The organism is Bradyrhizobium cytisi (assembly GCF_008123515.1).
GTDB lineage: Bacteria > Pseudomonadota > Alphaproteobacteria > Rhizobiales > Xanthobacteraceae > Bradyrhizobium > Bradyrhizobium cytisi.
On sequence record NZ_VSSR01000031.1, the window covers coordinates 1 to 41418 of the forward strand.

Consider the following 41418-nt stretch of genomic DNA (forward strand, 5'->3'; position numbering starts at 1 on the left):
ACTTTAGATTCACGTGACTAGCTCACGAGATGCCAATCGGCTGCTGCATTGATCGTTCCGATTTGAGTCTTGGCCTCGACCTGTGTGCCGTTCATATCCCGGACCGACAACTCATGAGTGGCATCGTTCTCGAACAGAAGATCGGTCTTGCCATCGCCTTTGTAGTCACCCTTGCCGGCAAAATGGAAGCCGGGGTCCATGACGCCGATCTGCGGGTTGGCCGTGACTTGGGTGCCTTTCATCCCCCAGACCGCCATGCCAATTGTGGTTGGGTTGAGAAACGGCAGGTCGGTCTTGCCATCGCGGTGATATTGCGCCGATGTCGTGATGCTGAACGCACCAGTCGTGAGGTCCGCAGTGCGCGTACCAAGCGTTGCTTACGCAATGTGCCAATCGTTAGGGATCAAGTTCGCATTGGCGACTTGATGCGCGGCGCCAATCTGCCCATTATCCCAGATCGACACCGCCCCATTGTCGTTGCGCCAGAGGATGTCACTGTGACCATTGCCGTCGAAGTCGCCGGTGCCGGCGATATGCCAGCTATTTGGGACGACGCCCGCCGCAGCCATGATATGGGCCTTGCTGATGTCGCCGTTATCCCAGATCGACACTGCGCCATTGTCGTTGCGCCAGAGGATGTCGCTCTGGCCATTGCCGTCAAAGTCCCCGGTGCCGGCGATATGCCAGCTATTGGGGACGACGCCCGCCGCGGCCACGATATGGGCCTTACTGATGTCACCGTTATCCCAGATCGACACTGCGCCATTGTCGTTGCGCCAGAGGATGTCGCTCTTTCCATTGCCGTCGACGTCGCCCGTGCCGGCGAAATGCCAGCTATTGGGGACGACGCCTGCTGCGGCCACGATATGGGCCTTGCTGATGTCGCCTTTGTCCCAGATCGACACTGCGCCATTGTCGTTTCGCCAGAGGATGTCGCTCTGGCCATTGCCGTCAAAGTCGCCGGTGCCGGCGATATGCCAGCTATCGGGGACGACGCCCGCCCCGGCCACGATATGGGCCTTGCTGATGTCGCCGTTGTCCCAGATCGACACTGCGCCGTTGTCGTTGCGCCAGAGAACGTCGCTCCGGCCATTGCCGTCGAAATCGCCGGTCCCGGCGAAATGCCAGCTATCGGGCACGACGCCCGCTTGGGCAATGATATGAGCCTGGTTCATGTCGCCATTGTCCCATATCGACACTGCGCCATTGTCGTTGCGCCAGAGAATATCGCTATGGCCATCGCCGCTGAAATCGAAATTGGCGGTCAGGTCGAGGGTGGTCACTGCAAGTGCGTTCGACGCGTTGCTGGTGTTCCCCGCGGCGTCAGTTGCTTTTGCAATGATGCTATGGGCCCCCTCCGCCAACGTCGATGTCGCAATGCTGAACACGCCAGTCGTCAAGTCCGCAGTGCCTGTGCCGAGCACCGTCGTGCCGTTCGTGTCGTAAAGCGTCACCGTGCTACCAGCCTCAGCCGTTCCGTCGATCAACACTTGGGTGAAGCCCGTGATATCGTCGCCTTTGATGCCGCTGTCCGTCGTCGCGTCGAGGGACAGGCCGGTCGGCGGGACCGGCGCCGTGGTGTCCTCCGTCACGGCAAGGACAGCAGATGCCGCGCCGGTATTCCCCGCCGCATCGGCCGCTTTCGCGGTGATATTGTGCGTCCCCTCGGCTAGCGCCGCTGTCGTAATGCTGAACGCACCAGTCGTCAGGTCCGCAGTGCCTGTACCGAGCACCGTGGTGCCGTTGGTGTCGTAAAGCGTCACCATGCTGCCGTGCTCGGCCATGCCGTCTATCTTGACCTGCGCGACGTTGGTGATGCGATCGCCGAGCGTACCGCTGTCCGTCGTCGCGTCGAGGGATAGGCCGGTCGGCGCGACCGGCGCCGTGGTGTCCTCCGTCACCGCGAAGACGGCGGACGCAGTGCTCGTATTCCCCCACGCATCGGTCGCCTTCGCGTTGATATTGTGCGTCCCATCAGCCAGCGCCGATGTCGTGATACTGAACGCACCAGTCGTCAGGTCCGCGGTGCCCGTGCCAAGGACTGTGGTGCCGTTGCTATCATACAGCGTCACCGCGCTGCCGCGCTCGGCCGTGCCGTCGATCTTGACATGCGCAAAGTTGGTAGTGCGATCGCCGATCGTACCGCTGTCGGTCGTCGCGTCGAGCGACAGGCCGGTCGGCCGGACCGGCGCCGTCGTATCCGGATGGACGCTGACCTGAGCTACTGCCGTTTGCCACCATCCGTTGGCGACATATTCACCCGATATCCAGAACCCGTTCGGGTTGTTCGGATCGGCTATTGCAGTCGAATAGGTGCCCCAGCGCTGGTCGTTCAGAGCGCCGGAATCGAAAAACGTACTGCTCGCCTGGTAAAGCGTCGGCGCGGTGAAGTCGGAAGCGCCGGCGCCGAGCACCGTATAATAGTCGGAAGGGTACATGTTCGGCCCGGAGGCCGAAAAATTGATGAGCACGTCGCCGTTCTGGTCGACCGCAATCGAAGGGGTGAACACGGCCACACCCGTGCCGATTGAGGCGCCGGAAATGACGTTCCCCATGACATATTGCGGATTCGTGGGATCGGTGACATCGAGCTTGAACCACTCGATTTGCGCGAGCCCCCCCGCGCTCGGCATGGCTTCGCTCACGCCATAGACGTAGTTGTGTCCTCCCGAGGAAGTGAAGGCAAGGCCTTGGATGCGCCCGTCGCCAATGCCGAGCGTCTTGGTCGTGCCCAACTGCGCGGCGGTATTGTTGCTTCCGCCCACATCGGCGTCACCGAGGTAGAGCGTTTGGGTCCCGCTGAAGCCATGCGTCGGATCGTAGGTTTGATATGTGAGCGCGGTTTGCCTCGCGGTCGAATAGGCGCCCAAATAGTAGGTCACCCCGTTGTCGCCGGCGATATTGCGCATGATGCCGCCGGCCCCTGATACGATAGTGCTGGCGTCAGGCGTGATCGCGTGGTTTCCAGCGGCTATTACGCTGCTTTCGTTGACGACGAATTCGCCGTTGTTGTAGCCGCCTCCTGCGTCGATAAATTCGGGCGCGGAGATGTAGATCTTGCCGTTGCTGACCGACAGATGGGGCATGTCCGATTGGGTCGTGGCGCCGTTGGACGTGTCGATCGAAGCCAAATACCAGCCGTCGTTCGGATTGCTATCTATCGACACGGCGATATCGATATTGGTGGCGAAGTTCCCGGTTCCCGGTTGAAAATTATCCGCGATGACCACGTAGTGGCCGGTCGAACTGTCATAGGTGGCACGCGCGTCGAGAAGGTTGTTGTCGAGCGTGGCGCCAAGCGGCGAGAACAAGCTGTGCAATGACCCGTTGGATACGATTGGATGGCCGCTCAGGTCGGTTATCTCGTAGTGAGTGGTCTCCGCGGTGAAAATGTAATTCGGCCCTACCGCCAACGCATTTTGGGGCGGAGTGTTGGTCAGGTCGGACAATCCGGAAAATGACAGGGTGACCGAGGTGGACGACGTCGGTGGCGTCGACGAATAGAAGTTGAGCGCCGGTACGCCGGCGCTGGCGCCGATCGCCGCAGCACCGTAAAGGCTTTCGATCGTGGCAAGCAGGGAATAGGGGTCAGCCGGCGAGTCGTTGACGGCCCCTGCCGGGACGCCTCCGCCGACGACGATCGCTGCAACGTGATTGGGGTAGGTCACCGCTGGATTGGTGTTGTTTTCGTCGAAGGTGACGATCAGCAGCGAATTGTTGGCCTGCGCCCAGGCAGCGTAGGCGGAGAGATTGGTCTGGATCCAGGCATCGCCCGCCGGAATCCCGCCGCCATTGTCGCTCGTCGGCGTCATGTTGTGGGTGTCGTCGGGCGAAACAAAGGAGACGGTCGGAAGGTTGGCGAAGCCGGCCGCGGTCTGAGGAAAAGTGCTGAAATCGTGACCGTCATTGGCCGAATTGGCGAAGTGGATCCAAGGTTGGCGTTCGGGGACCGCCGTGTTTTCGGCGTAACCGCCGAATGTGTAACCGCTGGCGGCGAGCGTGCTCGCCAGCGTCGGTACGCTGGCCGGAAGCTGGGGAAAGCTGCCATTGGTGTTGATGCCCTGCGTCGAGCCAGAAAACAGGGCAATGTAATTGGGCTGGCTCGGATGGGTCACACCGTAGTCGTTGGTGAGCAGCATTCCCTGAGCGACCAGCGAGTTCAGGTAAGGCGCTTGGGGATTACCTATGATGTCGGAGTAGTTCTCGTTTTCCAGGGAAAGGACGACAATGTGGCTCGGAGTCGTGGTCATGGTCGTCAGCCCTCCATTGCGGTTCGATGCGCGCAGCCTTTTTCATCAAGGTGCGCTGCTCTTTGCGTTCGCCTCTGCGGCGGCCCCAGAAGGCGGACGGGACAGACGAAGCGTGGGAGATCGCGGTGCCTGTTGGTCGAGAGAGCAGGTTCCAAGACGACCGCTGCTACAGTCTCGGAACGCGGGCTACTTGGCGTCCGCATGAATTCCCCTCCGGAGTGCGGCAATAGAGATTTAGGCGCGCCGCTGCCGCGGTCCGCTCGGCCTCTTCAGAACAGCTGATGACAGAAAGCCCCGACTCGCTGAATCCGAGACGCGACGAACTGCGATTTGTCTCGATACTCGCTGAGTTCACCTATCGAGCCAACGGCTCGGAGGGGGTACCTCATTCAATCACATGAGGGCGCGACGTGTTGAGAACCCAGTAGCCATTTCGGTCATCAGCGCTCACCAAAGGTCTGCTTGCGACCGACGACGAAGCTTGGAGCTGCAACAAAGAAAGCGATCCAGCTCACCATTCGTGCAGGAGCATTTCTTGATCCTGCGCGCAATCGAACGCGGAGGGCTCGAGGAAAGGACGGCGTAAGCGCCAAGTGTTAACGATCCACCCGATCGAGCGCCCTAGAAAGATGCTGAGAGACAATACCAGCAGGCCATCGGCGCAATCTGTTGCCGAAAATAATATCCGGCACCCTCCCAGCGGCGTATGCCGACCACCTCACCGCAACGGACGACCGGCTGCGACCCTGACCCCGGAGATTATCATTTGGAACGCGCTAGTTCCGATGTGACCAGTGCCGCCCATTGTCGCAAGCCGTAGCTTGGACCGTAGCTCAATAAGAGACTTGCGGCGCGTACCCCCGATTCAGCGCAAGGGGGAATTAAAGAAGACCATTTCGGGTACTGAGCTGAAGTTTAGCGAAGTTCGCCTGCAAGATCGGGCTTGAGGGCATGGTCTCAAAATTCCGCGACAGCGTCTAGAACCAGGTGAACCTGTTGCTCTTCCAAAGATCGCTGGCTTCGTCATGGCTCAACCAAGTCGAGCACTTGTTCGCGCCCCTTACCGATAAGAAGATCAGGCGCGGCGTCTATCGCAGCGTCGCGGCCTTCAGGGCTGACATCACATCGTTCATCGACCTACACAACGCCGATGCCAAACCGTTCCGATGGACCAAGTCCGCCGATGACATCCTTGCTTCCATCGAGCGCTTCTGCCGATATAATGCCCCAGCAGAACACGACGCGATGTTGCGAACTTCCGGTTCAGGACGCTAGTGCGACATCATCACCCAGCACGGTGGCTGGCCGATGACGGTCTTGGTCACGCCGCCCCAAACGACCTCGTTCAGGCGCGAATGGTGGTAGGCGCCCATGACGATGGCGTCGACGGCGTGGGACTGCGCCCAGCTCCCCAGCACCTTGCCGATCGAGCTGCCACTGCCCTTCACGGTTTCGAAGGACGCATAGATCCCGTGTTCCCTGAGATGATGGACGAGGCTGGTCCCGGATTGCGTGATCGCTTCGTCCTTGTCGTCCGCCACCGTGATCACCCGCACCACAGCGGCGGCTTGCAGGATTGGCAATGCGTCGCCGACCGCACGCGCGGCGCGGGCCGAAGAGTCCCAGGCAATCACGACGCTCTCGAATTCCGGTCGCAGCGCCTCCACATGCTGCTCCGGACAAAGCAGCAGCGGTCGGCCGGATTGGAACAGGAAGGTCTCAACGATGTTTTCGGTTCGGCTGTCGTGCGGCTTCACTGGAATCAGGGTGAGGTCACTGAAGCGCGCATGTTCAGCCAGAGTCGATGCGATCTGGTCCGCCGGGACCCTCCCCGATCGGCTTTGGGCCCGAATGCCGGCACGCGAGGCCGCATTGGTGAATGCATTCAGGAGCTGCTGCATGTCGCCCACCTCGCGCACAACGCTGAGTTCGGCGGATTCCGGGTCATCAGGAAACACCACTTTCGGCCGAACAAAACCATCGTCCTCGAGCGCGAGCCCGGTCACCCTGGCACCGAGATCGGCCGCAACGGCTATGCACTTCTCGATCGCGGCCAACGTGGGGGCACGCGGCTCGCCAAAGAGCGGCAGAAACACGTCCTTGATAGGCATGGGATTCTCCTTGCCGGCCAAAATGGGCCGCCTTTGGTCCGGGCGCTTGATCCTCCTCAAGCCGGGAAAGCTCCGCATCGCCAACCGACGACAGGCCTTGACGGAAGTCAAGGACTGGTCGCCGTCCCGACTTAAGCGTTACCCTGGTTTGCGGCCGGACCGCTCGGCGCCCTCATCTGCAATAAGCCGGCAGGGATGACAGACAATACTGCGACCCAGGAACGGATCTTCGCGACACTGACTGCACGTCCCGGCGTGAAGCGGATCGACACGCACGCGGCTTCAGTTTTCCTTGACGGGACGTGCGCGCTGAAGATCAAGCGGGCGGTCAAATATCCGTTTCTCGATTATTCGACACTCGAGAAACGCAAGGCAGCCTGTGAGGAGGAGGTCAGGATCAACCGGCCGCATGCGCCGCAGATCTATCATCGCGTCGTGGCCATTACAGAAGAGCCGGACGGATCAGTGAAGGTCGACGGCCGCGGCCGCCCGATCGAATATGCCGTCGACATGTCACGTTTCGACGAGAGCCGGACGCTGGATCATCTGGCGAAGGCCGGACAGTTCGATGCGGACTTTGCGTCGGCCGTCGCCGACGCGATCACAGCTTCGCATGCTGCGGCGACGCGCGCTGACGGCAAGGCCTGGACGTCCTCCATCCCCGCCCTGATCGACGGCAACAGCAATGGCCTGCGGAGCGGCAATCATTTCCCGGCCGCGGGGATAGAGCAGCTTGCACAAGTCTCGCACGTGGCATTCACGCGCGCCCGTCCCTTGCTTGAAGAACGCGGCCGCCAGGGTTTTGTGCGCCGCTGCCACGGCGATCTGCATCTTGCGAATATCGTGCTGATCGGGCAGCAGCCCGTGCTGTTCGACGCCATCGAGTTCGACGCGCAGATGGCGACTGTCGACGTGCTCTACGACCTCGCCTTCACCCTGATGGATCTGCTGCGCCACAATCAGCCGCTGGCAGCCAACACCGTTCTGAACCGGTATCTTGCCGCGACGCCGCTGGAAAACCTCGACGCCCTCGGCGCACTGCCGCTATTCATGTCGGTTCGCGCCGCGATCCGGGCCCAGGTGGCGCTGGCGCGGCTGAAGTCTCCGCATTCCGACGATGCCGGCATTCTCGACGAGGCGCGCCGCAATTTCGACCTTGCCCGGGCGCTGATCCAGCCTCCCGCGCCCCGTCTGATCGCGGTGGGTGGACTATCCGGCACCGGCAAGACAGTTTTAGCACGCGCGCTCGCGCCGACCGTCGCTCCGCAGCCGGGCGCCGTCGTGCTGCGCAGCGACGTCATTCGCAAGCAGATGTTTGGTGTCGCCGACACGGAGCGGCTGCCGCCATCCGCATACACGCCCGAGCTCGCAGCGCGGGTCTACGCGACGTTGGCCGAGCATGCCCGGCGTGTGCTGACCCAAAGCCATTCCGCGATCGTCGATGGCGTGTTTGCCCGCGATGTCGAGCGAGACGCCTTCGCCACACTGGCTCGGGATTGTAACGTGCCTCTCACCGGCCTCTTCCTCGTCGCGGATCTGGCGACCCGGCAGGCCCGCATCGGCGGTCGCCGCGGCGACGCATCCGATGCGACGCAAGAGGTTGCGGCGTTGCAAGAGCACTATAATATCGGCCACATCGGTTGGGCGACCATCGATGCATCCGGGACACCAGCGCAGACGCTCCAGAGCTGCCGGGACGCAATCGCTAAGGGCAGATAGGGCAATCTGATTGGCGCGGGCTAGGATGGCGCGACCCACCACGAACTCGACGGCGACCGCCCGCGCCAGGCCGGCCGCGAGCCGGAATACGCTGCCCGGTCGCCTCAGCCCCGGCATGGCCTGCGACACCGCCTTTCGGATCATCGCCCGCCGTCATCTCGCCGCTGTCCTCGCCCAGCATGACGGGACCTGTCGTGGCGATCCGGAGGCGCTGCATCAGATCCGAATCGCACTGACCCATCTGCGAACTGCCATTCGCTTCTTTTCGCCCATGGTCGACGATGCGCTGCGCCCCAAAGTCTGGGCCGAGTTGAAATGGCTGAACAGCCAACTCGGCATGGTGCGGGACCTCGACGTCGCCATTGAACGCGTCGTCGCCGAGACCGGCGACGAGCTCGCGGTGATCGCCGAGCTCCAGCACTGGGACGAGAAGCGGGCCGAAAGCCATCGCCTCTTGGCCCGCGCGCTGCAGTCGGCGCGATATCGTCGTCTGGTCGAACAGACATCGAGCTGGATCGAGAGCGGCCCCTGGTCGACCAGGCGCAGCAAGGAGGCCATCAGGCTGCGCCGCTGCCCGCTCGCCGACCACGCGACGGAGCAACTGACCGAATGGGAGAAGACGCTGCTCAAGAAGGCCAGGAAGCTGCGCAAGCTCGACGTCGGGAAACGGCACAAGCTGCGGATTCTCAACAAGCGACTGACCTATTCGATCGAGTCGCTGCAGGACTTGTTTGCCGACGACTCGCTGACGAAGCAGAAGTCGATCCTCAAGCAATTGCGCAGGGCGCAAAAGTCGCTTGGACAGTTAAATGATGATGCGCGCGGTCAAACGCTGGCCGCGTCGTTGAACGAGGCCGTTCCCGAGGCCGGCATTCGCTTTCTCGATCGCAAGCGAGAAAAGAAGCTGTTGCGAACGGCTTCGACGGCCTATCGCAAGCTCGACAAGGCCAAACCATTCCGCTCCTCCGACCTGACGCCGAATTCGGAGCCGAAGGACTAACTCTACGCTGGGTCGACACCATGTCCGACGTCTATCTGAACTCACCCGAGGACGACGATCTCACCAAAGCGAGCTGAGCGTAGTTCAGCGTGGAATGACGGCGGTGGCTTCGATCTCGACGCGCGCCGCCTTCTCGACAAGGCGCACGACCTGGACAAGCGCCATCGCGGGATAGTGCGCACCGAAGACGGTACGGTAGATCTTGCCGAGCTCCTTCAGGTTCGTCAGGTATTCGTCCATATCGACGACGTACCAGGTCAGGCGCACGAGGTGCTCGGGCCGCGCGCCGGCTTCGGCAAGGATCTCCGCAATGTTGCTCAGGGTCTGGCGCACCTGCGCGACAAAGCCGTCCGCGAGACGCTCCTCGGCGTCCCAGCCGATCACGCCTCCGGTGACGACGATACGCCCTTCGGCAGCCATGCCGTTGGCATAGCCCTTCGGCATCAGCCAGCCGGACGGCTGGAGCACCTGTGCCCCAGGGCTGGTGTCGTCCTCGGCGGCACCTGGCAGCACCGCGAGTTGTGGGCCTTTCGGCGTCATCACGGACAAATCTTGATCCTCATCTCATTCTGCCGCGACGCCCGAAGACGTCGCCGCCGCCTGCGCCAATTGCCGCAAAGCAAAGCGCTTCAATTTCCCGGTCTCGGTCTTCGGCAGTTGGGTCACGAACTCAATTGCGCGCGGATATTTGTACGGCGCGATCTCGCGTTTGACGTGCTCCTGCAACTCGGCTGCGAGCTTTGCATCCGGCGTCACGCCGGCTGCGACAATGACATAGGCCTTTACAATCATCCCGCGCGCCTCGTCCGGCGCACCAACGACGCCACACTCGGCAACCGACGGATGCGTGAGCAGCGCTGCTTCCACATCCGTGCCTGCGATATTGTACCCGGATGACACGATCATGTCGTCCGAGCGCGACTGGTACCAGAAGTAGCCGTCGCTATCCATCAGATAGGTGTCGCCGGTGATGTTCCAGCCGTTCTGGACGTATTTCCGCTGCCGCTCGTCGGCGAGATAACGGCAGCCGGTCGGTCCTCGCACCGCGAGCTTCCCCATCACGCCCGGTGGCACGTCGTTGCCGTCATCATCGACGATCTTCGCCTCATAGCCGGGCACGGGCTTGCCGGTCGCGCCGGGACGAATTTCGTCCTCGGTCGCGCTGATGAAGATGTGCAGCAGCTCAGTCGAGCCAATCCCGTCCATCAGCTTGATGCCGGTGGCCTTCAGCCAGGCATCGAATGTCGGCTTGGGCAGCGTCTCGCCCGCGGAGACGCATTTTCGCAGAGAGGAAATGTCACGGCCCGGAAGCTTGCCGATCATGGCGCGATACGCGGTCGGCGCCGTAAAGCAGACGGTGGTCTTGTACTGCTCGACAGCTGAGAGGATATCATCAGGAGTTGTCTTCTCCAGCACGACGAAGGAAGCGCCGATGTGCATGGGAAACAGCACGCCGCCGAAGCCAAAAGTGAAGGCAAGCGGTGCCGAGCCGACGAAACGGTCTTTCTGCTCGGCCCGCAAAATGTTGCGCGCGTAGCCGTCACACACCGCCAGCATGTCCCGATGGAAATGCATGGTGCCCTTGGGATCGCCGGTCGTTCCAGACGTGAAGGCGATCAGGCAGATGTCGTCAGAGGCGGTGTCGACCGCCCCAAACTCCGGACTCGCATCCGCAATCAGCGCCTCGAGCGAGTCGGCCGCGCCATTGCCCCAATAGACCACGTGCTTGAGACACGGCGTAGCCAGCTTCGCCTTCTCCATCTCATCGGAGAGTTTTCCGTCGCAGAGCGCGAGCGTGATCTCCGCCTTCTGGATCGGATAGGACAGCTCTTTGGCGCGCAGCAACGGCATCGTCGCCACGCAAATGCCGCCGGCCTTGATCACCGCGAGATAGGTCGCAACCATCATTGGGCTGTTGGCGGAACGCAACAGCACGCGCCCACCGGTGACAAGACCAAGCTTGCCGACCAGCACGTTGGCGATGCGGTTCACCAGCGCCTGCAGTTCGCGATAAGTGTAGCTGACAGCGGGACTGATGACGCAAGGTGCGTCACCGTGCCCCTGCTCGACCCAGCGATCGAGGAAATAGCTGACGCAATTCAATCGTGACGGATAGCGCAGCTCCGGCCGCGTGAAGATGAACTCCGGCCAGAGCTCAGGCGGCGGCAGATGCTGCCGCGCGAATGTGTCGACATGGGCCGTCGCGGCGTTGCCGTTATGCGAGCCCGAGACTTGAACCTTGGCGGCGTTCGCCATCGCACGCTCCTTTGCGCATGGAAAGCACCCGGCAGCACTAATTCGGGAAACATTTTAGGCTTAAAACAATTTGGCGCAATAGTGGATTTTGGGCATCCCCTGCATTTTCGTGCGGCAAGATGGGATTAGCGGGCGCGTCGCCCCTGCTTAGGGCCGGCGAGCCGCGGCCGATTTCTGCGCCGACGCCTTGGTTTTGGCCAGCAACCGCATCAGCTCGCGCACATCCTTCGGCGTCAAATCGCCAAAGAGATCGGCGATCCACGTTTCGTGTTCCGCAGCCATCCTGCGAAACTCGGCTCGGCCGAGTTTCGTGAGACGGATCACCTGGACGCGGCGGTCGGTCTCCGAGGTGCGGCGGTCGAGATGACCGGATTCCACCAGGCGCTCGACGAGGCCCGTGACGTTGCCGTTGGACACCATCATGCGCTTGGAGACGTCCGACAGCGTCATGCCGTCGGGCGCCTTGTCGAGCTGCGCCATCAGATCAAACCGCGGCAGCGTGACGTCGAAGCGCTGCCGCAGCCGGCCGCGAACTTCTCCCTCGATCAAGGTCGTGCAGGTGAGCAGGCGCAACCACAGCCGAAGCTCTTCGGCATGGTCCTCCGGCGTTTCGACGGCCTTGGTCTCGGAATCGAGCATCTCGATGCAATCACTCACGGCTGGCATTGGCGCCGGCACGGATTCCCAACGTTTTGAGCTTCAAATAAATCGATGCCGACCGCAAGCCCAAAGCTGCAACAATCGACCGCACGCCAATTTCTTTAGGCTTCAAATAATTGGCGCGCCGCTTGCATGCACCGTTGCCCACACGATGGTGGCGCCTTGAGCTTGGCTTGCCGCGAGCGCCGTCATCGGCATAAGCTTGGATCGGTGTACGCGGCTTGCTGTGCAGGCCCGATCGACACAGGGGACGGATCATGAAGACGCAACTGACCTTGGCCGCAACTGCCTTGCTGCTCGGCACCGCGATGAGTCCTGCCTTGGCCCAGGAGAAGATCAAGCTGGGTGTGATTGTAACCCTGTCGGGGCCCGCCGCCGCACTGGGCCAGCAGGTCCGCGATGGCTTTGCCCTCGCGGTGAAGGATCTCGCCGGCAAGATGGGTGGCCGCGATGTCGAGGTCGTCGTGGTTGACGACGAGTTGAAGCCCGACGCGGCGGTGACGAAGGTCAAGGGGCTGCTCGAACGCGACAAGGTCGACTTTGTAGTCGGGCCGATCTTCTCCAACATCCTCCAGGCGATCCACCGGCCGGTCACGGAATCGAAGACCTTCCTGATCAGCCCCAATGCCGGCCCGTCGACATTTGCCGGCAAGGACTGCAACCCGTTCTTCTATGTGACGTCGTACCAGAACGATCAGGTCCACGAGATCCTCGGCAAGGTGGCGCAGGATCGCGGCTACAAGCGGATGTATCTCATAGTGCCGAACTATCAGGCCGGCAAGGACTCGGTCGCCGGCTTCAAGCTCGACTACAAGGGCGAGATCGTCGAGGAATCCTACATGCCGCTCAACACGCTGGATTTCCAGCCGGAGCTTTCCAAGATTTCGGCGCAGAAGCCCGATGCGGTATTCACGTTCATGCCGGGCGGTCTCGGCGTCAACCTCGTCAAGCAATACAAGCAGGCCGGCCTCGCCGACAGCATTCCGGTGCTCTCGGCCTTTACGGTCGATGAATCGACCCTGCCGGCACAGCAGGATGCGGCCGTCGGGATGTTCGGCGGCGCGAACTGGGCACCCAATCTCGATAATCCCCAGAACAAGAAGTTCGTTGCCGCCTATGAGGCCGCCTATAACGGCGTGCCCGGCACCTACGCCTTCCAGGCCTATGACGCCGCAATGCTGATTGACAGTGCCGTCAAGAGTGTGAAAGGCGACCTCTCCAACAAGGACGCCGTTGCGGCAGCCCTGAAGAAGGCGGACTTCACGTCGTTGCGTGGGTCGTTCAAGTTCAACACCAACGGCTATCCGATCCAGGATTTTTATCTGACCAAGGTCGCCAAGCGTCCGGACGGCAAATTCCAGACCGAGATCGTCCAGAAGGTTTTCGAGAACTACGGCGACCGCTATGCCAAGGACTGCAAGGCGAACTAAGGCGGCGCGGCGCGTTAAGGGAGGACTGCAATGAAGAGCGAAATCACCGGCATCACGCGGGCCAACGAGGGAATCCAGGGCATTTCCTGGAACATCCTTGGCCAGACCTATGTGCCGAAGAGCAACACCGAGAACAGCTTCTCCTGGCACGCCACGCTACCGCCGGGCACGTTCGTGCCGCCGCACATTCATCCGGATCAGGACGAATATCTCTACATGCTGGAGGGCAAGCTCGACTTCATGCTCGGCAATTCGGAAGCGCAGGCAACCCCCGGCGATCTGATCCGGCTCGGCATGGGCGTGCCGCACGGCATCTTCAACAAGTCGGACCAGACCGCAAAAGTGCTGTTCTGGGTCTCGCCGACCAAAAAGCTATTCGACCTGTTCTGGGGCCTTCACAACATGAAGGAACAGAAGCCGGAGGATGTTGTGGCGATGGCCGCCGAGTTCAACATCCACTTCCTGCCGCCGCCTCCCGGCGCGGGCTAGCGGCATGACCCCGGAAAAGTGCGCAGCGGTTTTCCGAAAGGGTCGTGCTCAATCAAAATTGGAGGCCGATGATCATTCATCGGCCTTCAGCTCGCATCAAGCGCGCACCGCCGCGAGTCCCGGCACCGCGGCGAAGCCGGCCTTGGTGGCGTAGCCGCGCACGATCGCCTCGCGCTGGGAATAGCTCAGCACATTGTCGACGTTGTCGAAACCGTCGGGCGCGAGCTGCTCGACGGCGTCGATGACGCCCTCGGGGCCGCCGCGGCGGTTGGAGCGGACGATGTCCGCCGTCATCGGCAAGCGCTTCTTCTCATATTCCATCAGCGCTTGACGCGGATGCTCGGCGCGCACGAGCGCGTCCGCAAGACAACGCGCATCGAGGATCGCTTGCGAAGCGCCATTGGAGCCAACCGGATACATCGGATGTGCGGCATCGCCGAGCAGGGTCACACGCCCGGACGACCAATAGGGCAACGGATCGCGATCACAGGTGGGATATTCGTAAAACTCCGGCGTCGCCGAAATCAGGCTCTTCACGTCGATATAGGGCACCGAGAAGCGCGCGACATGCGGCATCAGCTCCTCGCGCCGGCCCGGGCGTGACCAGTCTTCCTTCCGCGGCGGCGGCGCGTTGCCCTCGCCTACTTTCACCAGCACCGCCCAATTGGTGAGACGGCTGGCCGGGCTCGATCCCTCCGCGATCGGATAGATCACCACCTTGGCGTTGAGGCCACCGGCGACGATCATCGACTTGCCGGTGAGGAACAGCGGCCAGTCGCGCGCGCCGCGCCACAGCATCAGGCCATTCCAGCAAGGCGGCCCCTCGTTCGGGAACAGCGTGTCGCGGACACGCGAATGGATGCCATCGGCGCCAATCAGAATATCGCCGCGCGCGGTATGGACATGCGAACCAGTCCGATCGAAGAAGTAGGCGGTGACGCCGCCCTCGTCCTGCGTGAAGGCGCCGAGCCGGCAGCCGGTGTGGATTGCCTCCGCTCCGAGCCGCTCCTCGACGGCGCGATGGATGACGCCCTGGAGACGGCCGCGATGGATCGAGAATTGCGGCACGTCGTGCCCGGCGTCCACGCCGCGGGCTTCGCGCCAGACCTCCTGGCCATGGCGGTTGAGGTAGTAGAGCTGGTCGGTGCGGATCGCGACGTCGTCGAGCTTCTGCAGCAGGCCAAGACTGGCAAGCTCACGCATGGCGTGCGGCAGCGTGTTGATACCGACGCCGAGCTCGCGGATCGTATCGGACTGCTCGAAAATCTCGCAGCCGATACCGCGGGCCCGAAACATCAACGCCGTAATGAGACCACCGATACCGCCGCCGACGACAATCGCCTTCATCGCCCTTAACTCCACTCAATACACAGGCAACGGGTTAACGTCGCACGGGCGGTCACTCCGCCGCAAGCGGCTTTGTCGCCTCCGCCTTGAGCTCAGCCCGGGTCTTGGGCTTAGCCTTAATTCTCAGCTCCTCGAGATCCTGCCGGTCGCGCACGCTGTTGCGGAAAATCTGATCTTTTCCGGGCTGATATTGCGGCGGGCAGAACGCATCATTCGCCCCGTACCAGGCCGCCGCCTTCATGGTGAAGAATGGGTCGACCAGATGCGGCCGCCCGAGCGCGACGAGGTCGGCCCGGCCGGCGGCCAAAATGGTGTTGGCCTGGTCCGCGGTCGTGATGTTGCCGACGCACATGGTCGCCACACGCGCCTCATTGCGGACCTGGTCAGAGAACGGCGTCTGGAACATGCGGCCATAGACTGGCTGCGCATCGCGAACCGTCTGGCCCGCCGAGACGTCGACGAGATCGACACCGGCACCGGCGAACGCACGCGCAATGGCCACCGCATCATCGCCGGTGATGCCGCCATCCGCCCAATCGGTCGCGGAAATGCGCACCGACATCGGCTTGTGCTTCGGCCACACAGCCCGCAGGGCCTCAAATATCTCAAGCGGGAAGCGCAGCCGGTTTTCGAGCGAACCGCCATATTGGTCGGCGCGCGTGTTCGTCAGCGGCGAGATGAAGCTCGCGAGCAGATAGCCGTGGGCGCAGTGCAATTCCAGCATATCGAAGCCACAGCGCTCGCCGCGCTCGGCCGCCGCGACAAACGAATCTCTCACCGCGTTCATGCCGGCGCGGTCAAGCTCGCGCGGCACCTGGCTGTCGGGAAAGTAAGGCAGCGGCGATGCCGAAACCACGTCCCAGCCGCCTTCGTCCAGCGGGCGGTCCATGCCGTCCCACATAAGTCTGGTCGCCCCCTTGCGGCCGGCGTGTCCGAGTTGCAGGCAGATTTTTGCAGCCGAGTTGCCATGGACGAAATCCACGATGTGCCGCCACGCCGTCTCCTGCTCGTCATTCCACAATCCGGCGCAGCCGGGTGTGATCCGCGCGTCGCGGCTGACGCAGGTCATCTCGGTGAAGATCAGGCCGGCGCCACCGATTGCGCGCGAGCCGTAGTGCACGAGGTGGAAATCACCGGGGACGCCCTCCTTCGCCGAATACATGCACATCGGCGACATCACGGCACGATTGGCGATCTCCATCTCGCGCAAGCGGAACGGCTGGAACAGCGGCACCATCGGCTTGTCGGTGCTGACGTCGAAGCCTTTGCTGCGCACCTGCCTGGCGAATGACTTCTCGACTTCGGCGACGAAATCGGGCGCCCGGAGCTTCAGATTGTCATAGGTGATCGCCTTCGAGCGCGTCATTACGCCGAAAGCGAACTGCACGGGATCGAAATCCCAGAAGCGGTCGACATGTTCGAACCAGACCAGCGAGACGTCGGCTGCGTGCTGGGTCTTCTCGACCTCTTCGCGGCGGCCGTGCTCATAGACATCCAGTGCAGCTTTGATGTCGGGTGCCTTTGCCATGGCGTCAGCCAGAGCAATCGCATCTTCCATCGCGAGCTTGGTGCCAGATCCGATCGAGAAATGCGCGGTCGCCTTGGCGTCGCCGAGCAGCACCATGTTGTCCTTGACCCAACGCTTGCTGCGGATCATCGGGAAATTACGCCACATCGAGCGGTTGGTGAGCAGCTTGTGCCCATCGAGGAACCAGCCGAAGATGTCGGCCATCCGTGCAGCGGACTGGGTCTCATTCAGCCCTGCCAGGCCAGCACGCTCGAACGTCTCCGGATCGGTCTCGAAAATCCAGGTCGAGTAACCGGCTTCATATTGGTAGGCGTGGGCGATGAAAGGTCCCCACTCCGTCTCCTGAAAGATGAAGGTGAAGGCATCGAGCGGCCTGGTCGAGCCCATCCAGGCAAACTTGTTAGTGCGGAGGTCGACTTCCGGCTCGAAGTGATCGACGTGCTTCTCCCGGAAACGGCTGTTGATCCCGTCTGCAAACAAAACAAGATCGGCATCGGCGAAGCGCGACTCGTCATCGATATCCACTTCGAAATGGAGGCTGACACCGAGCTCGCGCGCACGCTCCTGCAGGATCAGCAACAATTTTTGCCGCGAGCAGCCGCAAAAGCCGTTACCTCCGACCCGATGCACCGTGCCGCGAAAATGCACGGCGATATCGTCCCAATAGGCGAACTCCTGGGTGATGCGGCGGTAGCTCGGAAGATCGTGCTTTTCGAAATTGTCGAGCGTGGCATCCGAGAACACCACGCCGAAGCCGAACGTGTCGTCGGCGCGGTTGCGCTCATACACGGCGATATCGGCGCTTGGCCGCTGCTTCTTGAGCAGGATTGCAGCGTAAAGACCCGCAGGTCCGCCACCGATGATCGCGACTTTCATGGGAGCCTCGCCAAGTCACCCGGCCATGAAAACTATTTTAAGCCTAAAATAATTTCTGGCAAGTCCCATTCCAGGAAAAGGCCGCTCAGTCGCCCCTGAACACCGGCTTGACCTTGTTGGCGAAGGCCTCGAAAGCGCGCTTGAAATCGGCCGTCGTCATGCACAGGGCTTGGGCGACGGCCTCCGCTTCGATCGCTTCCTCCACCGACATCGCCCATTCCATGGCCAGCATCCGCTTGGTCATGGTGTTGCCGAAGGTCGGCCCTTCCGCGACCTGCTTTGCCAGCAACTGCGCCTGGGCCAGCACCTGGTCCGGCGTAACGATGCGGCTGAAGAAGCCCCAGCGCTCGCCCTCCTCCGCGGTCATGAACCGGCCGGTGTACAGAAGCTCGGAGGCGCGGGACTGGCCGATGATCCGCGGCAGGATCGCGCAGGCGCCCATGTCGCAGCCGCCAAGACCCACCTTGTTGAACAGGAATGCGACCTTGGCCCCACTCGCGGCGAGCCGCATGTCGGACGCCATGGCGATGATCGCGCCGGCACCGGCGCAGATGCCCTCGACCGCGGCCACGATCGGCTGCGGGCAGGCCCGCATCGCCTTGACGAGATCGCCGGTCATCCGCGTGAACGCCGTCAGCCCCTTGGTGTCCATCTTCACCAGCGGGCCGATGATCTCGAACACGTCGCCGCCGGATGAGAAATTGCCGCCGGCACCGGTGACGACGATCGACTTGACCGCGTCGTCGAACGCGCATGCACGGAAGAAGTCGGTCAGCTCGCGGTAGCTCTCGAACGTCAGCGGATTCTTTCGTTCCGGACGGTTGAGCGTCACGGTGGCAACGCCGTCGACCGCGGCCAGCAGGAAATGTTGCGGCGAATAGTCTGCGAGCGGCACGGTGACGGGATTGGCTGGTCTACTCATGCGATCTCCTTAGTTTCCTTGTTCCGCGCCGCGGCCACGCACGCTAGATTTCGCCACCGGCGACCGCAATCGCCTGCCCGGTGATCGCACCAGCGTTCTCACTGCACAACCACAGCACGGCATTGGCCACTTCCTGAGGCGTGATCAGACGTCCCTGCGGATTGTGCTTCGCGAGTTCGGCAATTGCCTGCTCGCGGGTCCGCCCGGTCTTTTTCATGATGTTGTCGATGCTGCCGGCGACCAGATCGGTGTCGGTGAAGCCGGGGCAGACCGCATTCACGGTCACGTTGCTACCGGCCATCTCCAGCGCAAGAGAACGCACGAGACCGACCACGGCGTGCTTCGCCGCCGTGTACGCGCTCACGTAAGCGTAGCCCTTGAGCCCGGCCGTCGATGCAATCGCGACGATGCGCCCGTAGGGGCGGTCCTTCATCCCCGGCAACACTGAGCTGACAGCATGGACAACGCCCATGAAATTGATCTCCATCATGCGCGAAAAAAGGGCGCTGTCCGATTTCGCAAACGGCGCGGATTCGGCGCTGCCGGCGTTGGCGATCAGGATATCGATCGGCTTTCGCGCATGCGCTGCGGCGATCGCTGCCCTTAGTGCAGCTTCGTCCGAGACGTCGGCAACGGCTGCATAATGCGCGGCGCCTGCGCTCACCGCCTCTTCGAGAGTAGCCGCGTTCCGCCCGAGCACCGTCACGGTGGCACCAGCGCCGACAAGGGACGCAGCGATCGCGCGGCCGATGCCGCGACCACCACCGGTCACCAGCGCGTGCGGCGAATGCGGCAATGCGGACATGCGCGGGCTCCCTCAAGGTCTGCTGTCGTTCCTCCGATATATTTTAACCTTCAAAGTTTTGCAACGAAAGCGCGGATCGAGGCCGCAAACGCCCGCGCGCGAGAGAGCGGCCTGAAAATTGCTTTAAGTATAAAATTATCTCTTCCCATCCCCCACAGGCCTGTTAGCATCACCGGGCAAAGCAAAAGGATGTCGCGTGTCGCAGCCTGCGCCAATGATAACAAGGGACGGACGCTTCGCCTATGAAGCTGCGGGCGATCCGGGTGCGATACCCCTGATTTTCCTGCATGGCATTGGCGGCGCGGCGCGGGCCTGGGGGCAGCAGCTTGCCACATTCAGCAATCGTTTCCACGCGATCGCGTGGGACATGCCGGGCTATGGCGGATCAGTGCCACTCGCCAGCGTCAGCATCGCTGCCCTGGCCGATGCACTCCAGCAATTCATCGAGCAGATCGGGGCGGCAAGCCCCATTCTGGTCGGGCATTCGATCGGCGGCATGATCGTCCAGAAATGGCTGGTGCAATCGCCGAAACGGGCGCGTGCGGTCGTCCTCGCGCAAACCAGTCCGGCCTTTGGCAAGTCTGACGGCGACTGGCAAAAATCGTTCATCGCGGCACGCCTGGGTCCGCTCGATCGCGGCGAGACCATGAAATCGCTGGCACCGTCCCTCGTGAAGGAGCTCGTCGGCGACGATCCTGATCCCAAGGGCATGGAGCTTGCGCGCGAATGCATGGGGAGTGTGCCCGAAGCGAGCTATCGCGCAATGATGCTGGCGTTGATCGGGTTCGACCAACGCAGCACGCTCAAGGACATTTTCGTGCCGACGCTGCTGCTGTCTGGTTCCAAAGACAACAACGCGCCTGCGCCGATGATGGCGAGAACGGCATCCTATATTCCCGCGGCCGAATATGTCGAACTCCCCGGCGTCGGCCATCTCGCAAACCTCGAGCGGCCTGGTGCCTTCGACAAGGCTCTCGGCAGCTTCGTCGATTCCGTCGCTGCAAAACACGGATGACTGCGCCATGACCATGCAAGTCAGCAAGACCATTGGCACGAGCGACAAGGTCGCGTTGGACGCGCCAATCTTCGATCCCGTCGCGTTCCGCTTGAGCGACGAACAAGCCGGGATCGTCGCGCGGGCGCGCGAGATCGGCCAAAGCGTGTTCGCGGGTCGTGCCGCCACCTACGATCGCGAGGCGGTCTTCCCGACCGAGAATTATCGCGACCTGCACCGCGTCGGCTTGCTCGGCATCGCCGTGCCGAAGAAGCACGGCGGGCTGGGAGCGAACTACCAGACCTACGCCCTGGCAGCGGCGGAGATCGGCCGCTATTGCGGCGCGACCGCGCTGACCTGGAACATGCATGTCTGTTCGACGCTGTGGTCGGGGCCTTTGGCTGATGATCTCGACATGGATGCGGAGACCCGCGCGGAACACGAAAAGCGCCGGGCCGTCCACTACAAGCGCATCGTCGAGGACGGTGCGATCTATTCGCAACCTTTTTCCGAGGGTGGCGCGGCGGCCGCGGGTGGCGTTGCCTTCGGCACGCAAGCAAAGCCTGTCGAAGGCGGCTGGATCGTCAACGGCAAGAAGATCTTTGCATCGCTGTCCGGCCACGCCGACTATTACGGCGTGCTCTGCACGGAGATCGAGGAAGGCGAAAAGGCCTCGCGCCGCAATACGCTTTACCTCGCGATCCCAGCGAAATCGCAAGGCGTTTCCGTCGTCGGCGACTGGGATCCGCTCGGTATGCGCGGCACAGTCTCGCGAACGCTGCTGTTCAAGGACGTCTTCGTGCCGGAAGATTCTGCGCTAATGCCGCGCGGCGTCTACTTTCAGGCGGCGATGCGCTGGCCGCATATGTTCCTGACGCTGTCGCCCACCTATATGGGGCTCGCGCAAGCCTCTTACGATTTCACGGTGCGCTATTTGCGCGGCGAGGTGCCGGGCATGCCTCCGGTCAAGCGCCGGATGTACCCGACCAAGCAGATCGCGGTCGCGCAGATGCAAATCAAGCTGGAGCAGATCAAGGCGATCTGGTTCCAGGCCGTTACCGACGCGCGCGCTAATCCGAGCAAGGAGCAGGTGCTGCGGGCCTACGCCGCGCAATATTCGGTGATGGAAGGCGCCAATGAGCTCGCCACGCTCGCGATCCGCACCTGCGGGGGACAGGCGATGCTCCGCTCGCTGCCGCTGGAGCGCATCTATCGCGACAGCCGCTGCGGCTCGCTGATGCTGCCCTGGACGGCCGAGCTCTGCCTCGACCGAATCGGTCGCGAGGCGCTGTACGAGGCAAGCGAAACGGACGACTGACGGTGGACCTCTGCAGTCTGATTGATCGCAACGCGGCGTTTTCGCCAGACAAGACCGCCATCGCCTTTGAAGGGGAGCGGCTGAGCTACGCGACGCTCGCCGAGCGCATCGAACGGATCGCAACAGGCTTGAAGCAGGAGTTCGGTGTCGGCCGTGGCGACCGCGTCGCGATCCTGAGCCTGAATCGGCCCGACTATCTGGTCCTGCTCTATGCATGTGCGCGGCTCGGCGCGATGCTGGTGCCGCTGAACTGGCGGTTGGCTGTCGCCGAGCAGATCTTCATCCTCACCGACGCCAGCGTCAAGGTGCTGGTGCTCGAGCACGCATTTGAGGGAGTCCTTCCCGAACTCGCGCCGGGGACCACTGTCGTCGGCCTCGATTTTACGCCGCCGCACGGCATGACTTTCGAAAGCCTGCTGGCGCGTAAAGGAAGCAGCGGACGCAATCCGCACACCGACCTCTCCTGCCCGCTGCTCATCGTCTACACGTCAGGAACAACCGGGCGGCCGAAAGGTGCTGTGCTGCGCCAGGAGGCGGTGTTCTGGAACGGCGTCATGAGCCAGCACATGCACAATATAACGTCGGACGATCACGTGCTGACGGTGTTGCCGTTCTTCCATGTCGGCGGACTCAACATCCAGACGACTGCGGCGCTCCAGCTTGGCGCGACCGTCTCAGTCCACGCTCGCTTTACCCCGGATACGGCGCTTGCGGCCATCGAGCGGGATCGGCCGACCCTGACGGTCATGGTGCCGGCGATCATCCAGGCCGTCAGCGAGCACCCCGCCTGGGCCACGACTGATCTCTCATCGCTGAAGGCCGTCGCGACCGGCTCGACCATCGTGCCGCCGCATCTGATCGATCGCTTCGTCGCTCGCGGCGTGCCAGTGCTCCAGGTTTATGGCTCGACGGAAACCTGCCCCATCGCAGTCTATACTCGCCTCGGCGGCGACCTGTCGCGCACGGGATCAACCGGGCTTGCCGGCCTGTGCTGCGAAGCAAAAGTGATCGATCAGGCCGGCAACGAGGTCCCGGCGGGCACGCCAGGCGAGATCGCGGTCCGTGGCCCCAACGTCTTCTTCGAATATTGGGCCAATGCGGACGCCACGCGCGATGCGCTGCACGACGGCTGGTATCGTACCGGCGATATCGGCCTGTGCGACGCGGACGGCTACTTCTGGGTCCGCGACCGCAAGAAGAACATGATCATATCCGGCGGCGAGAACGTCTATCCGGCCGAGGTCGAACGGGTGCTGCTCGAACATCCAGACGTGAGCGAATGCGCCGTGATCGGCCGGCCGGACCCCCGCTGGGACGAGGTACCTATCGCCTACGTGATTCCGCGATCCGGCTGCCGTCTCGAAGCAGACGAGCTAAGAGCACACGTTCAGGCGCAGCTCGCCCGCTACAAGGTTCCACGCGACATTATCTTCGTCGCTGACATGCCGCGCACCGCGCTTGGCAAGGTTCAGCATTTCCTGCTGAAGCAGCTTGATGCGCAATCGCGCGCGCAAGGAGAAGCATCTTGAAAATTGCGGTTCTAGGTGGGGGAAACGGCTCTTTCGCGGCCGCGGGCGATTTCGCGCTATCAGCGCATGAGGTCCGGCTGTGGCGCCGTGACACAGAACAGGTCGAAGCACATCGTGCCGCCGGCTCCCGCATCCTCGTCAAGGACCATAATGGCCAGCACGACGTGAAGCTGGCGCTGGTGACCACCAACATCGCCGAAGCCATCAGCGATGCCGAGCTGATCCTGTGCCCTGCTCCCGCCTTCGCTCAGCAGGATATCGCGCGGCTCCTCGCCCCGCATCTGCGGGATGGCCAGGTCGTGTTTCTGCCGCCCGCGACATTCGGCTCGATGATCTTCGCGCAGGCTGCGCGAGATGCAGGCAATCGCGCCAAGGCAAGCTTCGCTGAGACCGGCACGCTGCCATGGCTCACGCGCAAGCATGGGTCATTCGAGGTCGCAATCACCATCCGCGCCAAGCGGCTGCCGGTCGGCGTGTTCCCGCTTGACCTGGCACCACATGCGCTCGAGGTGATTGGACGGGCTTTCCCCGATGCGATCGAGCCGTGCGGCGACGCGCTATCCGGCGCGCTGATGAACGCGGGCTGCATCATTCATCCGCCGCTGATCGTGATGAACGCAGGCCCAATCGAACATTTCGAGCGGTGGGATATCCATAAGGAGGGAACGCAAGCCGCAATCCGGCGGGTGACCGACGCGCTCGACGCCGAGCGGATCGCCGTGCGCGAGGCGCTTGGATATGGCGCACCGCATTTTCCACTCGCGCACCATTACGCCAAGGACGGCGAGATCTGGATGTATGGCCGCGGCTCGCATGATCGCCTGACGGATTCCGGCGACTGGCGCGAGCGGATCGTGCTGACCGAACACCGCTACATGCGCGAGGATCTGCGGCTTGGGTTGTCGTTGCTGGTGTCCGTCGCCGCGTTGGCGGGCGTGGCCACACCGCTCGCCAAGGCTTTGCTGGCCGTCGGCGGCGCAATCTGCGGCGAGGATTTTGCGCAAGGCGGCCGGACGTTGGAGACGCTGGGGCTTGGCAAGCTTCACAAGGCCGAATTGCAGATGCTGCTTCGTGAGGGATTCTGACCGATGACCCGTCGCGCCAACATTGCCTGTCTCGGGGCCGGACGCATGGGCCGCGGTATCGCCGTCGCGTTCGCCTATGCGGGGCACACGGTCACGATGATCGACGTCAAGGTCCGTTCAGCGGACGATTTCACCAGGCTGGAGGCGGACGCGCTTGGCGAGGTCAGGAAGACCTTTGCCAGCCTCTCGAAGCTGGGGTTGCTGGCCGAGACCGACGTTGATCCGCTGATCGCGCGGGTTTCGGTGGTGCCGGCCAGCCAAAGCGGCGCCGCGTTGTCCGAAGCCGGAATGGTGTTCGAGGGCGTTCCCGAGGTCGTCGAGCTCAAGCGCGAGGTGCTAGGGACGGCTTCAAAACAGGTCGGCCCCGACACCATCATTGCATCGACCACTTCGACCATCCTCGTTGACGATCTCTCGGTCGCGATCGTCAATCCCCGCCGCTTCCTCAACGTGCACTGGCTTAACCCGGCCTATCTAATCCCACTGGTAGAGATTTCGCCCGGCAAAGCCACCGGTTCCGGCATCATCGACCAGGTCAATGCGCTGCTCGAAGGCATCGGCAAGGTCCCTGTGGTCTGCGCGGCGACGCCAGGCTTCATCGTTCCGCGCATTCAGGCGCTCGCGATGAATGAGGCCGCGCGAATGGTCGAGGAAGGCGTCGCCAGCGCGGAGGAGATCGACAAGGCGATCCGCTACGGCTTTGGCTTTCGCTATGCGGTGCTTGGATTGCTCGAATTCATCGACTGGGGCGGCGGGGATATTCTGTACTACGCCAGCCGGTATCTGGAGGGCGCACTCCGCAGCGACCGCTACCGCGCGCCGGACGTCATTTCACGCAACATGAACGAAGGCCGGATCGGCCTGCGCACGGGAGCCGGCTTCCTCGATTATTCAGGCATGGACGTTGACGCCTATCGCGCAAAGCGCCTCCAGGCCATGGTCGACCTGCTCCGGCACTTCGACCTCGCCCGCCCGCCGGTGCTCGACCGCAGCTAGCCAAAAACGTCCTGGAGCACGCCTTCCCGCACCACCGCAACACCATCGAGCTCGATGGTCGTTCCCATCATCGGCAGGTCGAAATGGCCTGCGGTATAACGGCCGGCAAATTCATTGGCACCGGTCGAGAACAGAAAATTGCCGGAGACGGCGCGGATCTCAGTGCCGTTGGTGTCGCGCTGATCATACATTGACAGTGCCTCGTAGCGCGCACCCGGGTTCATGCCGAAACCAACATGCGAGACAGCATAAGCCTCCCGATCGCCCCAGGCGGCGAGATAGGCGCGCATCATTGCGGCATCGGTGCCCTCGCCTTCCAGCTCGACCACGTAATCGTCCTTCAACGTCATCTTCACCGGCGACGTCAGGTAGCGCTTGAAGGTGAGATTGATGTCGCCCGGGGCCATCACCAGCGTGCCATTGATCGTCCCGCTCTTGGGAAAGCTGACGACGATGCCGCCCGGCCAATGCGCCAGCGTGCCGGGCTTGTCGGTCCAGCCCCACACGCCGACCGTGGACGCTCCGACCATGTCGACGTCAAGCGCCGTACCGGCCTTCGAGGTGACCCGCATCCGCTTCGTCCCACGCAGCATCTTTGCCGCCGCGCGAACGCGCTTCTCCAGTGCCGGATCCGGCACCATCCGCTCCAGCGCCTCGGGATGCTCGTTTGAGATCACCAGGATCCGCGCGCCGGCCTTCAGGATCTCGGGCGTCTCGACCGCATGCATCAGGCCTTCGATGGTGCAATCCACCACGAATCCAGCCTGCTGAAGCGCAGTGATGACCGGCCCAAGCTTTTGGATTGCCTCACTGGCCCCGGTTGAGCGAACCGGAACGATATTCCGATTGCGTGGCGTCGGCATGACGACGTGAAAAGGCTTCGCCCCCATGCGCAACAGCGCAAGCTCTGCCAGATGTACATTCAGCGCGCGCGACTGCGTCTCCGACAGGATCGCCGCGGTATCGCCGGCCTTGACCGCGCAACGCTCAAAGATCTCGCAAAACGCGTCGATCCATTTTGCCTCGATGCGGTCTGCCAGCATGGTTTGCTCCCGATCTTCTGGTTTCTTGTTCGTCAGGTCACGCCTCGGGGAAACCCCGTAGGAGGTACGATCGCACGGCGCCCAAAAGGCCGTTGAGGATCAACCCTAGCAGCGAGATCGCGATCAGCGGCACGAACATGTCGACAGCCTGGAAGGTTCGGGCCGCGGTCACGAGCACGTGTCCCAAGCCGTCCGTCGACGTGATCATCTCTGCCAGAAACACCACGATGCAGCAAATGACAAGACCGATCCGGCACCCGGTCAGGATCGACGGCATTGCCGCCGGCAAGACGACCTTGAACAGGATTTCATAGCGCCGCGTTCCCGCTGCCATGGCCGACCAGATCAGCTTTTGCTCCACCGTCGAAGCACCGTAATAGGTCGACAGGAGAATAGGGAAGAGCGCGTCCGCCGCCACCAGCGTGATCTTCGACCCATGTCCAAAGCCGAGCAGCAACAACAGGGCCGGATAGAGCGCAACCTTCGGCAGCGGCGCCAGCACCCGTACGATCGGCCGAACTATGGCGTTGATCGCCGGACTGGCAGCGGCCGCGATGCCGATACTGACGCCGAGGACGACCGCAATCGCGAAGCCGGCAAAGAGCCGGATCAGGGTCGCCGCGATCTCCTGTTGAAACGTCCATGTCACGAGTTGCTTGAGCAGCCGGCCGAAGACGACGCCCGGCGGCGGCAGCAAAACCACGGGCGCGAAGCCGAACGACACCAGGCCCTGCCATAGCGCGATCACCAGTACGATTGGCGCGAGCCCAAAGATGACGTTTGCTGAAAGAGAACGCGGCATCATGAGAAGCTCAACGGCATGTCAAACTGAGGCTCGGACCAGCGTACCAGTCTCGCACGGACGCGCTCGAAGACCGCATCGAGACAGATGCCCATCGCGCCGACGATGATGATCATCGCGTACACCGTATCGTATTGGCCCATATCGAGCGCGTTGAACAGGATATTCCCCGCTCCCGATTGCCGCGCGATCATCTCGCTGGTGATCATCGTGATCAGCGCCAGCACCAGGCCGGTGCGGCACCCGGTCAGGATCTCCGGGAGCGCAGCAGGCAACACAATGCGGACCAAGCGCTGCAAGGGCGAAAGTCCCATCGCCGCGCCTGACCACAGCATCTTCTCCTCGACGGCCTTGGCGCCTTCAAAGCTGTGATAGATCACCGGAAGGCTGACACCGAGAAAGATCACCAGCGTCTTGGTGATGTCGCCCACGCCGAGCCACAGCATGATGATCGGCATCAGAGCCGCCTTCGGTACCGGATAGATCACCATCAGCAGCGGATTGAAGAAGGCCGCGACTGCCCGGCTACGGCCCATCAACAGGCCCAGCGGAATCGAAACCAGCACCGCTATGCCGAACCCGATCGCCATGCGGCGGAGCGAGGCCAGGATGTTGATCAGAGATTCCTTGTCGCCGAGGATATCCGGGATCGCGCGGATCGCTTCGATAGCCGTTGGAAAGCTGTCGTTCTTCAGCGCAAGCGACGCGACCTGCCATACCGCAAGCAACCCGATGCAGGCGAACATCGGGGCAGCACGTCTGGCCAAGGCCGACGGTGAGGTCATGACACTGATCCTGTCTCGTCGACCTCGTCAAACATACGCTCGATGTCGACGACGTATTTCTGGTACCGCGGATCGAGCAACAGCTCGTTGCGGCGCCGCGGCCGCGGCAGATCGATATCGATGACCTCCCGGATGCGGCCGGGAGATTTCGACATCATCACGACCTTGTCCGAAAGGAAGACGGCTTCGTCGACCGAGTGGGTGACGAACAGCACCGTCTTGCGGTCACGCTCCCAGATGTTCAGAAGATCGTTCTGCAAGCGCGTCCGGGTATGCGCGTCGAGCGCACCGAATGGCTCGTCCATCAACAGGACTTCGGGATGGTAGGCGAGCGTCCGGGCCAGCGCGACGCGCTGCTTCATGCCACCCGACAACTCTTTCGGGTAGAAGCTCTCGTAGCCCTTGAGGCCGACCATTTCGATCAGAGCACGGCTCTGTGCTTCCGCCTCTGCTACTCGCACACCCTGCTGGCGCGGGCCATACATCACGTTGCCCAGCACGGTCTTCCACGGGAACAGCGCGAACTCCTGGAACACCGGCCCGCGATCCGGACCCGGTCCCGTGATCGCCTGTCCTTTCATCTTTGCAGCGCCGCTGGTCGGATTGACGAAGCCACCGACAATGTAAAGCAACGTCGACTTGCCACAGCCGGACGGACCGAGGATCGAGACGAATGCCCCCTCTTCGATCGTTAGCGAGATGTTAGACAGCGCAAGATGATCCTTGCGCGCCGAGGTCTGGAAAACCTGCGAGACGCGGTCGATCTCGATGATCGCAGAAGCCGGCTTTTGTGACGTCACCGGTCTCACCCATTCGCTCGATCTCGAAGGCACCACCTTCATCCCGTCTCTCGCTTCACTCATGCGCGAACGTCACGCAACCGACCTGCTGAATGTCCTCCATCAGCGGAACGAGCTTAGCAAGAAACTTGCCAGACGGATCACTATTTCGCACGTGCGCGATTTTTCAGTCGAACCACGGCCACTCCGCCGGTCCCTCATGAGTGACCGCTCCACCCGGTGCCTGGCCGACCAGACGCGCATATTTCGCCAACGCTCCGGCGCGATGACGCGGCGGGCGTTGCTTCCAATCGCGTCGGCGTGCAGCGAGTTCCTGCTCGTCGACCAGCAAGTCCATGCGGCGGCCGGCGGCATCAATCCGGATCTTGTCGCCATCGCGGACAAGCGCCAGCGGGCCTCCGACGAACGCTTCGGGCGATACATAGCCGATGCACATGCCGCGCGTGGCACCCGAGAACCGGCCATCCGTGATCAGGGCCACCTTCTCACCCATGCCCTGGCCGTAGATCAGCGCGGTGACGCCGAGCATCTCGCGCATGCCAGGACCACCGACCGGCCCTTCATTGCGGATCACCAAAACCTCGCCAGCCTTGTAGCTGCGGTCACGAACGGCCGCGACGCAGGCCTCTTCATCCTCGAAGACGCGCGCCACGCCCTCGAAGAACTGGCTCTTCAAGCCCGCGACCTTGATGACGGCGCCATCGGGACAGAGATTGCCCTTCAGAACGGCTACGCCGCCATCAGGCATGATCGGCGCGCGGGCCGCGTAAACCACCTCGCCATCGGGCGCGTTGGCCGCGCCGTACTCTTCCGCGAGCGTACGGCCCGTGATGGTCAGGCAGCTGCCATCGACATGCCCGCTCTCGATCAACTCGTGGATCACGACGGCCGCACCGCCGATGTCGTAAACATCCTTTGCCGTGTACTTGCCGCCCGGCCGCAGGTTTCCGATCAGCGGCGTCCTGGCAAAGACCTCGCCGACATCATCGATCGTGAACGCAATGCCGGCCTCGTTCGCAATCGCCGGCAGATGCAGTGCGGCGTTGGTTGACCCGCCCGTGGCGGCAACAATCGCAGCTCCATTTTCCAGGGACTTCAGCGTCACGACGTCACGCGGAAGCGGCCCGCCTCGTTCGAGCATCTCCATGATCAATCGCCCTGCGCGGCGCGATATCTGCGCGCGCTCGGCATAGACGCCGGGCACCATTGACACATTGGGAATGGTCAGGCCCATCGCCTCCGATACCATCCCCATGGTGTTCGCAGTGAACTGACCGGCGCAGGCGCCAATGGTCGGCAGGCAGGCGCGCTCGATCCGCTCGAGCGCCGCGGCGTCGATCTCACCGGTCATGAAGCTGCCGACGGCCTCGTAGGAGTCGAGGACGGTCAGCGTGCGTCCATCCACGCGGCCCGGCAGCGAGCTACCGCCATAGATGAAGATGGAAGGCACGTTGCAACGAACCATGCCCATCATCACGCCCGGAAGCGTCTTGTCGCATCCGCCGTATCCGATCAACGCGTCATATGCGAGGCCGTGGACGACGGCCTCGATGGAGTCGGCGATCAGCTCACGCGAGAACAGAGAGAACTTCATTCCCTCGTGATTCATGCTGATGCCATCGGACACCGAGATGGTTGAGAATTCGCGCGGCGTGCCGCCGGCCTCCTCTACCCCTGTCTTGGCCGCAGCCACCTGAAAGTCGTGGGTCATATTGCAGGGCGTCTGCTCGCCCTTCATGCTGACGATGCCCACCATCGGCTTGGCAATGGCCGCGTCATCCAGTCCCATGGCACGCATGAAGGCACGGTGCGGCGCCCGGTCGAGGCCGTCAGTCGTTATCCGTGATCGCAACTTCTTCATGCCTGCATTATCTTCATGCAATGTCCCGCACACGACGGGACATTGCGACCTCATTGGTCCAGCGAACAGCCCGATCGCCTATTGCAGCGGCGCGACGATCGTCGGATGCTTGAACTGCGCGACATCCAGTTTCGGCAGCATTCCGGTTTCCGCATAGATGTCGAGCATCTTCTGGATCGCCGGGAAATTCGGCGCTGCACCGGGATCGCGCCCGAAATCGTTGTCCTTGAGCAGATAAGTCTCGAGCACCGGGATGGGCGCTTTCAAGACTTCGTTGACCACCTTCAAGGTCTCTTCGCGGTTCGCCAGCGCCTTCTTCATTCCCGACGTAATATCGCGGACGTAGGTTTTCACCAATTCCGGGTTCTTGTCGACGAAATCGGCACGGCAGGCTTCCAGGATGTGCACGATGTTCGGCATGGCCTGCGACAGCGAGAACAGTTTTCTTGTGCCGCCCTTGGCCTCAGCTCGCGCCGCAAACGGCTGGTTCATGTTGACCGCATCGACCCGGCCCTGACGCAGGGCATCCTCGGAGACGGCAAAACCAACCTCAACCAGCTTGATGTCCTTGGCCGGATCGACGCCGTTCTCCTTCAGCAGCAGGTTGAACGGGCCTTGCGTGCCGCCGCCGATCACGGAAATGCCGACTGTCTTGCCCTTGAGATCTGCAATGGTCTTGATCGGCGAGTCATCCATGACCGCCCAGTAGACCGAGAAGCCACCAGGCTTCTCGAAGACGTGCTGCGCCACGATGTAGGCCTTGAGATTGCCGCCGACCACGCCGTTTGCAAGCGAGAGTGGCGCCTGCGTCGCGCAATCCAGTGCGCCGGCCGCCAAGGCCTGCGTCATCGGCGCGGTGCCCTGAAACTGAGTCCATTCGATGTTGTAGCTCTTGCCGATATCGGGAAATTCGGCCGGCCTGCGCATCATCCAGTATTTGGATTCCTCGGCCGGGATGGTCCAGCCCACGCGGATCGTCTGCTGCGCCCGTGAGGGGCTTGCGCCCGCGATCATGGCCGCCACGGCCCCTATTGCCAGCATCCACGTCGAAACAGCCCGCATCGTGCCCACTCCGTTGCTCCGGGCGCCGACCGGCGCCACCCAACCCAACCGGCCCGAATGTTTCATGGTTCAAACAATCAGGCAAGCCATGCAAGCCGGCCGGTTTCGCCGCGGGATGCGTTATGTATGGTGCGCAGCGGTCGCGCGGCGTTGCGCCGCTACAGATGGAGGCAACCTATGGCTGATGCGAGTATGACAAACCCGCAAGGCGTCGAGAAGCTCGGCTATCTCGGCCTGGGACTGATGGGGACACCGATGACCCGGCGCTTGCTCAAGGCCGGCTATCACGTCAGCGCCTGGAACCGTTCGGAAGGCAAGGTCGCACCGCTCGTCGACGCCGGCGTCAAGCGCGCGGACACGCCTCGCGACCTGCTGGCGAACTCCGACATCATCTTCATGTGCGTGACGGATGCCGCTGCCGTCGAAGAGGTGATCTTCGGGCCGGAAGGTCTTGCAGTGGCTCCCGGCGCAGGCAAGCTCGTGGTCGATTTTTCATCGATCCATCCCGACGCCGCACGCGAGCTTGCAGCGCAATTGAAGTCTGCGAACGGTGCAAGCTGGATCGATGCACCGGTGTCCGGCGGCACCAAGGGCGCTGAAGAGGGCACGCTTGCCATCATGGCCGGCGGAGAGGCCTCCGACATCGAGCGGGCCCGGCCCTATGTGCTGGCCATGGCGCGCAGGTTCACCCACATGGGTCCGATCGGCGCTGGCCAGACCACAAAGCTTTGCAACCAAGTGATCGTCGGATGCGCAATGGCCGTGCTCGCAGAGGCAACGCGCCTTGCCTCGAATGCCGGAATTGACGCAAGCCGATTGCCTGAAGCGCTCGCCGGCGGCTTTGCGGATTCGATCCCGCTTCAGCTCTTCGTGCCGCGCATGGTCCAGGGCATTCATTCGCCGCCGCTCGGCCACATCGCGACGATGCTGAAGGACCTCGACACTGTGGCCGATGTCGCCCAGGCAACGTCAACGCCGGTGCCCATGGCAACGCTCGCGGGACAGATCTTCAGGCTGGCCAAGGCTGCACGCGGCGCAGACGCGGACGCCCTGGAAATCTACACGCTCTCGGCTCCGGACCGTTGAACCGACGAGCGTCCCTGGATCGCCCTACGGCGATTTCTTACGCTCGTCGTCAGGCAGGAACCGGCCATACGTCCCCCGCGCAAACAGCAGCGCCTCTTTTGCATTGTAGGCATAGGCCTCGACCGCACCGAGAAAGATCACGTGATCGCCGCCGTAATAGCGATTGACTGACCGGCACTGAAAATTGGCAACGCTCTCGGCAAGAACCGGCGCGTTACCGAGGCCTGGCATCCAATCCACGCCGGCGAACTTGTCCTCGGACGGCTTTGCGAATTTATTTGCAAGCGCCTGCTGTGAGGTTCCTAACACGTGGACGGTGAAATGGCTGGCGTTCTGAAACACGCTCAGGCTCGAGGAATAAACTCCGAGGCTCCAGAGCACCAGGGGAGGATTCAAGGAGACCGACGCAAACGAGTTGCAGGTGATGCCATACGGCGCTCCATCAGCGGCCGTGGCTGTGATGATCGTTACGCCTGTTCCGTAGGTGCCGAGCGCGCTGCGGAAATCACGCGGATCAATCTGCGACTTGTCGCTCGCGAACTCGTTGGCCGGATCAGGAACGGCCGGCTGCTTTGGCAGATCATTCATCAGCCGGCCTCACAAGGTGAGATTCTCGGACGGCAGGCCGAGCGCCACACGTCCATAATTGGTTCCGGCCGCATCGAAATTGAACGCGAGGTGCGAGTTGATCGCGTGCGCATCGCGGAACTGCCGCTGCAATACGCCCGTCGTGAACAGGCCGCGCGCGCCGCTCGCCGCGAACAGCATCGAGACGGCATCCGTGCACAAATTGACCGAGAACGCCCCGTCGCGCCGATACCTGGTCTTGATCGCCGTGTCGGGTGTGTGCTTGCTTCGTGCGTGCTCCATCGCCTCGATACAGGCCGAGCGCATGATGAGGCGTGCAGCATCGATCTTCGCGGAAGCCTCCGCGATCTTGATTTGTGTGCTTTGGAAGTCGCTCAGCTTGGCACGGTTGTATGTCGATATGCGGTGACGCGCGACTTCCGTGTAGTCGTCCAGGCAGGCCTGAGCATTCCCGAGCGCGACGCCGGAGAGAACATAAGGAAATAGCGAGAACACCGGCAGCGCATAGAGCGGATTGGGGTTCACCTTGCTTCCGGGCGGTGCGCCTCCTGCCAGATCACCGACAGCGACCGTCATATGCTCGCGCACAAAGGCGTCGCTGACTTCGACATCCGACGACCCGGTGCCGCGCAATCCGGCGACGTTCCAGGTGTCGAGGATCTTGTAGTCGGCCTTGGGCAACAGGAAGATGCGGTATTCGATACCGTCAGCCTCGTCGTCCGACGAAACGACGCTTGCGAGCATGTTCCACGCGCAGGAGCCGACACCCGACGAGAACGGCCAGCTTCCGTGCAACCGGTACCCGCCCTCAACCTTCCTGGCGCGGCCGGCGGGGAAGATGAAGGATGACGCGATCAGCACGTCCGGGTCCCGGCCCCAAACCAGATCCTGCGCGCGCTGCTCGAACATGGCGAGCATCCAGTGGTGGCTCGCCAGATTGGCAAAATTCCACGCCACCGATGCATCGGCCTGTCCGAGCAACTCGGCGCAATCGATAAGGGCGACGTAATCGAACTCGGCGCCGCCAACGCGCTTCGGCTGAAGCATCCGGAACAGACCAGCATCGTGCAGGTCTTGCTCGGTTTCGGGTGGCAGGTGCCGCAGCTCCTCGGTGCGGGCCGCGCGCTCCCGCAATTGCGGCACGAGCGACCGGGCCTTGGCAATCATCGTCGCATAGGCTCGTGCGCCGGAGTCTGTCACCACCGACTGACCCATGCTCGGCTCTTGACCAGGCGCCATTCGTGTCCCTCGCTCACATGCATTTATGCGGCCGGAACCCTGCCAAATCAAGCCGGAGCAGCGTTCAGTCCGACGTCGTGGCCTTGGGCAGCCCAAAGGCCCCTTTTTCCGCCAAAGCCGCAATCCGCTCTTTGTCGTAACCAAGCATCTCGCGCATGACGCCCTCGGTATGCTCGCCCAGCAGGGGCGCAGCCACGGGATCAATCGCCGCAGTCAGGCTCATCTTGATCGGCGGCTCGATGTTCGGCACCCATTGCGCTGTGCGATGCGGGATTCGGTTCAGACGCGCGCGTTCGCGTGCTTCGGGCGCATTGAACCCTTCCTCGACGGTCCGGAGATAGCCGACGGGGATATTGGCCAGCTTCATCTTCGCCATCCAGTTCTCGAGCGTGTCGCTCGCGAACACCTCCGCGATCGCTGCGCGCAATAGCTCCTTGTTCTCGGACCGCGCCTTCCGCGTCGCGAACTGTGGCTCGTTGATGAGATCCGGGCGGTTCATCACCTCGACCACCAGCCGTCGATACAACCGGTCATTGGCGCAGGCCATGTAGAGCGGACCGTCGGATGCCTCGTAGACGCCGACGGTGGGAGACCCGTTCGGCGAATTTCCGAACCGTCCGGGGTTCTTGCCGTTGATCAGATAGGCCATCCCATAGAAGCCGGTCATTCCCATGGCGACGTCGAACAGGGCGACCTCGACATGCTGTCCGCGGCCGAGCCGATCCCGCGCCAGTAGCGCCAGCAGGATGGCATTGCAGGCGGACATCCCCGTCGCCATGTCGACAATCGGCGGGCCGGTCCGAACCGGCGGACCATCGGCGAACCCGTTGAGCGACATGAAGCCGCTCTCGGCTTGCGTGATCGGATCGAAGCCGGGGCGCGAGGCGAACGGTCCGTTGCGTCCGTAGGCCGAGATCGAACAATAGACCAGCCGCGGGTTGAGCGGCGCGACAGCCTCGTAATCGAGGCCGAACTTCTTCATGACCCCGCTGGAAAAATTCTCAACGACCACGTCAGCCTGGCGGATGAGATCCAGCGCGACCTCGCGCGCCTCCGGCACCGCGAGATCGAGCGCGATGCCGCTCTTGTTGCGGTTCAGGCTGAGATAAGCCGCGCTTTCGCCGCCAATCTCGGCGTGCTCATACGCGCGCGTGTCGTCGCCACCATCGGGGTTCTCGATCTTGATGACGCGGGCGCCGAAATCGGCAAGCGTCTGTGTGCAGGCGGGACCCGCGACCACCCGCGTGAAATCGACGACCAGCAGACCATCAAGTGCGGTTGGCCCTCCCGCCGCCCGCGACGGACGTTCCGGCAATTGAGGCTTGGTGGACATCCTTGTGGCTCCCCTACATCGGCTTGTGCTCGCCGAATTTCCTGCAAGCGAACTTAAAGCCCGGCGAAGTCGCCTGCGCAAGTGCTTCGGCAGCAACGCTTCAATACGCAAAAAGGACCCGGCAGCGGTCAAGCTGACGGGTCCTCAAGCATTCCAGGCGAGCGCGCGCCGTTTTGACGTTGCGAAAGCCAGCTTCCGTATCACGGGAAACCTGGCTCAACGAAGCGACCTTCGCCAATAGAGCGTATGCGACCAGGCCCAGGGCACCACGGGTTGGTAGAGCCGATAGCCCGCCCGGATGAAATTATTCGCGGAGAAACGATTGTCCGTTGTATCCGAAACGATACTGTCCCATCCGATGCGCCGGCCCCGCGCCTCGACGGCCCGCATCAACCTGCGCTGAAGTCCCCTGCCCCAGTGTCGCTGCAAGACCTGCAGCCCGCGAAAGATGATCAGCCCGTCGCCGGACGTCTCGATCTTGTCGCTATAGAACTTGAAACCGTGGCCGAGCCCGAGGCTTGCGATCTTGCCCTCGATCAGCCGTTTCGACGATTGCGCCAGCGTCCGCTGCGCCTCGCGGATGCAGACCGCCAGCGTCCCGCGCTCGGCCTGGCAGGTCTCGACCAGCAGCTCGCCGAAGAAATCCGATTTGCCCGAGCCGCGTCCGCCGTACACGCCCTTGTAGCGCGCAGGCTTGAGCAGCGGCGCAAAGATCTTGGCCGTTGGGATTTTCAGGATGGACATCAGGCGCGCGGAGGCACACGGCTTAAAATTCGGATCTGCGAGCGATCGACACGCTCCGGTTTGCTCTCACCGTCTGCCTTGATTGCCGTATCAACGCGCGGCGGAAGCGAAAGCGCATCTTTCATCCAACGAGACCACTCGGGTGCTGCAGGCTCCTGGCTTGTCAAGGATGTCGATTTGGCTGGAATAGTCGGCCTATTGTTGATCATGGCGATTTATTCCCCTCGGTTGTCGCTGGTGAGGTGTTCAAGAGTGCTGCGTCATCGATCCGTTCGGCAGCCTGCCTGGAGAAGTTATCCGGATGCACGATGACGCGCTCGATCCGATGAATCAGCTCAATCGACCCTTCGGCATCGTGTGGCTGCACCGGCTTTCCCCAACCGCGATCGAGGATCGCAATTGCCGCAGCGACGCGCGCCGCTGGCGCAACTTCCTTGCTCGACATGAGGTGAACGAGCACGTCGATCGCGCTCTTGGTAAAGCTTCTCGCCAATGATCGCAGCTCGGTCATCGTCCTTTGCCTGAACTGCCTTTTGGCGACAACGCCGCAAGGGGTTGCGTCGCCCTCTTGCTTCACTTCCATCCAGAGATTCCTTCCCACAACGCGATTGCAACAAGGCCCGCGACCGCGAGCGATATCAGATAGGCGGTCATGCTCTCTCCACAGCAAACAAAATGCGCGGCAGACCGCGTGACGACGCGATCGTTTCGGGCGCGAACCCTATCTCCGTTTGTCCGGAGGCCGCAGCGGCGCGAGCGAACAGCGCTCACACCTCGGGCCGGCACGTTCGCGCGTGCACGGCCAAAATGGTTCGGACGGCGGCGCGCCGATCGGCGCTCCATGAACGCGTTTCAACGAGGGCGAGGCCGCGATGCGCGGGACGCCGTCCGATCTCGAAATCGAAACGAAAAACCCGCGGCGGATGCTTCCGGCGCGGGCGAACCAAACTCGTTTCGATGATGTCATTCTGCCGGTGTTTTGCCCGACGTGTCAAAGCCTATGTTGAAATGAAAAGGCCCGCAGCGGGTGCACCCTGCGAGCCAACTTCGGATTTTCGATGATGCCATTCTGCCAGTGTTTTGCCCGACGTGTCAAATCAGAATAGACCCGACTGTCCGCTTTACTCGAAAGGCGAGGTAGGGTGCCGACCGGATCTATGTCGGCCTTGAGCCACCAGCGGAATTGTCGGCGCCGGATGCAAGCGGGCCCGCCAACTGAGGCGGCCTTACTCCTCGCGGAGTTGGTCCGATTCATTCGTCTTCCGAGGTGCAGGAACCAAATCCTCCACTCGCTTCAGCCCAGCGGCTTTAAAGAGACCGAGAGTAACGACGATCATCATCACTACGGTTCCAGCCAGTACCAACAGCGTCAACATGGCATTTCTCCATGTCTGCCCGCATACAAACTCAAGCAGTCAGGTTGCCGTTCCTAAACGACGGGAACGCTTTGCCGAGTAGTAGGTTTTCCCGATGCCCTTCCCCAAGGGCGACCCCGAATGGGCCCCAGCTCCATCGTCCCCCCATTGCCTGGAGCTGGGGTCATTTTCAGATCAAGCCATCGCCAAATTCAAACTAGGCCATCGCGCTCGGAAACAGGTCACTACCCCACGCCGGATGGAAACAGAGCAGCGACCTGAACGCATGCGAACGAAGCTCGCGTCGACTCTGGGTCACAAGCGGCGGTAGACGCCAAGCTGGATCGGCGTCCGGTCCGCCTCTGAGAGCCGAAATGACACGTCTTCAAGCGAGCTTCGGCTTAGGTCCATATGCACCAGCGGGTTAAGCAATCCGCTGTAGCAGCGCCGATTGAACGTCGTTGCCCCACGAAGCAGCTGTTGTTTCACCCCGGCGTCATACCTTTGCTCTTGATCACCGATATGGCGTCCGGCGTTTTCAGGTAGTCGACGAGCGCCTTCGCGGCTGCGGCTTCCTTCGTACCCGCACCGAGCGCGGCCGTGAATACGACATCCTGCTGCAAGTCAGCAGGGAACGGGCCAACCACATCGAGGCCCGGCACCGTCAAGACGTTCATCAGGAAGAGCGCGAGTTCAGCCTCGCCCTTGGCAACCACAGCGACGACCTCTGCCGGCGTCGGCTGCGCTTTCATCTTGGCTTTCATCTGCTCGGTGATGCCGAGGCGCTCGAATACCCTCGCTATTGAATAGCCGGTTGCGCTTTCCGGAATCGAGGCGACCGATTCCGCCTGGAGCAAGGCAGCTTTTAACGTGTCGGGCGTGGAGATGTTGGGCTTCGGCGCACCGGCGCGAACCGCGACACCGAGGCCGACACGAGCTATGTCCAGCGTCGGCCCAGCTGCGAAATGTGATCGCGCGCCAGCGTCCCTCATCACCTCGACCGGCACGACGCCGACATCAAACGGCTTGCCGGAGGTCGCTTCCTTGATCAGGTTCGGAGTGGTGCCGAAGAAGATATCAAGCTTGTGGCCTGAGGTTTGTTCGAACTTCGGCTTGAGGCCCGCCCACACTGCTGTCATGGCGCCACCGGCCAGAACCCTCAACTCAGCTGCGGTCGCAGTCGATGACAGCATCATCACGGCCAAGATACCCCCTGCCGCTAGAGAAAACGTCCTCATGTGACCCCCACAAGTTAATATAAACTGAGCGTTGATCGCACCTCGACGCTGCGCCATTCTAGGTTAAATGCCTAAAGTCTCAGATGGGCCAGAACCGGAAATAGGGTCCTGCTATTGCAAGCATCTTAATATTTGAGTGCCTCCTGATCGCATCGATCACCACGCCCTTCGGGCCTAGCGGCCGATGGATCAGTTACGCCCCGTGTCGCCGTGCACTCGCGCTGCTCTGATGCAGGAATGAAGACAAGCTTCTCGTTCCTGAAATCAAACGCTCCGAAATAGGTCCAGGTGTCGGAAGGTGTTCCGTTCCAAAGGGTCTCGATGGTGCGCCTCTTTGGATCAACGATGTAGTCGTCATAGGTTGGCCCCAAAACGGCGACCCGTCCGTCATTGGTGAGGTAGACGCTCGTTCTGGGCCAGTGCGTCCAATCAAAGGCGGACAGGTGCTGTCTGACCACACCTGCGGAGTTTCTTACGACGAGGTAGCGCCCCGAGTCGGTGCTCCAGTGCAAGTAAAACTCAAGTCCAAGTGTGGCTTCCAAATCAGGAAGCTCGATCTCCGCAGCTTTGGTGGGGATAAGCATCGATCTGACGACGTACCAGGAACCAGGAATACACAGTGCCAAGATCGGCACCGTGATCAGCACGAGAGCGACTAGCAATAGACGTGCTTTCGTCCGCTGCACTCGCGTGAGGATCAAGATCAACAGAGCGGCAATGCCAGCCGCGCTGACAATCACAATTGAGGCGGGATGTTCCTCGAGGATTAAGGCCCCCGCGTCCCCGAGACTGATTTGCAAACTCATTGCCTGCATCGAAATGCCAGAGGTCCACCTGGTTGCATAATGCCAATATATCAACCCTTCGCGGCGTGGAATGCTCAATTTTTAAGGATCGGACGATGTCCGCAACGGGTCAACAGGCGACATAAAAGCTTTGGACGAATAAAAGCCCGCGGCGGATTGCTCCGCGCGGGCCGAACCGAACACCTTTTCGATGATGCCATTCTGGCAGTGTTTTGACCGACGGGTCAAGCTCTTTAAGAGGATAAACCGAATCGACTCCGGCGCGCGACGGGGGGACTCGCGCGCCAGAGCCGCCATTACAGCCGGCTATCGGCAGACGCGCCGTTCCGCATCCGCGGTGAAGATAGTCGACTTCGTACTTTTGCCCACCCGCCACGCGCGCGCGGTCTTGATCGCGACCGCGAGCGGTCTGCTTCTTTGCTGCCAGGTCGGCTCTTCTTCGCTCCCCGATTTTTTCCACAGCCACCAAACCGAGTACGACCTTCGCGGCCGACACCACTAGGGATCGATAATTTGCCAAGGCCTCGCGGCTTGGCTTTGATGCCGTATGTCCACGAAATCGCGCCATTATCTCTACGGAACCCAGATCAAGATGTCGGCTGAACAAGCCGCGAGCGCGCGCAAGGAAGCCGATAAGCTCGCCTGCGTTGCGTGGAATTACTGGATGCTCGGCTACAGGGGTCCAGCTCAGCCATCACCCACGATCGGCGACGCCATCAACGCCGGCTTCCTCTATCTTGAGATTCGATGCCTCGGATGCGATACCAATCAGACTGTGGCCCTCGATATTATTCGACGTCCAAAGACAACGCCCGTTCACGAGCTTGAACGCTATATGCGGTGCAAGGACTGCTCGCAGGTGCGGCGCTACCCGTACAAGCGAAGCGCGCTGGTGGCGCTAAGGCCTACGAAGATTTCAGCCGATCATCCGGCGTCATATTGGTGGCCCGGCGAGCGTTAGGGACTGATTTGCAACATGTGCAATCTCTACTATGCCGACCTCGGGATTATGCCGACCATTGCCTCTGAACGGGCTCTGGCGGCGGCGATCGCTGCGTTGGAGTCGGCATAATCACAGCGCCTCCAGAAATGCGAGAAGCTTGTCATTCGGTCGAAAACGACCGGGGGTGGCTACCGCTGGAGCTGTCGCGGCCAGTGCGCGTTCCTTGATTCCCATATCAGCGTGTAGGTAGATGTGGGTGGTTTCGACCTGCTCGTGGCCGAGCCAAAGTGCTATCACCGAGGTCTCAATTCCTGCCCGCAGCAGTCGCATCGCGGCGCTATGACGCAACACATGCATGCTGATGGATTTCTGTCCCAACGACGGACAGGCGGGGGTTGCGATCTGAACGTATTTGGCG

At 62.1% G+C, this 41418-nt stretch carries 37 protein-coding genes and 2 pseudogenes; 13 read left to right on the forward strand and 26 right to left on the reverse strand.

Annotated features, from left to right (window positions below; translation table 11 throughout):
- Positions 1-17: 17 nt before the first annotated feature.
- Both FXB38_RS19765 and FXB38_RS19770 read right to left on the reverse strand, forming a co-directional pair.
- Positions 18-257, reverse strand: a complete 240-nt coding sequence (locus tag FXB38_RS19765) for a hypothetical protein (protein WP_148752659.1) — start codon at positions 255-257, stop codon at positions 18-20.
- Positions 258-377: 120 nt separating this feature from the next.
- Positions 378-4250 carry an Ig-like domain-containing protein gene (locus FXB38_RS19770; RefSeq protein ID WP_148752660.1) on the reverse strand — a complete coding sequence of 1291 codons (3873 nt, stop codon included), beginning with the start codon at positions 4248-4250 and terminating at the stop codon, positions 378-380.
- 1017 nt (positions 4251-5267) lie between these two features.
- On the opposite strand from FXB38_RS19770, the pseudogene FXB38_RS19775 reads away from it, so the two are divergent.
- Positions 5268-5525, forward strand: a pseudogene (locus FXB38_RS19775) (IS630 family transposase); the annotation flags it as partial.
- Here FXB38_RS19775 and FXB38_RS19780 read toward each other — a convergent pair.
- Positions 5522-6361 (reverse strand): universal stress protein, encoded by an 840-nt coding sequence (locus tag FXB38_RS19780; protein WP_148752662.1) that lies wholly within the window; start codon positions 6359-6361, stop codon positions 5522-5524. The pseudogene FXB38_RS19775 and the gene FXB38_RS19780 sit on opposite strands and share 4 nt — an antisense overlap.
- Before the next feature lie 195 nt (positions 6362-6556).
- Here FXB38_RS19780 and FXB38_RS19785 point away from each other — a divergent pair, with 195 nt between their 5' ends.
- On the forward strand, positions 6557-8080 hold the full coding sequence (locus tag FXB38_RS19785) for a bifunctional aminoglycoside phosphotransferase/ATP-binding protein (protein ID WP_148752663.1): 1524 nt from the start codon (positions 6557-6559) through the stop codon (positions 8078-8080).
- Positions 8081-8105: 25 nt separating this feature from the next.
- Positions 8106-9080, forward strand: a complete 975-nt coding sequence (locus tag FXB38_RS19790; protein WP_148752664.1) for a CHAD domain-containing protein — start codon at positions 8106-8108, stop codon at positions 9078-9080.
- A gap of 84 nt (positions 9081-9164) precedes the next feature.
- Here FXB38_RS19790 and FXB38_RS19795 read toward each other — a convergent pair whose 3' ends face one another.
- The 4 genes from FXB38_RS19795 to FXB38_RS19810 form a co-directional block, all read right to left on the reverse strand.
- Complete coding sequence (locus FXB38_RS19795; RefSeq protein WP_148752665.1) at positions 9165-9623, reverse strand: RidA family protein; 459 nt, start codon at positions 9621-9623, stop codon at positions 9165-9167.
- 21 nt (positions 9624-9644) lie between these two features.
- A complete protein-coding gene (locus FXB38_RS19800) occupies positions 9645-11336 on the reverse strand; it encodes a benzoate-CoA ligase family protein (protein WP_148752666.1) in 1692 nt (563 codons plus the stop codon).
- Between the two features lie 147 nt (positions 11337-11483).
- A complete protein-coding gene (locus FXB38_RS19805; protein ID WP_187435004.1) occupies positions 11484-12002 on the reverse strand; it encodes a MarR family winged helix-turn-helix transcriptional regulator in 519 nt (172 codons plus the stop codon).
- Positions 11986-12255 carry a hypothetical protein gene (locus FXB38_RS19810; RefSeq protein WP_148752667.1) on the reverse strand — a complete coding sequence of 90 codons (270 nt, stop codon included), beginning with the start codon at positions 12253-12255 and terminating at the stop codon, positions 11986-11988. Before FXB38_RS19810 ends, FXB38_RS19805 begins: the two co-directional genes overlap by 17 nt.
- Here FXB38_RS19810 and FXB38_RS19815 point away from each other — a divergent pair.
- Complete coding sequence (locus FXB38_RS19815) at positions 12254-13426, forward strand: ABC transporter substrate-binding protein (RefSeq protein ID WP_148752668.1); 1173 nt, start codon at positions 12254-12256, stop codon at positions 13424-13426. The genes FXB38_RS19810 and FXB38_RS19815 overlap by 2 nt on opposite strands.
- Before the next feature lie 30 nt (positions 13427-13456).
- Positions 13457-13915, forward strand: a complete 459-nt coding sequence (locus FXB38_RS19820) for a cupin domain-containing protein (protein WP_148752669.1) — start codon at positions 13457-13459, stop codon at positions 13913-13915.
- A 96-nt stretch (positions 13916-14011) separates the two neighbouring features.
- Here the strand turns inward: FXB38_RS19820 and FXB38_RS19825 are convergent, their stop codons facing one another.
- The 4 genes from FXB38_RS19825 to FXB38_RS19840 all read right to left on the reverse strand — a co-directional run bounded on the left by FXB38_RS19825 (position 14012) and on the right by FXB38_RS19840 (position 19393).
- On the reverse strand, positions 14012-15262 hold the full coding sequence (locus FXB38_RS19825; RefSeq protein WP_148752670.1) for a flavin-dependent oxidoreductase: 1251 nt from the start codon (positions 15260-15262) through the stop codon (positions 14012-14014).
- Positions 15263-15314: 52 nt separating this feature from the next.
- Positions 15315-17666, reverse strand: a complete 2352-nt coding sequence (locus FXB38_RS19830; protein WP_148752671.1) for a bifunctional salicylyl-CoA 5-hydroxylase/oxidoreductase — start codon at positions 17664-17666, stop codon at positions 15315-15317.
- An 85-nt stretch (positions 17667-17751) separates the two neighbouring features.
- Entirely contained in the window at positions 17752-18588 is an 837-nt protein-coding gene (locus tag FXB38_RS19835; protein WP_148752672.1) for an enoyl-CoA hydratase family protein, read from the reverse strand.
- A gap of 43 nt (positions 18589-18631) precedes the next feature.
- Positions 18632-19393 (reverse strand): SDR family NAD(P)-dependent oxidoreductase, encoded by a 762-nt coding sequence (locus FXB38_RS19840; RefSeq protein WP_148752673.1) that lies wholly within the window; start codon positions 19391-19393, stop codon positions 18632-18634.
- 214 nt (positions 19394-19607) lie between these two features.
- Here FXB38_RS19840 and FXB38_RS19845 point away from each other — a divergent pair, with 214 nt between their 5' ends.
- Genes FXB38_RS19845 through FXB38_RS19865 form a run of 5 tightly spaced genes read left to right on the forward strand, consistent with a single transcriptional unit; the run spans position 19608 to position 25315 of the window.
- On the forward strand, positions 19608-20408 hold the full coding sequence (locus FXB38_RS19845; RefSeq protein ID WP_246229997.1) for an alpha/beta fold hydrolase: 801 nt from the start codon (positions 19608-19610) through the stop codon (positions 20406-20408).
- Positions 20409-20415: 7 nt separating this feature from the next.
- Positions 20416-21705 carry an acyl-CoA dehydrogenase family protein gene (locus FXB38_RS19850; RefSeq protein ID WP_148752675.1) on the forward strand — a complete coding sequence of 430 codons (1290 nt, stop codon included), beginning with the start codon at positions 20416-20418 and terminating at the stop codon, positions 21703-21705.
- A gap of 2 nt (positions 21706-21707) precedes the next feature.
- Positions 21708-23234 (forward strand): class I adenylate-forming enzyme family protein, encoded by a 1527-nt coding sequence (locus tag FXB38_RS19855; RefSeq protein WP_148752676.1) that lies wholly within the window; start codon positions 21708-21710, stop codon positions 23232-23234.
- A complete protein-coding gene (locus FXB38_RS19860; RefSeq protein ID WP_148752677.1) occupies positions 23231-24319 on the forward strand; it encodes an NAD/NADP-dependent octopine/nopaline dehydrogenase family protein in 1089 nt (362 codons plus the stop codon). The genes FXB38_RS19855 and FXB38_RS19860 overlap by 4 nt, the downstream gene beginning before the upstream one ends.
- 3 nt (positions 24320-24322) lie before the next feature.
- The gene (locus FXB38_RS19865) at positions 24323-25315 is read left to right on the forward strand and encodes a 3-hydroxybutyryl-CoA dehydrogenase (RefSeq protein WP_148752678.1); all 993 of its coding nucleotides are present in this window, start codon (positions 24323-24325) and stop codon (positions 25313-25315) included.
- Here the strand turns inward: FXB38_RS19865 and FXB38_RS19870 are convergent.
- From FXB38_RS19870 to FXB38_RS19895, 6 genes are all read right to left on the reverse strand, one after another.
- Entirely contained in the window at positions 25312-26358 is a 1047-nt protein-coding gene (locus tag FXB38_RS19870) for a 2,5-dihydroxypyridine 5,6-dioxygenase NicX family protein (RefSeq protein WP_148752679.1), read from the reverse strand. The genes FXB38_RS19865 and FXB38_RS19870 overlap by 4 nt on opposite strands.
- Before the next feature lie 37 nt (positions 26359-26395).
- Entirely contained in the window at positions 26396-27163 is a 768-nt protein-coding gene (locus FXB38_RS19875; protein WP_148752680.1) for an ABC transporter permease, read from the reverse strand.
- Positions 27160-27945: an ABC transporter permease gene (locus tag FXB38_RS19880; RefSeq protein WP_148752681.1), complete on the reverse strand. Its 786-nt coding sequence runs from the start codon at positions 27943-27945 to the stop codon at positions 27160-27162. Before FXB38_RS19880 ends, FXB38_RS19875 begins: the two co-directional genes overlap by 4 nt.
- A complete protein-coding gene (locus FXB38_RS19885; RefSeq protein ID WP_187435007.1) occupies positions 27942-28787 on the reverse strand; it encodes an ABC transporter ATP-binding protein in 846 nt (281 codons plus the stop codon). Before FXB38_RS19885 ends, FXB38_RS19880 begins: the two co-directional genes overlap by 4 nt.
- A 124-nt stretch (positions 28788-28911) precedes the next feature.
- Positions 28912-30606: a dihydroxy-acid dehydratase gene (gene ilvD, locus FXB38_RS19890; RefSeq protein ID WP_148752683.1), complete on the reverse strand. Its 1695-nt coding sequence runs from the start codon at positions 30604-30606 to the stop codon at positions 28912-28914.
- 78 nt (positions 30607-30684) lie between these two features.
- Positions 30685-31668 carry an ABC transporter substrate-binding protein gene (locus tag FXB38_RS19895; RefSeq protein ID WP_148752684.1) on the reverse strand — a complete coding sequence of 328 codons (984 nt, stop codon included), beginning with the start codon at positions 31666-31668 and terminating at the stop codon, positions 30685-30687.
- A gap of 126 nt (positions 31669-31794) precedes the next feature.
- Between FXB38_RS19895 and FXB38_RS19900 the strand changes: the two genes are divergently transcribed.
- A complete protein-coding gene (locus FXB38_RS19900; protein ID WP_148752685.1) occupies positions 31795-32754 on the forward strand; it encodes an NAD(P)-dependent oxidoreductase in 960 nt (319 codons plus the stop codon).
- 24 nt (positions 32755-32778) lie between these two features.
- Here FXB38_RS19900 and FXB38_RS19905 read toward each other — a convergent pair whose 3' ends face one another.
- The 4 genes from FXB38_RS19905 to FXB38_RS43895 all read right to left on the reverse strand — a co-directional run bounded on the left by FXB38_RS19905 (position 32779) and on the right by FXB38_RS43895 (position 36658).
- Positions 32779-33342: a flavin reductase family protein gene (locus tag FXB38_RS19905; protein ID WP_148752686.1), complete on the reverse strand. Its 564-nt coding sequence runs from the start codon at positions 33340-33342 to the stop codon at positions 32779-32781.
- 9 nt (positions 33343-33351) lie between these two features.
- Entirely contained in the window at positions 33352-34581 is a 1230-nt protein-coding gene (locus FXB38_RS19910; protein WP_148752693.1) for an acyl-CoA dehydrogenase family protein, read from the reverse strand.
- Between the two features lie 64 nt (positions 34582-34645).
- Positions 34646-35914, reverse strand: a complete 1269-nt coding sequence (locus FXB38_RS19915) for a CaiB/BaiF CoA transferase family protein (RefSeq protein ID WP_148752687.1) — start codon at positions 35912-35914, stop codon at positions 34646-34648.
- 216 nt (positions 35915-36130) lie between these two features.
- Positions 36131-36658: a phage terminase large subunit gene (locus FXB38_RS43895; RefSeq protein WP_148752688.1), complete on the reverse strand. Its 528-nt coding sequence runs from the start codon at positions 36656-36658 to the stop codon at positions 36131-36133.
- Positions 36659-36959: 301 nt separating this feature from the next.
- Between FXB38_RS43895 and FXB38_RS44870 the strand changes: the two genes are divergently transcribed.
- Complete coding sequence (locus FXB38_RS44870; RefSeq protein WP_187435005.1) at positions 36960-37154, forward strand: hypothetical protein; 195 nt, start codon at positions 36960-36962, stop codon at positions 37152-37154.
- 730 nt (positions 37155-37884) lie between these two features.
- On the opposite strand, the gene FXB38_RS42860 is transcribed toward FXB38_RS44870, so the two are convergent.
- From FXB38_RS42860 to FXB38_RS43905, 4 genes and pseudogenes are all read right to left on the reverse strand, one after another.
- A complete protein-coding gene (locus FXB38_RS42860; RefSeq protein ID WP_187435006.1) occupies positions 37885-38034 on the reverse strand; it encodes a hypothetical protein in 150 nt (49 codons plus the stop codon).
- 464 nt (positions 38035-38498) lie between these two features.
- Positions 38499-39308 carry a molybdate ABC transporter substrate-binding protein gene (locus tag FXB38_RS19930; RefSeq protein WP_246230002.1) on the reverse strand — a complete coding sequence of 270 codons (810 nt, stop codon included), beginning with the start codon at positions 39306-39308 and terminating at the stop codon, positions 38499-38501.
- A 68-nt stretch (positions 39309-39376) separates the two neighbouring features.
- Positions 39377-40057, reverse strand: a complete 681-nt coding sequence (locus tag FXB38_RS19935) for a hypothetical protein (RefSeq protein ID WP_148752689.1) — start codon at positions 40055-40057, stop codon at positions 39377-39379.
- A gap of 343 nt (positions 40058-40400) precedes the next feature.
- A pseudogene (locus tag FXB38_RS43905) lies at positions 40401-40484 on the reverse strand (DUF3606 domain-containing protein); the annotation flags it as partial.
- Between the two features lie 120 nt (positions 40485-40604).
- Here FXB38_RS43905 and FXB38_RS19945 point away from each other — a divergent pair.
- Positions 40605-41018 (forward strand): hypothetical protein, encoded by a 414-nt coding sequence (locus FXB38_RS19945; protein ID WP_148752690.1) that lies wholly within the window; start codon positions 40605-40607, stop codon positions 41016-41018.
- Positions 41019-41129: 111 nt separating this feature from the next.
- Here the strand turns inward: FXB38_RS19945 and FXB38_RS19950 are convergent.
- A partial coding sequence (locus tag FXB38_RS19950; RefSeq protein WP_148752691.1) for a tyrosine-type recombinase/integrase occupies positions 41130-41418 on the reverse strand: 289 nt, incomplete at its 5' end.

Coding starts and splice junctions, on each gene's coding strand:
- ilvD (WP_148752683.1), bottom strand. CDS start 30,606: ATGAAGAAGTTGCGATCACGGATAACGACTGACGGCCTCGACCGGGCG.
- FXB38_RS19800 (WP_148752666.1), bottom strand. CDS start 11,336: ATGGCGAACGCCGCCAAGGTTCAAGTCTCGGGCTCGCATAACGGCAAC.
- FXB38_RS19830 (WP_148752671.1), bottom strand. CDS start 17,666: ATGAAAGTCGCGATCATCGGTGGCGGACCTGCGGGTCTTTACGCTGCA.
- FXB38_RS19850 (WP_148752675.1), top strand. CDS start 20,416: ATGACCATGCAAGTCAGCAAGACCATTGGCACGAGCGACAAGGTCGCG.
- FXB38_RS19805 (WP_187435004.1), bottom strand. CDS start 12,002: ATGCCAGCCGTGAGTGATTGCATCGAGATGCTCGATTCCGAGACCAAG.
- FXB38_RS19905 (WP_148752686.1), bottom strand. CDS start 33,342: ATGAATGATCTGCCAAAGCAGCCGGCCGTTCCTGATCCGGCCAACGAG.
- FXB38_RS19785 (WP_148752663.1), top strand. CDS start 6,557: ATGACAGACAATACTGCGACCCAGGAACGGATCTTCGCGACACTGACT.
- FXB38_RS19870 (WP_148752679.1), bottom strand. CDS start 26,358: ATGCTGGCAGACCGCATCGAGGCAAAATGGATCGACGCGTTTTGCGAG.
- FXB38_RS19865 (WP_148752678.1), top strand. CDS start 24,323: ATGACCCGTCGCGCCAACATTGCCTGTCTCGGGGCCGGACGCATGGGC.
- FXB38_RS19790 (WP_148752664.1), top strand. CDS start 8,106: ATGGCGCGACCCACCACGAACTCGACGGCGACCGCCCGCGCCAGGCCG.
- FXB38_RS43895 (WP_148752688.1), bottom strand. CDS start 36,658: ATGTCCATCCTGAAAATCCCAACGGCCAAGATCTTTGCGCCGCTGCTC.
- FXB38_RS19935 (WP_148752689.1), bottom strand. CDS start 40,057: ATGAGTTTGCAAATCAGTCTCGGGGACGCGGGGGCCTTAATCCTCGAG.
- FXB38_RS19880 (WP_148752681.1), bottom strand. CDS start 27,945: ATGACCTCACCGTCGGCCTTGGCCAGACGTGCTGCCCCGATGTTCGCC.
- FXB38_RS19900 (WP_148752685.1), top strand. CDS start 31,795: ATGGTGCGCAGCGGTCGCGCGGCGTTGCGCCGCTACAGATGGAGGCAA.
- FXB38_RS19820 (WP_148752669.1), top strand. CDS start 13,457: ATGAAGAGCGAAATCACCGGCATCACGCGGGCCAACGAGGGAATCCAG.
- FXB38_RS19945 (WP_148752690.1), top strand. CDS start 40,605: ATGTCCACGAAATCGCGCCATTATCTCTACGGAACCCAGATCAAGATG.
- FXB38_RS19845 (WP_246229997.1), top strand. CDS start 19,608: ATGATAACAAGGGACGGACGCTTCGCCTATGAAGCTGCGGGCGATCCG.
- FXB38_RS19895 (WP_148752684.1), bottom strand. CDS start 31,668: ATGCGGGCTGTTTCGACGTGGATGCTGGCAATAGGGGCCGTGGCGGCC.
- FXB38_RS19885 (WP_187435007.1), bottom strand. CDS start 28,787: ATGAAGGTGGTGCCTTCGAGATCGAGCGAATGGGTGAGACCGGTGACG.
- FXB38_RS19810 (WP_148752667.1), bottom strand. CDS start 12,255: ATGATCCGTCCCCTGTGTCGATCGGGCCTGCACAGCAAGCCGCGTACA.
- FXB38_RS19770 (WP_148752660.1), bottom strand. CDS start 4,250: ATGACCACGACTCCGAGCCACATTGTCGTCCTTTCCCTGGAAAACGAG.
- FXB38_RS19765 (WP_148752659.1), bottom strand. CDS start 257: ATGGCGGTCTGGGGGATGAAAGGCACCCAAGTCACGGCCAACCCGCAG.
- FXB38_RS19910 (WP_148752693.1), bottom strand. CDS start 34,581: ATGGCGCCTGGTCAAGAGCCGAGCATGGGTCAGTCGGTGGTGACAGAC.
- FXB38_RS44870 (WP_187435005.1), top strand. CDS start 36,960: ATGCACGATGACGCGCTCGATCCGATGAATCAGCTCAATCGACCCTTC.
- FXB38_RS19815 (WP_148752668.1), top strand. CDS start 12,254: ATGAAGACGCAACTGACCTTGGCCGCAACTGCCTTGCTGCTCGGCACC.
- FXB38_RS42860 (WP_187435006.1), bottom strand. CDS start 38,034: ATGTTGACGCTGTTGGTACTGGCTGGAACCGTAGTGATGATGATCGTC.
- FXB38_RS19915 (WP_148752687.1), bottom strand. CDS start 35,914: ATGTCCACCAAGCCTCAATTGCCGGAACGTCCGTCGCGGGCGGCGGGA.
- FXB38_RS19930 (WP_246230002.1), bottom strand. CDS start 39,308: ATGGCGCAGCGTCGAGGTGCGATCAACGCTCAGTTTATATTAACTTGT.
- FXB38_RS19835 (WP_148752672.1), bottom strand. CDS start 18,588: ATGAGTAGACCAGCCAATCCCGTCACCGTGCCGCTCGCAGACTATTCG.
- FXB38_RS19825 (WP_148752670.1), bottom strand. CDS start 15,262: ATGAAGGCGATTGTCGTCGGCGGCGGTATCGGTGGTCTCATTACGGCG.
- FXB38_RS19840 (WP_148752673.1), bottom strand. CDS start 19,393: ATGTCCGCATTGCCGCATTCGCCGCACGCGCTGGTGACCGGTGGTGGT.
- FXB38_RS19875 (WP_148752680.1), bottom strand. CDS start 27,163: ATGATGCCGCGTTCTCTTTCAGCAAACGTCATCTTTGGGCTCGCGCCA.
- FXB38_RS19780 (WP_148752662.1), bottom strand. CDS start 6,361: ATGCCTATCAAGGACGTGTTTCTGCCGCTCTTTGGCGAGCCGCGTGCC.